This is a genomic window from Nostoc sp., from assembly GCF_036917095.1.
Lineage (GTDB): Bacteria > Cyanobacteriota > Cyanobacteriia > Cyanobacteriales > Nostocaceae > Nostoc.
Genome location: NZ_JBALFH010000015.1, coordinates 576715 through 634385 on the forward strand (window position 1 = coordinate 576715; position 57671 = coordinate 634385).

General features: G+C 40.8%; 27 protein-coding genes, 1 pseudogene and 1 riboswitch (2 of these 29 only partly in view). Of the genes and pseudogenes, 9 read left to right on the forward strand and 19 right to left on the reverse strand.

The window, feature by feature from the left end; genetic code table 11:
- The 3 genes in view from V7L01_RS06610 to V7L01_RS35385 are tightly spaced (at most 15 nt apart) and all read right to left on the reverse strand, a layout consistent with a single transcriptional unit that may run on beyond the window.
- Positions 1-1963, reverse strand: the beginning of a protein-coding gene (locus V7L01_RS06610) for an amino acid adenylation domain-containing protein (RefSeq protein ID WP_335033001.1). It extends 6596 nt beyond the left edge of the window; only the first 1963 of its 8559 coding nucleotides appear in the window; its start codon is at positions 1961-1963; the stop codon falls past the left edge of the window.
- 15 nt (positions 1964-1978) lie between these two features.
- A complete protein-coding gene (locus V7L01_RS06615; protein ID WP_335033003.1) occupies positions 1979-2908 on the reverse strand; it encodes a glycosyltransferase family 2 protein in 930 nt (309 codons plus the stop codon).
- 6 nt (positions 2909-2914) lie between these two features.
- Complete coding sequence (locus V7L01_RS35385) at positions 2915-2995, reverse strand: 2OG-Fe(II)-dependent halogenase WelO5 family protein (RefSeq protein ID WP_442936949.1); 81 nt, start codon at positions 2993-2995, stop codon at positions 2915-2917.
- Between the two features lie 752 nt (positions 2996-3747).
- Here V7L01_RS35385 and V7L01_RS06620 point away from each other — a divergent pair.
- The 3 genes from V7L01_RS06620 to V7L01_RS06630 all read left to right on the forward strand — a co-directional run bounded on the left by V7L01_RS06620 (position 3748) and on the right by V7L01_RS06630 (position 11418).
- Positions 3748-10248 (forward strand): amino acid adenylation domain-containing protein, encoded by a 6501-nt coding sequence (locus tag V7L01_RS06620; RefSeq protein WP_335033005.1) that lies wholly within the window; start codon positions 3748-3750, stop codon positions 10246-10248.
- 36 nt (positions 10249-10284) lie between these two features.
- The gene (locus V7L01_RS06625; RefSeq protein WP_335033007.1) at positions 10285-10497 is read left to right on the forward strand and encodes an MbtH family protein; all 213 of its coding nucleotides are present in this window, start codon (positions 10285-10287) and stop codon (positions 10495-10497) included.
- Positions 10498-10680: 183 nt separating this feature from the next.
- On the forward strand, positions 10681-11418 hold the full coding sequence (locus V7L01_RS06630) for a glycosyltransferase family 32 protein (protein ID WP_335033009.1): 738 nt from the start codon (positions 10681-10683) through the stop codon (positions 11416-11418).
- Between the two features lie 133 nt (positions 11419-11551).
- Here V7L01_RS06630 and V7L01_RS06635 read toward each other — a convergent pair whose 3' ends face one another.
- Positions 11552-12760 carry a macrolide family glycosyltransferase gene (locus V7L01_RS06635; RefSeq protein WP_335033011.1) on the reverse strand — a complete coding sequence of 403 codons (1209 nt, stop codon included), beginning with the start codon at positions 12758-12760 and terminating at the stop codon, positions 11552-11554.
- A gap of 45 nt (positions 12761-12805) precedes the next feature.
- Positions 12806-14458: an ABC transporter ATP-binding protein/permease gene (locus tag V7L01_RS06640; RefSeq protein WP_335033014.1), complete on the reverse strand. Its 1653-nt coding sequence runs from the start codon at positions 14456-14458 to the stop codon at positions 12806-12808.
- A 280-nt stretch (positions 14459-14738) separates the two neighbouring features.
- Between V7L01_RS06640 and V7L01_RS06645 the strand changes: the two genes are divergently transcribed.
- The gene (locus tag V7L01_RS06645) at positions 14739-16058 is read left to right on the forward strand and encodes an MFS transporter (RefSeq protein ID WP_335033016.1); all 1320 of its coding nucleotides are present in this window, start codon (positions 14739-14741) and stop codon (positions 16056-16058) included.
- Between the two features lie 27 nt (positions 16059-16085).
- Here V7L01_RS06645 and V7L01_RS06650 read toward each other — a convergent pair whose 3' ends face one another.
- The 10 genes from V7L01_RS06650 to V7L01_RS06695 form a co-directional block, all read right to left on the reverse strand.
- Positions 16086-18128, reverse strand: a complete 2043-nt coding sequence (locus V7L01_RS06650; protein ID WP_335033018.1) for an alpha-amylase family glycosyl hydrolase — start codon at positions 18126-18128, stop codon at positions 16086-16088.
- A gap of 206 nt (positions 18129-18334) precedes the next feature.
- The gene (locus V7L01_RS06655; RefSeq protein ID WP_335033019.1) at positions 18335-18859 is read right to left on the reverse strand and encodes a GtrA family protein; all 525 of its coding nucleotides are present in this window, start codon (positions 18857-18859) and stop codon (positions 18335-18337) included.
- Positions 18860-18924: 65 nt separating this feature from the next.
- Positions 18925-20562, reverse strand: a complete 1638-nt coding sequence (locus tag V7L01_RS06660) for a glycosyltransferase family 39 protein (RefSeq protein WP_335033021.1) — start codon at positions 20560-20562, stop codon at positions 18925-18927.
- Between the two features lie 135 nt (positions 20563-20697).
- Entirely contained in the window at positions 20698-21744 is a 1047-nt protein-coding gene (locus V7L01_RS06665; RefSeq protein WP_335033023.1) for a class I SAM-dependent methyltransferase, read from the reverse strand.
- Positions 21745-21840: 96 nt separating this feature from the next.
- Entirely contained in the window at positions 21841-23196 is a 1356-nt protein-coding gene (locus tag V7L01_RS06670; protein WP_335033025.1) for an MFS transporter, read from the reverse strand.
- Between the two features lie 106 nt (positions 23197-23302).
- Positions 23303-24151: a cupin-like domain-containing protein gene (locus tag V7L01_RS06675; protein WP_335033027.1), complete on the reverse strand. Its 849-nt coding sequence runs from the start codon at positions 24149-24151 to the stop codon at positions 23303-23305.
- 68 nt (positions 24152-24219) lie between these two features.
- Entirely contained in the window at positions 24220-25284 is a 1065-nt protein-coding gene (locus tag V7L01_RS06680) for an NAD-dependent epimerase/dehydratase family protein (protein WP_335033028.1), read from the reverse strand.
- Positions 25285-25356: 72 nt separating this feature from the next.
- The gene (locus V7L01_RS06685; protein WP_335033030.1) at positions 25357-36309 is read right to left on the reverse strand and encodes an amino acid adenylation domain-containing protein; all 10953 of its coding nucleotides are present in this window, start codon (positions 36307-36309) and stop codon (positions 25357-25359) included.
- Positions 36310-36467: 158 nt separating this feature from the next.
- A complete protein-coding gene (locus V7L01_RS06690) occupies positions 36468-45617 on the reverse strand; it encodes an amino acid adenylation domain-containing protein (protein WP_335033032.1) in 9150 nt (3049 codons plus the stop codon).
- Between the two features lie 34 nt (positions 45618-45651).
- Positions 45652-46230, reverse strand: a complete 579-nt coding sequence (locus V7L01_RS06695; RefSeq protein WP_335033034.1) for an aspartyl/asparaginyl beta-hydroxylase domain-containing protein — start codon at positions 46228-46230, stop codon at positions 45652-45654.
- A gap of 247 nt (positions 46231-46477) precedes the next feature.
- On the opposite strand from V7L01_RS06695, the gene V7L01_RS06700 reads away from it, so the two are divergent.
- Positions 46478-47242, forward strand: a complete 765-nt coding sequence (locus tag V7L01_RS06700; RefSeq protein WP_335033037.1) for an SDR family oxidoreductase — start codon at positions 46478-46480, stop codon at positions 47240-47242.
- 20 nt (positions 47243-47262) lie between these two features.
- On the opposite strand, the gene V7L01_RS06705 is transcribed toward V7L01_RS06700, so the two are convergent.
- Positions 47263-48468 (reverse strand): MFS transporter, encoded by a 1206-nt coding sequence (locus V7L01_RS06705; protein WP_335033039.1) that lies wholly within the window; start codon positions 48466-48468, stop codon positions 47263-47265.
- Positions 48469-48838: 370 nt separating this feature from the next.
- The gene (locus tag V7L01_RS06710; RefSeq protein ID WP_322734081.1) at positions 48839-49306 is read right to left on the reverse strand and encodes an AAC(3)-I family aminoglycoside N-acetyltransferase; all 468 of its coding nucleotides are present in this window, start codon (positions 49304-49306) and stop codon (positions 48839-48841) included.
- 105 nt (positions 49307-49411) lie between these two features.
- Here V7L01_RS06710 and V7L01_RS06715 point away from each other — a divergent pair.
- Positions 49412-49576, forward strand: a pseudogene (locus tag V7L01_RS06715) (IS630 family transposase); the annotation flags it as partial.
- 6 nt (positions 49577-49582) lie between these two features.
- On the opposite strand, the gene V7L01_RS06720 reads toward V7L01_RS06715, so the two are convergent.
- Positions 49583-50479, reverse strand: coding sequence for a hypothetical protein (locus tag V7L01_RS06720; RefSeq protein ID WP_335033042.1), 897 nt, complete (start codon positions 50477-50479; stop codon positions 49583-49585).
- 412 nt (positions 50480-50891) lie between these two features.
- On the opposite strand from V7L01_RS06720, the gene xylB reads away from it, so the two are divergent.
- Together xylB and V7L01_RS06730 are read left to right on the forward strand one after the other, a co-directional pair.
- Complete coding sequence (gene xylB, locus V7L01_RS06725) at positions 50892-52334, forward strand: xylulokinase (protein ID WP_335033044.1); 1443 nt, start codon at positions 50892-50894, stop codon at positions 52332-52334.
- Positions 52335-53553: 1219 nt separating this feature from the next.
- Positions 53554-54372: a carbonic anhydrase gene (locus tag V7L01_RS06730; protein WP_335033047.1), complete on the forward strand. Its 819-nt coding sequence runs from the start codon at positions 53554-53556 to the stop codon at positions 54370-54372.
- Between the two features lie 722 nt (positions 54373-55094).
- Here the strand turns inward: V7L01_RS06730 and V7L01_RS06735 are convergent.
- Positions 55095-56285, reverse strand: a complete 1191-nt coding sequence (locus V7L01_RS06735) for a sensor histidine kinase (RefSeq protein WP_335033049.1) — start codon at positions 56283-56285, stop codon at positions 55095-55097.
- Between the two features lie 418 nt (positions 56286-56703).
- A riboswitch (cyclic di-AMP (ydaO/yuaA leader) is annotated at positions 56704-56911 on the forward strand.
- A gap of 96 nt (positions 56912-57007) precedes the next feature.
- On the opposite strand from V7L01_RS06735, the gene ntrB reads away from it, so the two are divergent.
- Positions 57008-57671 carry the 5' portion of a nitrate ABC transporter permease gene (gene ntrB / locus V7L01_RS06740; RefSeq protein WP_335033051.1) on the forward strand. It continues 188 nt past the right edge of the window, so the window shows 664 of its 852 coding nt (coding positions 1-664); its start codon is at positions 57008-57010; the stop codon falls past the right edge of the window.

Consider the following 57671-nt stretch of genomic DNA (forward strand, 5'->3'; position numbering starts at 1 on the left):
CAACGACTCCTTTGGGTTTTCCTGTGGAACCGGAGGTGTAAATAATGTAAGCTGCGTTATCTGGCTGAACGAAAACTTTTGGTTCTGTTGTTTGTAATTTTGCTAGTTCAGCTTCGCAATTATCAATAAATATAACAGTAGCTTGGTGAGTTGGAATTTGCTCTTTAAATTGGGTGTGGGTAAGCAAAACTGCAACTTGACTATCTTCAATCATATAAGCGATGCGATCGCTCGGATAATCGGGATCGAAGGGGACATAAACCCCACCGACTTTCAGAATCGCCAAAATAGAAGCGACCAAATCCAAGGAACGAGATAGCCACAGTCCCACTCGTGATTCTGGTTTGACACCAAGATTAATTAAATGATGTGCTAATTGGTTAGCGCGATGATTTAATTGTGCATAAGTAAGAGTTTCATTTTCAAATATTAACGCTGTTTGTTGGGGACGCAACTTTGCTTGTTGACTAAATATTTCATGCAAACAAGATTGCACGGAAAAAGTTTGGCGAGGTGTAGCTGGAATTAATTGAGATAATTCTTCAGTCAGCAGAAAAGGTAAGCGGCTTACGGGTGTATCCGGTTGCGCTATTAAATTTTCTAGTAGTTGGCAAAAATGACGTGCAAATCTTTCTACAGTTTCTCTTTTAAATAAATCTACGTTGTAGGATAAAACTCCATTTAGCTGTTTTTCGCTTTCGGTAATGAACAACTCTAAATCAAAACGAGCTGCTTCTTGAGTTGCTAATATGGAAACTTCTAAATCACCTGTACTAAATTGCGGCTTAGGTGCATTTAATAAAGTAAACGCAATTTGAAATAAAGGGTTGCGGCTAGTATCTCGTTCAAGATGCAAGCGGTCTACTAAGGTTTCAAATGGTACTTCTGTATGTTCAAAAGCCTCTAGTACCGTTTCTCTGACTCTATTTAGCAGCTTGCAAAAACTAGGTTCGTCTGATAAATCGGTGCGAATCACCAACATATTGACGAAAAAACCAATGAGTTTTTCAGCATCGATTCCCGGACGATTGGCGATGGAAGTACCGACTGGTATATCCTCTTGTCCGGTGTAACGCGCTAAAAGAACCTGGAAAGCACCCATCAGGGTCATAAATAAAGTGGTACCTTCTTTTTGGCTGAAGGTACGAATAGCATTTGTGAGGGAAATTGGTAGAGAAAATTTCACCAAATCTCCCCGAAATGATTGGAGGCGGGGTCTAGTAAAATCAATGGGAAATTGCAAAACTGGTAATTCTGCTAGTTGTTTCTCCCAATAAGCAAGACTATCTTGCAAAGCTAAATAATTAAATTTTTCTTGTTGCCATAAGGCATAATCGGCGTATTGAATTTTTAAATCTGGGAGTGCTGTTTCATCTTTTTGAATAGCCAATTGGTAAAGAGCAGCAATTTCTTGTAAAAAAACGCCAATTGACCAAGCATCAGCAATGATATGATGAAGAGTGAGGGTGAGTATGTATTGTTTTGATGCTAGCCGAAAAAGGCGCGATCGCACCAATGGGCCTGTTTCTAAATCAAAGGTATATTCAGCTTCAGAATGTGCTATTGTCAATATTAGTTTTTCAGTTTCTTTTGTATTTTTACTCCAATCTTCTAATACAATTTCAGCTAAAGAATGTGGATGAATCCGTTGCCAGGGTTCCCCATCAATTGCTATAAATGTGGTTCGCAGGCTTTCATGTCGCTGCTGCAATTGTTTAAAAGCTTGCTGCAAAGCCTCTACCTGCAAATCTCCATTTAGACTGAATACAGAACAAATATTATAAGCAGAAGATGTAGGTTCTAATTCATAAAGAAACCACAAGCGCCTTTGTTGAAAAGAAGCAGGTGCTTGGGTAAGGCTGCGGCGCAGAATTAAAAGCTGGTCTTTTTCTAGTTCAATTCCTTCCTCTTCTAGAAGGAATTGTAAAAGGTCAATATCGTTGATTTCTGAATAATTCATCATAATATTAAGTCTATTTTAAAGTGACGCTGGAAAAAATGATATAAAATACTTTTTCCCAGCTTCCAGATATAACCTTAATGCTGTACTAAATTGTCCCCGCCGCATCAAGTCTGTTCCAGATTGCATCTCGAATAAAGCCATTAATCTTTTTTCATAAAACCACAGAACTTCAGCTACTTTGGCTTTTTGCTCTTGAGTCAACCATTTTCCTTCTTTCCACTTAGCAATGAGCTTTCGAGCTTGAGCTCGATCGTCTACTAATCGATGGGATTGAGCTGGATATTGACGATATTTATACAGGTTTTTCGGTACAAAATGGATCTCGCTAAACAGCGCAAATTGAAGAAATAGATCAATTCCTTCTCCACCCTGTCCCAACCACTCATCCCATCCCGATGTTTTTTCATAAATACATCGCCGCAGTACAGAACCGCTTTCCATGACAATTGCCGCTCCTGAACCAACAGCTACCAAAGGTGTCTCAGGTGTTTCATAAGGCAGCTCTTTTATTCCAAAACCAGAGGGAATATATCGAGAATAAGGATTTCTGGGCAAAATCCGATCGTCTTCGTCAATATGCCAGTAATCGCTGTAGGCAACACCAACATGAGGATGTTGGTCAAGATATTTAACTATTACCTCTAGCATCTGCGGTTCTAAGTAGTCATCGGCATCAAAAAATAGTAAGTATTGCGTCTGGGGAAAACACTCTTTAAAGCCATTGTTACGGGCATTACAAACACCACCATTGGGCTGTCTGATTAACCGCAGGCGTGGCTCTATTTTGGTATAGAATGCAATGACTTCGGCAGAATTATCAGTACTGCCATCATCTATTAGAATATGCTCCCAGTTCTTGAAGGTTTGGACACGCACACTTTCTATTGCCTTTCCGACGTATTTTTCTGCATTGTAACAAGGAGTAATAATACTCACTTTAGTCATACGCAATTAGCTCCAGTAGTAAATAGCATCATGCTCCTTAGAAAAGGTGAGAAACCCACTAATGGTTATTCTGATGCGATCGCCAATTGTTGGGACGACTGACGACTAACTCAACAGTCTCTTTAGGCAACACCTCGCGGATAATCATACCCTTAAAGCTGCGGTTAAACAGCATATCTTGCAAGGCGTTGGGATTGTTTCTCTATGTCTGAGATATGAATGTCAATAAAGTTAAACAGGGGTTCTTTGGAAATGACTCTTTTAGGCATAGTATTTACTTAAAATTTCTGGGTTAAAAATCCTGAAACCTTTTCATTCGGTTGCGCTCAAAGCAGACATAGCTCAAGTGTTTATAGTCTGTAGTACTGGAAATTCCAGCCCTTTGCACGTGTAGAATCACAATATTTTTGCAAAAATTTTACCTCTCAAGACTTGTCCGGCAGCATCAGGGAAGCTGCCTTAATTGCAGAACAAGATAAATTTTTTACATCATCGTGTTGACATCATCATATATTTCATATAATTATCTTCTTGTCAACCACACTTTGAGTAAAGATAAGTTGTAGTTATAGCTTTTGTGAAATAATTATCAAAATAGAAACACTTGACCTAAAATGAGCTAAACATATTGATTTATGATGTGTCAAAAATAGTTAAATTTTATACTACTCAACTTTATACCAAGTTGAGCGTAAGTGTTAATAATTAACTTGCTTGTATCTATTATGTAGGAACAAGACATTTTTCCCTCCGTGTTTGCTGAGTAAATATTAACTTGGGCTAAAAGCGAATTATCTCAAAGCTTTTGCCCCTGAAAAGGTTAATTTATTTAAGGAATTATGACAGACACCGTGAATAAAATATTTCCATTATCAATCAATCAAAGAGAAATTTATATCGACCAAATGATGTGGTCGGAAGGTTCCCATTTGAATATCGGTGCAGTTGTCACGGTTCAGGGTGCTTTCGATATTGAAGTTTTCAATTATGCCATTAACAAAGTAATTCGTTGCCATCCAGGTTTACGAACGCGAATTTATGAATCTGAAGGTAAGCCTTTGCAGACAATTGCACCGCATGAAGATGCAAAAGTGACTTTGGTTGATTTTTCAAGTCATGAAAATAGCGAACGAGATGCCGAAGAGTATATAAACAGGCAATTTTCCATGCCTTTTAGCTTTGGGAAAAATTCTCCACTTGTGGCTTTTCAACTAATTCGTACCAACAGCCAAAAACATATTATTTTTGGAAAATATCATCATGCCATCACCGATGGCTGGGGAACCTCTATTTTCTTCAGGGAATTTATAGGGACTTACAATCAAGTTATCAACAACGGTGCGGATAATAAAACAGAAAGAAATTGGTCTTTAATTGAATATCTTCAGGAAGAATCTGAGTATTTAAAATCAAATAGTTTTCAGCGCGATCGCGAATATTGGCAGCAACGCCTCAAACAGGTTTCACCTAAGATTTTTCCTCAAATTAAGCCCCAAGAATTGATGGGAAACCGTCAATCTATTTATATTTCTCGCGAGCAATATAACCGGGTTAATACTCTTTGTCAAAATATTCAATCAAATATTTTCCATTTAATTTTAAGCTTAGTTACAATTTATTTAACTAAACGCTATAACAAAAGCGATTTAGTTGTTGGTTTGTCTCTTTTAAATCGCAACAAAAAAAGCTTCAAAGATGCCATTGGTTTATTTGTCAGTACTATTCCATTCCGGGTGGAAATCAATGGCAATAAAACAGTCCATGAACTTCTAGATCGAATCCGCTCTCTATTGCGGCAAGACTATCGCCATCAACGCTTTCCCTTAGGAGAAATAAAGCGAATATCTGGCTTACAACCAAGCAGTAAAGACCATTTATTTGAAGTTTATCTGTCTTACGAAAGGCACGATTACAACGAATGTTTTGCTGATACTAAAACAAGCTGTGTTCCTCTCTACAGTCATCAACAAAAAGTTCCACTGATTATCTATGTGCGAGAATATGAGGAACATAGTGACATCAAAATTGATTTTGATTACAATCTTTCCTATTTAGATTATGAAGCAGTAGAACAGATAGTTACAAACTTCCGAAATCTGTTTGAGGAAGTCACAGATAATTTAGAACAAACCATTTCTAGCCTTTCTATTGTATTACCGGAAGTAGGCATTTCACGGAATTTGGAAAATCTCTCTCCTTTTAGTGGAGAGGCTTTTAATCTTCCCCCTTTCCTACAAGGTAAGGGAATTAGGGGATTAGGTTTCGCGTTAACCATAGAAACACTCGTTTCCGCTTTTGATAGCACGGCCAACAAGTATTCTGAAAATACCGCAATTCAATTTAACAAAATCACACTCACCTACGCCGAACTCAATGCAAAGGCGAATCGCCTCGCTCATTATTTGCAAAGCCAAGGAGTGCAGCCAGGAACACGAGTAGGATTATGTTTAGAACGTTCAGAAAACGTAATTATTGCCATACTCGGAATCCTAAAAGCTGGTGCAGCTTATGTTCCTCTAGATCCTAATTCTCCCTCTGCACGTTTGGAACTAATTCTGCAAGATAGCGGGATTTTAGCACTCATTTCTGAAGACTCTATTTTATCAAAATTAACTAACAAAGAAATAGTAGCATTCACTCTCAAATCTATAGAAAAGGAACTTAGCAATCAACCAGATACATCGCCAGCAATCTACTTAAAACCAGAATTTCCAGCTTATATAATTTACACTAGTGGTTCCACTGGTACGCCCAAAGGTTGTGTTGTAACCCATGCTAACGTCATCCGGCTAATGCGTTCCACAGAAGCTTGGTTTGATTTTAACGAAAAAGATATTTGGACGCTGTTTCACTCCTTCGCCTTTGATTTTTCTGTTTGGGAATTGTGGGGAGCTTTACTCTACGGGGGGAAAGTGATTATTATTCCGTTCTGGTTGAGTAGATCGCCAGAATCATTCCGCGAATTTCTCACGACACAAAAAGTAACTGTCCTGAATCAAACTCCTTCCGCCTTCAACCAATTGATTCGCGCCGACGAAGCCAGTGTGGGAAAACTGGCGTTGCGCTATGTTATCTTTGGCGGTGAAGCTTTGGATTTGCCAAGCCTGAGTCCCTGGCTGGAAAGGTACGGGGATAAAACTCCGCGTTTAATAAATATGTACGGGATTACAGAAACCACCGTTCATGTTACCTATCGCCCCATTTCCCAGTCTGACCTCACAAAAAACCGTGCTAGTGTAATTGGTACAGAGATTCCCGACTTGCAGATATACTTGCTCGATGAAAAACTAGAACCCGTTGCTGATGGATTACCAGGGGAAATTTATGTAGCAGGTGCAGGGGTGAGTTGTGGTTACTTAAATCGTCCCGCACTGACAGCAGAACGATTTCTACCTAATCCTTTTGCAGAAGGACGATTTTACCGCAGTGGCGATTTAGCGCGGAGATTGCCTAACGGAGATTTAGAATATTTAGGAAGAATAGATAGACAAGTCAAAATTCGCGGTTTTCGGATTGAATTAGGAGAAATCCAAACAGCGCTAACGTCCCATTTTCAAGTTCGTGAAGCTTTGATTTTGACTGATGAATGGGAAGAAGAAAGTAGGCTGATTGCTTATTATGTTCCAGGGGAATCCCATCCTAATCCCAATGAACTGCGTCAGTACCTCAAAACCAAGCTGCCTGATTATATGATACCAGCAGCTTATGTGAGTTTAGAAGCCTTTCCTTTGACTGTTAATGGTAAAATTGATACCCAAGCATTACCCGCGACCGATTGGAATCTTTTAAGGGTAGAAGAAGACTATGTAGCTCCCCGCAATGCTGATGAAGAAAGCTTCTGTGCAATTGTAGCCACAGTCCTTGGTCTGGAAAAAGTCGGGATTGACGATAATTTCTTTGAAATTGGCGGTGATTCGATTTTGGCTTTGCAAGTTATTGCCAAAGCTAAAAAAGCAGGTTTTGCAATTTCCGCCAGAGACCTCTATGAATTTGCAACTGTGCGCCAGTTGGCTGTTAAAAAAGCAGTATTAACTACAAGTGCATTGGGTGTAACTACGGCTATTTACCTTATATCAGAAAGCGATCGCCAGCGCTTACCAAAAGATGCCGAAGATGCTTATCCCCTCTCTAGTTTACAGGGGGGAATGCTCTATCACAGTGAGATGCATCCTGACTCGGCAATTTTCCACCAAATTTTCACCTTTGATTTACGCCTTACTTATTCAGAAGCAGCTTGGAAAAATGCGATCGCTGATATTTGTCGCGCACATCCAGTATTGCGGACTTCTTTCCACTGGACAGGATACAGCACGCCGATTCAAATTGTTCGCGCTCAAGTTGAATTACCTTTAACGGTTGTCGATTTGCGTAATTTGGGAGCGAATGCACCTGGGCAAGTCGCCAAATGGATTGAGTCTGAAAAAACCCGCTCCTTTAATATTGCGAAACCTCCCTTATTCCGCTTCCAGATTCACCGACTCTCAGATGACCAACTCAGCTTCAGCTTCAGTTTTCACCACGTGATTCTGGATGGTTGGAGTGTCGCAACATTGCTCACGCAATTATTACAACGTTATGTTCAGTATTTAGAAACCGGAAATGTTCCAGCCTTGACAGTTCCAGAGATTGCTTACAGAGATTTTATCGCTCAAGAACAACAAGCGATCGCTGACAAGCAACTGCAAGAATTTTGGCACAAATATCTCAGCAACTTGGAAGTTAGCAGCCTCCCGCGTCTGAATGTAGAGCATTCCATGTCTTTACAACGCCATCTGCAACGCTTATCAATCACCATTAACGAGCAGTTAGCTAATAGCCTCCGCAAACTTGCTAAAAATGCCGGAGTTCCTCTGAAAACTGCACTTTTAGCCGTGCATCTGCGCGTTCTCTCCTTTTTAACTGGACAAAATGAAGTTGTGACTGGTAATGTCATCAATGGACGACCCGAAACCCTTGACAGTCAAAATCTGTTAGGTTTGTTCGTCAATACGGTACCGTTGAGGATGGAATTGACATCCGGTAGTTGGTTAGAGTTAATCCAAAGCGTTTTCCGTGCTGAACGAGATATCCTCCCTTATCGGAATTTCCCATTAGCTGAGATGCAACGCTCGATCGATCGGCGTCCTTTATTTGAAGTGGGATTCAACTACGTCCATTTTCACGTATATGAAGGACTGCTAAATCTACCTCAAGTTGAAGTTAACAACGTTGATATTTTTGAAGAGACAGACTTTCCCTTTTTAGTAGAGTTTTGTCTGGTTCCAGGAAGTGCAGCCCTGCAATTGAATTTAATCTATGACGTGCAGCAGTTTGACGATGCACAAGTTGAGCAATATAGCAAGTATTATCAAACTGCCCTAACTGAACTCGCCACTCAACCACAAACACCATACCACAAGCGATCGCTCCTCTCTTCTCAAGAACGCCAAAGCCTACTGCAAGCTTCCAATCTCGACTCAGCCAGTTATCTATCTGACAAAACCCTGGTTTTTGCCTTTGCTCAAGCGGTGTCCCAATATGCAGACAAAACCGCCCTTTGTTTCCAAGAAACTACTCTCAGTTTTGCGGAATTAGATACTTGTTCCAATCGCCTTGCACATTACCTAAAAAGTAAAGGCGTTAAGCCAGAAACCCTTGTAGGGCTTTGTTTGGAACGTTCCGAACATTTAGTAATAGCTATCCTGGCAATCCTCAAAGCTGGTGGTGCTTATGTTCCTGTTGATACTAGTTATCCAAGCGATCGCATAGAATTTCTATTACAAGATAGTGGCGTTTCTCTACTCATCGCCCAGCGTTCAGTCGTTCCCCAAATTCCCGCAGGTGATACCGAAATTATCATTCTAGAAGATATAGCCACCCAACTAGAAAATCAAAGCAATGAGTCCTTAGCAGTCGAGATATTCCCAGAGCATCCAGCCTATATAATTTATACAAGTGGTTCCACAGGCAAACCCAAAGGTTGTATCGTTACCCATGCCAACGTTATCCGCCTGCTCAAAGCCACTCAATCCTGGTTTGGATTTAACAGCGCAGATGTTTGGACGTTGTTTCACTCCTACGCCTTCGACTTCTCTGTTTGGGAACTGTGGGGAGCCTTGCTGCATGGCGGTCAACTAGTCGTAGTTCCCTATTGGACAAGTCGCTCACCAAAAGACTTTTTCCAACTGCTCCAAAACCACAAAGTTACGGTATTAAATCAAACTCCCTCAGCCTTCAAGCAATTAATCCAAGTAGCCACATCAGAGACACAAAAGCCACCTTTACGTTACGTTATTTTCGGGGGAGAAGCCTTAGAACTACCAAGCCTACAACCGTGGTTTGAGTTCTATGGCGACGAAAAACCGAGATTAATTAATATGTACGGCATTACCGAAACCACCGTTCATGTCACCTATAGACCGATTACCCAAGCAGATATAAACGCCAATCGAGGTAGCGTTATTGGTCAACCGATTCCCGATTTAAATCTCTATATCTTAGATGAGAACCTGGAACCAATGCCGATAGGAGTTCCTGGGGAAATCTACATTGGCGGTGCGGGAGTGACGCGGGGTTATCTGCATCAGCCTCGTTTAAGTGCAGAGAGATTTATTCCCGACCCCTACGCCAAAACTCCTGGTAGTCGTCTATATCGCAGTGGAGATTTAGCACGTCGTCTAGCGAATGGCGAACTAGAATACCTCGGACGCGCCGACCAGCAAGTTAAAATACGCGGTTTTCGTATTGAACCAGGTGAAATTACTGCTGTTATCAGCACTCACCCGCAAGTAAAAGAAGCCTTAGTCACCGTAGGGAAAGCTGCAAATGGAGATAATCGGCTAATTGCTTACTTTATCTCTAATACCAATTCAGACCTGAAAACCGTCTTACCAGAGTTTTTAAAGAGCAAATTACCAGACTATATGATTCCAGTGGTATTTATGCCACTAGAAGCCATTCCCTTAACAGTTAACGGCAAAGTAGACTACAAAGCTTTACCCGCACCCGATTGGAGTGGGACAAATAAACCTTACATTGCACCCAGAAATGACCAAGAAGCAACTATCTGTTCCCTGATGGCTAGTTTATTACAAATAGAACGGGTAGGAATTACCGATGATTTCTTTGAAATTGGTGGAGATTCCCTGCTAGTTACCCAATTAGCCATCCGTTTGCGCCAAAGCTATCAAACCGAGTTTCCCCTACCTCAATTATTCACCCATCGCACCCCAGAAGCGATCGCTCTTTTACTAGCAGCTTCTCCATCTGTGCAAACAACCGCCGATATTCCTAAAGCATCGCGTCAACGCCGTTCTGTAAATTTAAGCGATGATGGCATATTAATTAAAGGTAATGGGTAATAGACCAATCACCAAAATAAAGGAGCCTAAAAAACCATGAGTAACAACGAACACAACGACGAAATTATTTATCTTGTAGTAGTCAATCATGAAGAACAATATTCAATTTGGCCGAAATGGAAACAGGAACTGCCATTAGGATGGAAATCAGTAGGCAAAGAAGGCCCTAAAGCTGAATGTTTAGCCTATATCGAAGAAGTATGGACAGATATGCGTCCTTTAAGTTTACGTCAGGCGATGCAAGAATAAGAGAGCAGGGGGAGCAGGGGAGGTAGAAAAGCCAGGGGGAGAAAAAAGAAGCATGTAAAGAAAAATTGAAGATAATTATTGGCTAAACAGTAAATTTTCGGAAATTCGCTGTAATTATTCTATTTTTTCAATAAAACGCTCTAATTCTCCTCTATTCTCCCTGCCCATTCCTCAATATGCCCCATGACTAAAATCCCCAAAATAATCCATCAGATTTTTTTTCTGGGAGAAGCAGCCATACCAGAAAAATATCGTCGTTACCATCAAACAGTTTTGCATCATCACCCTGATTGGGAACACCAATTTTGGGATGAAGCCAGAGCAAAGAAATTTATGACAGATAATTATTCCTGGTTTCTGCCAATATTTGATGCTTATCCCCATAAAATTCAACGTTTTGATGCCATACGCTATTTTATCCTTCACCATTATGGAGGCTTCTATATTGATATGGATATTGAATGCCTCAAACCACTTGATGATTTATTAGCAGATTTTGAGCTTGTGCTTTCAAAATTAGTTTGCTTTAGTAATGCCATTATGGGAAGTGTTCCAGGGCATCCCCTCTGGCTAAAAGTCTTCGATGAATTACAAAAACGCAAAGATAATTCAGCCCAAAATACCATGCCTTATTATGTGGGCTACAGCACCGGGCCTATCATGTTAAATCATTCCGTAGTAGTAAATAAATTCCATGAAAGTCCCACAGTTCGTATATGTCCAGGATACATTTTTGAACCAGGTGCTCCAATGGAACTGAACGGCAAAATCTTCAAAAGTCAGCCTACGTCAGAGACTTATACCATACACCACATGACTACTTCTTGGTTGCCTGCAAAACACCAGATAACCAGAGTTTTATTCGGTATGCTTTTAGAACCATACTGGTTCTTTCGCTCTTTCCTTAAAGGTACTGTGTGATTGTTTGGCGTGAGCTTGTTTATAAAAGAAGCCCACTTCAAAAAAATCAAAACAGTGCTAATTATGTAATACCACTTCAGGAAGAATTAGTATAACTATATTTACAAATTTTTTCCAACTTCTCTAATAGCAATTAAGATATATATTGTGATGGCTGTGAAGATTTCTGTTCATAAACATATCGCAGAATTTCATCTACCGCTCGCTTTACTCCACCAGCCGCACGACAAGCGTCACCTAAACGACCACTATTTACTCGGAAGGAGTTATTGTCAAAAATTCGCTGCGCCGTTTGTCGCAAGCCTTCTGAAGTTACATCTTCTAACATCATCATAATTCCTGCACCCTGCTCCTGAATGCGGCGGGAAATGATTTCTTGCTCATAAGTTTGTGGTACTGCAATCATTGGTACCGAATACCAGACAGCTTCCCGTGTTCCACCGCCTGCTCCATGCATAATGAATAGACTGGCACGTTCTAATATTTGTAATTGGGGAACAGTACCCATAGGTCGAATGATAAAGTTTTCTGGGATATCTCCTAGAAGTGTGATATCTAAAGCTGGACTCAACACCATTACTACCTGAGCATCGGTGTTAGCAAAAGCCTCAATGCATTTCTGGTAAAATCCCAAACCTGGGTCGTGAATGTTCCCAAATGAAATCAGGATGAGCTTGGATGAATGCAATTTATCCATTGGGAAATCATATTCTACTGCCCGCACTGGATTACAAGGGCCAACAAAATGAAAGCGTTCATCAAATTTATCGCTATAAGGTTGGAGTTCTATAGGTAAATAACAAATGTTGAAAGGTTCAATATTAGTAAAAGTGTCAACAAATTTAATTGGAGGTACACCATAAGTTGCTCGTAACTCACGTTGATGTTGACGATAGTGCTTCATCCCGACAGCCGCCTCTTTTAACAATCGTGGTAGTTTCTTCCTCAGCCAAGGACATTCATAGAAACTTTCCGGAGTAAAAGCAGCTGTAGCAATGGAATTAACAGCGGGAATATTGAGCAACTGCGCCACTAGTCTTCCCCAGAGACAGAGAGAGTCGTGAATAATATAATCTGGCTTTTCTGCACGCACTGATTCTAAAAGTGCTGGTAGCATTTCACGAGTACACCAAGTTAGAGAGGGCACTAGAGACATTTCATTTTCAGATGGTGGCGCTGTCTCAGGATTGAGTTGAGGATAGCAACGAAAAGCAGCTCCAAAAGACTCGATTTCTTGTTGAAAATGGGGAACCTCGTAGTAAATTACCTCTTCACCTCTTTTCATCAACTCCGTTACTAATCCAAAGGTGGGAATTACGTGTCCGGCAGCTGAAACGTTCATAAATATTACACGATTCATAGAAAATGCCCTGTTAGTTTGACAAATTTAAAGATTAACAATAACCTGATGATATTTCTTGAGACTAGGGCGATGACCAACACTAATAAAGGTTATCCCTGTTTCTACTAAAAGACTATAAAGATGTTGTTCGTTGTTAATATCTAAAGCACTAGTTGCTTCATCTAAAATTGCATATTTTGGTTTCGTAACTAAAAGCCGAGCAAAAGCTAATCTTTGTTGTTCTCCTAAAGAAAGAAGATCGCTCCAATCTTGCTCGACCTCAAAACCACCAAACCGTTCTGCTAAGTCTGATAAATTTACTCTGTGAAGAACTTCATCAAGTTCTTCATCACTCAGATCGACCTTGGCATTAGGATAGATTAACTGCTCCCGAAGAGTCCCTAAAATCATATAAGGGCGCTGCGGTAAAAATAGTATTTCTTCTAATTCTGGACGAACAATTACACCTGTTCCCGAATTCCATAAACCAGCTAAGGCACGCAACAAAGAACTTTTACCACAACCGCTATCTCCCATAATTAGTAATCCCTGCCCTGTTTGCAATGCTACAGAAAGGTTACTAAATAAAGTTTTTTGATAATTGGGAGTTTGGACAGTCAGGTTTTCCAACGCTAAACGGCTGTCTAGGACTATATCAATAGTCTTAGCATTAGCTATTGCTTTGCTTGGCTGTTTGAGATATTCAGAAAAAATATATAGGCGATTAATTGAAGCAGCAAATTTAGTGAATTTTTCAAACTGATACATAATCAGATTTACAGAAAAAGCGACCTGCCCAAAGGCACCACCCGCTTCTGTAACTTTTCCCACCTCTGTTTCACCTGACAGAATCTGGTTTCCTAAAATCAATGCTGGTATGATCCAGGGGAGATAACCAAACTGATATTTAAATATGTTTAAATACACCTCTGACCATAATATCAATCGCTTAAAATTTTTAAAAACCTGATTAAATATAAATTTGATTTTGTTGGCTTCTTGAAGGATGCCGTTATAAAAAGCAATAGACTCGGCATTCTCTCTAATACGAACTAAACCAAAGCGAAAATCAGCTTCTTTTTTGAGTTGTTCAAAATTTAGTTGTGTTAATTTTTTGCCATAAAACCCAATTGTTATGGCGTAGGCTAAAATGGAGTAAATTACCAGAACAATAACTAGATTTTTTGAAATAGACCAGAGAATGACACTAAAAGCAATTACTACAAAAACAGATTCCAGACAGTTGACCAAAAATTGAATAGATTGCTGGCAGAAATTGGCAACATCTTCAGAAATACGTTGGTCTGGGTTATCAATCTCTTTGTGGGAGTTACTCAGCTCATAAAAAGCGCGATTTTTGAAATATTGATTAAGTAAATGATGGGTCAACCATCGTCGCCAATAAATGCCGATTGTCTCTCGCAGATAACCATAGGCAGAATTTAGGAAACCAAAGACAATTATTCCCCCGAACGCAACTAGTATATCTTGCCAGAATTTAGTACTATTATGAGCGGAAAGGGCAGAAATTAAATCTCCTTGTTTACTATTTAACAATACCTTGACTTGGGTAGTAGCTAACAATAAAACTCCGAGAAGCACAAGTAAACCTATAGCACCTCGTTTTTCATTACCTAACCAATAGAGTTGAGCGATCGCCCAAAACCGTTTAACCGCTTTCAAGCTGAATCGATTCATTTGTAGACTATATAAATTTTTCTAGTTCTGAGGATTTTCATAACTATGCCTTCTAGTTACTGCGGTAGGGATTAATCAGGCACAGGTTCAAAAGAGAGTGTCCTTGACGATCGCAATTTACCCCCTACTAGCGATCGCTAACTTTATTCCTGTATATCTACTCCGCAATCTAGATTTTACGCACTTCCTCTTAGTTACAATAAGTAGTACTTTCATCTCAACTTGACCAAGTATACATATAATACAGAACGACAACTAAACCATAATTTTATACATAAAAATGCGTATTTTCACATTTATTTGGGTAGGACAATTAATTTCGCTGATTGGCGTCTCTATGACTGGGTTTGCTCTGGATATCTCGGTATTCCAGCAAACTGGCTCTGCTACCCAATTTGCTTTCCTTACCCTGACTTGTACAATACCACTCATCGTCATTTCGCCAATAGCAGGCACATTAGTCGATCGTTGGGATCGTCGCTGGATAATGATTATTAGTCATGTCTGTAAAGGACTATCTACACTAATTCTGATACTGTTAATCAGTATTGGTCAACTAGAGATTTGGCACATCTATCTCAGAAATATCATCACTTCCATCATCGGTGCTTTCCATACGCCCGCTTATAAAGCTTCCATTACCTCTTTGGTGCCTCAAGAGGATTTAGCACGGGTGAGCGGTATGATTCAATTGGGAATGGGCATTCAGCAAATCATCTCGCCTTTACTAGCAGGTATTCTGCTGGGTATTGTTAAGCAAAGAGGCATTCTGATCGTCGACTTCGCAACTTTACTAGTTGCCCTTGTTCCCCTTCTGTTGGTGCGATTCCCGGAGTTAAACCAAACTACTGATGCCAATGAGGACACTCCGCCTGCCTCACTTTTGCAAGAAACACTCTACGGCTGGACTTATCTAACAGAGCGTCCTGGACTACTCAGCTTTGTGATTCTGTTCGCGATTTACCAATTCCTGGTTGGCTTTGTCAGTGTACTAACCTTTCCCCTAATTCTTTCTTTAACTACGCCAGCTAACTTAGGACAGATTGCATTTGCTAGCGGTCTTGGTATGTTCGTAGGGGCTATAGTGATGAGTACATGGAAGAATAGTTGGCAGAACTTGGTCAGCCCTGTTCTAATCACTATGTCATTGAGTGGGGTGTGCATTGCCATTGCTGGTTTACGCCCTTCTATCATCCAAATTGCGATCGCTACTTTACTTTTCTTCCTGACTGCACCTTTCATCAATGGCTCAGTGCAAGTTATCTTGCAGACAAAAGTTGCTGAGTCGGTACAGGGAAGAGTATTTGCATTAACTGGAGCGATGTGGGGGGCCGCTGTACCGCTAGCTGCGATCGTTGCAGGCCCACTAGCTGACTATGTTTTCGAGCCACTGATGGCTTTTGATGGACTTTGGTCTCAAGTACTGGTTGGCCAAATAATTGGTTCTGGGCCTGGTCGTGGTATTGGACTATTGTTCGTAATTATCGGGTGTTTTATATTAGTGACAGCATTTATCGGCTCCCAATACCCTGCCATCCGAGATTTAGAAGTTAATGTGCCTGATTTTGAATCTTCAGCAAGCAAGGTGGCCCCCATGTAGAGATTAGAGAGGCAATAAAACTTGCTCCTATTCTTGAGCTTTACTTGTCGCCTGTAATAGTCGTCCTAAGACAAATGTGAATGGTGGAAGTTTAATTCGCATACCACCTTCCACAAGATGGAATACTCCACCTGATGTAGCAATCAGCATATCAACTCCGCAGAACTCGCCGTACCAATTAGGAATTTTGAAAGCCTGCTCCAATACTGGTGTGGCTCCCAGGTTCATCGCAATGAAAAGCGGCTGTTCATCCTCTGCACTATGAATAAGTACACACCACAGACCATTATTCCTAGAGCATAAGAGAGTGCGGTTTCCACTCTGAATTAGCCTGTTTTGAAACCTAATTTCGGCAAGCTGTCGAATTAGTAAAAAACTTGGGTGGTTTTTATTATATGGTTCAAAAATTTTGCGGTTAATCGGCCCAAACTCCCACACACACCCAGGGTTATCAAACATATCTTCCCGCACATAGCAATCATGACCAATGCACTCACCTGTATCCTGATGGTGATGCATCCCTAAAGCGCCAGAAAATTCTTGCTCTGTTCCTTGATAGATAGAAGGTATTTGTGGCCCTAAAATCAAGCAAGCAAGTGCAAAATATAAACGGACTCGCGCTTCATTTTGGCTTCCCAGACAACTTAAGAATTGATGGAAAATTCTACTTGTATCTTGGTTATCGAGGAACATAATATTATTCCGCCAACCAGCATGATATGCGTGTGATGGCTCTAGAAAACCACAAAAATAATCTGCCAAACCCCCTAGCCAATTACCATCAGTCAAAGAATGCTTGACAGCATAATAAGTAGGGTAGTCGATCAGATTTGAAAATTTAGCCCCATTATAGGCAATTACTTCTTCATGGGTACTGCCAGCGTGTTCGGCTATTTGCAAAAACTGCTTTTTCCCAAGATAGGCAGCATACCTTGATATTTCTTCAACGCAAGGCTCCCAGAAATCAAGACCAACATGACGTGCTGAATCGTATCGGAAGCCATCAATATCTGTTTCTGCAATCCAGTATTTTAGGTGTTGAATCAGCAATTCTCGGACATAACTTGTCTCTGTTCGCCAATCTTCCAGAAAGCCAAAGAGTCTTTGATTTACCATATCAGTGTATTCAGGCCCGTGGAAGAGTAATGTGTTACGTGCTTCTATAGGAAAAGGCATGACTGCAAAATCATCACCTTGCACATACTTAAACTCTCCCCCTGGTGGGCCCCCATACTCTTCCCAGTTAATGCTATCTGCAATATGGTTGTTAACTACGTCTAAAATGACTGCAATATCAGCTTCATGAGCAGTTTTCACCAACTCACGCAGACACATAAGTGTACCCAGACGTGGATCGACCATCAACAGGTGGATGGGATGATAGCCATGATAGCCATCAGCAGCGTTGACATACACAGGGCTGAGGATAATGGCTCCAATTCCCAATGACTTCAAGTATGTTATCTGCTCAATTACGCCCCGAATAGTCCCACCATGACTTGTATAGGGGGAAGTCGGATCGTATTTGACTGCACTTAGACCAGTGTAGTTGCTGTCTGCACTGCGAGCAAATCGATCGATCATGATTGAGTAAAATAGACGTGCTTCCCAATCATTAGGACTAGATGTCATTGCAACCTTTGGTTTTAGTCCATATAAAGGCTGATTATCTACATAGCCCAGGAATACAGATGGGATTTCAGCCATTGAGCGGGGTGCTTCATCACAGACTAACAAAAAATGCGATCGCGTGCTTGTATGTTCATTACCAAATGTATCCACATAACCTAAACTGTAGCGATATCCTCCCCCATTACTGATAGGTGGTAGGATGAGTGAGAACATTTGGAAGCCATTTTCTATAATGCTTTCAGCTTGTGCCGTAGTTCGATCTGAATCGCAATATCCTTGTCCATCATTCAATTCATACGCTATCTGACCATAATCTGGATTTTTAGATAAGTGAACACCAAATCTGATAGAGATTTTTTCATCACTCTTAAACACCCAAGTATATGGTACTGTGCTAGGGTCTAGATGTACTTCACAGTATTCGTCAAAATAGCGCATATAGCATTCCTACGAATTAAAGATGGTGAGTTGGCAAACAATTTATCTCAGGTAATGGGGTTCCCGATTCATAAATCAAATTTTATTCTAAAAATCATCCTTGCATAATACTATTATTTGTATTCAATATTACATAAGCTTTTTGTATTCAAATTATTAGCGAATATCGGTTTTTCTATTTCCAGTTTTTTCATATTTGTAAAATACTAAATCAATTGCATTATTAGCATAATAATTGAAAGATTTGCCCTATCGCCATCTCTCAAAACATTTACTTTTGTCTCCTTTGTTTGCCAGTTAACCTTCCAGTTGAGCGAAAAATTCCAAAAAGTCACACAAAGGATTGCTAGCAATTTTGCCAGATATTCATTCACTCTAAATTGATAAAACAACAAATTCACAATTAAAGTATTGAAAATAAGTCCAAAAAAACAAATTAGGTTGAACTTTAAAAAACGTTGCAAACGCTGGACTAATTGTTGCTGAACAGGCACATCACCAAAAGTCCATACATCATTCCAGAGAAAATTATTAATGATTGCTATCTCTGTTGAAAGTATTGCACTAGGAGTTAATAACCAACCCAACAGGGTATGCAGAACATAGAATCCTCCTAAATCTACAAATACACCACTCAAACCCACTATGGCGAAACGAATCAGCCGACTCATAAACAACCAAGTTAAGTATAGTCGATTTGTGCGATCGTTAATCTGAAGATCGTAATTCATTTAGCTTCATAATTATCATATTTTTACTCCATCTCTAGCACTTATATAATCTCAACCACTACTGTTCAAGTTCGCTCAATTTTTTCAAATTCCCATAAACCTCCAGGTGGTAGATTAAGTATTTTAATCACTTTCAGAGAATAGGTTATATCTTGCTCCATTTCATGAAATAAACTACTACTATTTTGCATAAATAAAATGTGACTATATTTCGGAGAAATCGGCAGCAGAAGATTATCTGCTATTGGTAGTAGACAAATGTTTGGTAAATAATGACTTAAGGTTAGAATTCCTCCCAAATTAACAGGAGAGTCATTAATTATCAGTAAAGGCTTTTCTGATTGATTGAGAAATTGACCTGTTTCCCTAATAAATTGGCCATCGGATTGCATCCACCAATTCTCCGCTTGAAAAAATCTGGCATCAGAAACTAAAGCTGCTATGAGCAATCCGACTATTAGGAATTGAGGTATTTTTGTCTGCCAATTAGATTTTTTAAAAATATTAAAAGCTAAAATATAGGCTACAATAATTTCTAGACTAAGATATAAAGGCAGCTGGTAACGAACTTGAATGGAGCGAATTCCTCCAGAAATTAGGTCATATATCACTAACAATAGGCTGGGAAAACCCCCCAAAATAAAAATCAATAGACTGGTTTTATTTATTGGAAATTTTCTGAGAAAAAATCCCAAGTAAATAATCAAGCTTAAACTGAATATTAACGCAGGAATACTATAAAAGAAAGAACCTTCAAGAGTAAAACTATTAAACGCAAATATATCTGAGGTTAAATTAAGATCGAAAAATATTCGAGTTACTCGAATCAAAAAAATAGCGATTAGCTCGAAGGGATTATTTATCCACTTTACTGCCGACCCTGAAGTTAGCTCTAGTGCTGTACTAGTGTGGGGGACGATCGCAATCAACCAAGGCAAAAGCATTAAGAAGGCAGCAATACTAACAAATAGATAATTAAGTAAGGTTTTGGTGAAGCGAAACTGTTGTTGAATAACTAGATAAATACCATGAGCTATCATTACCAAAACTGTGAATAAATGGGTGTATAATCCCAAAACTAAGGTGAGGGTATACAAAACCCAATTCTCTTTTTTTTCTTCTCTAAGAGCTTGCAATAAACTAGCACTCGATAGTAAAATTTCTACCATCCACAAACTGTATTGACGTGCTTCTTGAGCAAAAAATAACTGCAAAGGAGAAACGGCAATTAATGCCATCGCTACCCATGCGACAAGTGAAGACTCAAACAACTCTATACATAACCAATAGACGCTGGGAAATATGAATAGACTGATGAGTGCTGATAAACTCCTAATCCCAGTAGGTGAATCTCCAAATACTTGCACCCACAATCTCACCATTACGTAATATAAGGGGGGATGCTGTGGGTCTGAGGTGATTAAGTAATTCACTGTATCAGCCACGCCACGATCTGGATTAATGTGCTGATATTTGTCGAAGGTGCTAATAGGAATTGTGCCTTGATGATTATAAACTTCCTGTTTTAGCTCGGCTACAGTGTGACCAGAAATTGCTACGGATGTCCAAGATTCGTCACAGCAGTATGTTTTATGTCCTAGATGGGCAAAGCGAAAGAAAATACCTAACCCAATGAGGATTATTAGTAAGATTTTTAACCAAGTCGGGGGATTTGCTTTTGCTAATAATTGCGGTTCGTCCATTTATTGCATATGTATCATTACAAAGAAAGTTGTTGTGAACGCCGCTTGGAGGGTCTTTTAGTAGACTGTAAGGCATCATTTATGCTTTGGAGTCGTATTCTTTGCGCTAACAGCGCCCTATGAAATACTCATAACTCAAATAGGATTGCTATAATCACCATTTTTATTCGCGACCACGACCATATCAATCAAATGCATTTTTTTTAAAGTTTCATTTTGATTAACTTGGTGTTCAAGGTCTAATATCTCTGCAACGCTCTCTATGGGTTTGATTGGTCTATAGAGGCGGGCTTGAATTTGCGGGTATTCGATATATGTGCCAACCTGCATGGTTTTATGAGTATAAAACTCAGAATGGTAAGCTTCCCATTGCTTGATGGTAAAGAGCGGTCTAGCAGGAAGTTGGTAAAATTCTGATTGAGATTTGAACTCATCCCCAAATATTTCTTGCAATGTGGGATTAAAGGGGTTATTAAGGAGGGATTGCAAAAGGTCAAAAGGCATGTATCGAATCCCTAACCCTGCGGAATGCCCATTTTTACAAATTTTAAAAAATTCTTTCTGTGTAATTAGAATATGTTGATGGTTAAACTCTTTATTGTCACGAAAATGATAGAGAATAGGAGATTTGCAAGCAAATATTACTAAAGAACCATTTGGTTTTAGAAAGTTATAAAAAGCAGCAAGACTTTCTTGAATAACATCCAAAGAGATATGTTCAAAAATGTGTGAACAAACGATCAAATCGAAATTTCCATATTGCGATATTGCTTTGCTTTGCATCACATCATTGAGGAGATGCACTTTCTCACTTTTTAGTGGTGATGAATAGACTTCTTGAAGCAATCGCTCATATTCATTGCTTTGTATAAAATCATCATCCTGTAATTTTTTTAATAGTTCTTGGTCTTGGTTGATTAGACATTTTGCTACCAATGAAGCGTGCAAAAATCTTCTGAGGTCTGGTTCGACCATAACAATCTTTTTAGCTGACCATAAACGAGGAAGTAATCTTCCTAGCCCACATCCAGCATCAAGAATGACTGCATCAGGCTCGATCAAATCCTGAATGTTATTAATCCAAACTTCCCTATCTCTAGCTTTCCAAGCTTCATGAGCCACATCTGTAACCCATTGGTATGGGTCAATTGTATCGTAGGCAGTAGCAGTAATTTTCTCCATTTCAAAGATACCTCAATGAGGCTAAAAAAATTTGCTTATCATGTTCTCGTGACAGATGTTGCAGTTTTAAAGCAGTTGAATAGCTTTTTAATGTTCTCAATCCAACCTATTTATTATCTTATTCTTTACTATTAGCTCCTCAGGATTTAACAATTCTTCATCCATTTGTTTTAATGCAAAGTAATTGTACAAAATGACTGAGATAATTAAAACAAGTAGCCCTTCAAGAACCATTAAAAAACCGATCCCACGCCCTGAACCAGTTTCAATCAGCCGCCCAACAGTACTAGCAAGTGCCCCATCAGTAGATAGCATAGGTTCCAAAAATCCGTCGGTTAGAGGACTGGCACTAAGATTACCTAAAGCCCCACCCAAACCTGCCAAAGTGTAGAACAATGAAAGAACACGTCCCTGAACATTTTGGGGAATAGTAGTTTGCAAAATTGTACTATTAGTACCTAGAATAATGGGCAAGGTAAAAAATGAAATAAAGATGCCAAAGGCTATGGTAGGAATAAAAGGTTTAATGCCCATGATTACTAAACCTATCCCATTTAATGCCGAAAATAGAAAGAGAGCAGAGATAGATTTTTTTCCTCCTCCCCAGATACTCATCAGGATGCTGCCAGCAACCATTCCACCGCCGGCAATTGACATTACACTCCCAAATGTCGTAGCCGAGGAAAAGGATAATATCAAGGGATTAATCAATACAGAAGTCATGCCATTCACAAAAAAATAAATTGTCATGAATGAGAGTAGAATCAGTAAGAAAAAGCGAGAGGAAATGTTTTCCCAGCCATAAACAATATCATTGATGATGGTAGACATTCCCATAGTTGGTAGAATACTAGATTCTGGCTGAGGAATGTTAATAAATATTAAGGTTAATAATCCTATTAAATAGGTAGACAAATCAATCAGCAGCAAGCCCTGAAGTTGTACATTGGCGATGAGTATAGCCGCTAGGATTGGTGCAACCAGTTGTCCTAATGCTGTGCTGAACTGAATTAAGCCATTAGCTCTCCCCATCTGATTGCTAGGAACCATCAAAGGTAAAGCAGCTCCCTTCGCAGTCATTTGAAAAGAACCGCAGACTGAAGTAAAAAATGCAGAAACATAAGTATGCCAGAGTTGTAGATTGCCAGTCAGTAGCAATATAGCAAGTGTGAGTGTAATTGAAGCCGCAGCTATTTCACTAAAAATAATTGTCCATTTTCGATTCCACCTATCTACTAATGCACCAGCAAAGGGAGTGATTAATACACCTGGCAAGGTTGTAAAAAATATAACCAGGCTTAATTGTGTAACAGCATGAGTGTTCTGATAAACCCAGATACCTAAGCCAAATCCTGTCAAGCGATTTCCGATTTCAGACAGAGACTGCCCCAGCCAGAAGAGAGTAAAATTACGCAATTCACGAATTAGTTCAATTAGTTTAATTACATACATATTTTATAAATTAATTGTATATTTTGTGATTCGGAGAAATTTATGAGGTAAATAACAAATGTCCAGAGATGAAAAAAATCACAGATTATACTATTCTAATATAAAATCATCGGCTGAAAGCTCTTTTTAAAAGAGTGGGTATCTGTGCTGCCAATCTCCGCCCAGGAGGGGTTAAAAATTGACTAATAGGTGGTTTCGCCCAGAAATTTACAGAAATGTTTAGCTCGTGATTTGAATTTGCTAGGGAGTATACTTGATGCCACCAAAAAGCAGGAATAAATAAAATTTCCCCTAGTTCGACAATACACTCAAAATATTTGGCTTTTTGGAAATTGGGAAATTTATCTAAATCTGGTTCTTCAATATTTATTTGGCTCATGTGGGGAATTTTTGAACCAGCAGGGAAAGGATATAATGAAGATGTTTGTTGGGGGTCAAACAACAGGAAACGCTTGCGATCGCTAACTTGAGTAAATAAGTTATCCATTGCATCATAATGTAATGGGGATGTGTTACCGCCAGATCCAATCCAAATAGTTGGATCGACAAATAACTTTTTATCAAAATATTCTGGGAACTTAATATCTTGCAGTATTTCAGGAAATTCTGTGGGAATTGACTGTTGTTGGAGATAATAATATTTATCAAATTTATTTTTTGAAACCAGAATATTGATGAAGTCGCTAAATTGCATTTTCTGCCTCAAATTAGCAAATCCATTTTCCAAATTGCCTGTAAAAACGCTATTTTGAGAAACACTTATATCAACCTGTTTATCACTGAATAAGGTAGTTAGATAATTAGCAGTCCATAAAGAGAGAGCATTCCAATCATTAATAACCCCAGTGATGATGACCGGTCTTCTACGAGAGAGAAAATTCCTTTGGAATTCCTCTCTTGTCGGTTGTTCAACTCGTTCAATGTGGCCCACTGCGATTAAATCATCTTTGCTCATCAAAAAATTCCTATTTGTAGATTTTTCCTGGAATTAAACAGACTGGGTAAATAACATGAAAGTTGTTGTTATCTCTGATTTAATATAAATTTATCAGACCAAGCAGCAACCATTTCTGAAAATATCAATTCCAATGGCTTAGTTATACACCAATTAGGATAATGTTTTTTGATTTTTTGTAAGTCACTATAGTAACATATGTGATCCCCTTCTCGATTTTTTGGTATATAGACAAAAATCATTTTTTTGTTAGTCAATGAAGCTACGATATCGAAAGCTTCTAATATCGAACAGGTATTATTTTTTCCGCCCCCTAAGTTATAAACTTCACCGCTACGGGGTGCTTTAATAAATTCTTCAATCAAGCGGGCTACATCATAAGAATGAATATTGTCCCGAACTTGCTTACCTTTGTAACCAAATACCTGATAAGTGCGACCTTCTAAATTACATTTCACTAAATAGCTGAGGAAGCCGTGCAATTCCACAGCAGAATGATTAGGGCCAGTCAAACATCCGCCGCGCAAACAGCAAGTTTTTAGCCCAAAATAGCGCCCATATTCTTGTACCATAATATCAGCGGCAAGTTTAGAAGCACCAAAAAGAGAGTGTTTTGATTGGTCGATGCGAAACGATTCCGGGATACCATGCTCATAGGCAGAATCAGCATAATTCCAACGGGTTGCTAACTCTAGCATTGGGATTTCATTGGGCGCATCCCCATATACTTTATTGGTAGACATATGCACAAAAGGTGCATCTGGGACAAATTGACGAGTTGCTTCTAAAAGATTCAGTGTTCCTACAGCATTAGTCTCAAAATCATCAAAGGGAATTGACGCCGCTAAATCGTGGCTGGGTTGGGCTGCTGTATGAACGATCGCATCTGGTCGGAGACTATCAATTAAGTCTAAAATAGCAGTGCGATCGCGAATATCTATCTCGTGATGGACAAAGCCTTTAAGTTCAGATGCTAAACGTTTTTGATTCCAACGAGTATCTCCTTGAGGGCCAAAAAAAATAGCTCTTTGGTTATTATCAATGCCGTGAATTGCCCAACCTCGATGGGCAAAATATAGACAAACTTCAGAGCCAATTAATCCCGATGAACCAGTTACAAGTAATTTCTTCATTTGGGGAAATGGGGGATGGGGAATTGAAAATTTTAAAAATAATCCATTACTATTTTCTGCACATTCTGATGTTTAATTTATTTTTCGCTTTGTTTCTAGAAGTTTAGCTTTTTCTTCTGGGGTCATTTTTTTGAGACGTAAAAACGCTTTCGCTATTTTTTCAGTGCGTCCTACTTGAGGTTCTCGCACCAATAAAAGTTGTGCCATTTTTTCAATTATTCGCGTATCAAAAAGTTCTCGCAATTCTAAATCAATCAAGAATACTTTTTTAATGCGAGCATGAACTTGGGCAGCTAATAAAGAATGTCCGCCCAGTTGGAAAAAGTCATCCATAATTCCCACCCTATCGACTTGCAGAATTTCTTGCCAAATGTAGATTAATGCTTCTTCGATCGCATTTTTCGGCGCTGTATAATCAACTTGATGCTCAGACTGATTTGGTAACGGTAGAGCAAGGCGATCGACTTTATTATTAGGTGTTAGAGGTATCGCATCTAGAAACACCCAAGAGTCAGGCAGCATATAATCGGGTAGTTTTGCCAACATATATGATTGCAAAGTTTCAATAGTGGGTTTTTCAGCTTCAGATTTGACAACTAGATATGCAACAAGCTTTTTACCTGCTACAGTATTGTCAATAGCTTGGACAATAGCTTGGGCGATCGCAGGATGAGTTTCTAAAACTGTTTCAATTTCCCCTAGTTCGATGCGGAAACCACGGATTTTAACTTGATAATCGATACGTCCCAAAAATTCAATTTCACCATTGGGTAGCCAACGCGCCAAATCACCAGTCCGATATAATCGCTCACCAGGATTTGCAGCGAAGGGATTGGGAACAAATCTTTGGGCTGTCAAATCTGCTCTTTGGCGATAACCCCGTGCTAATCCTGCTCCCCCAATCAATAACTCACCTACAATCCCTTCTGGAACGGGATTACCAGCATTATCCCAAATATAAATTGATGTATTAGCAATTCCCCTACCTATGGAATGTGCATCCTGTTGTAGGTTAATTTCTTTGATGGTAGACCAAATTGTGGTTTCCGTTGGCCCGTAAACATTCCACAGATTCACCTGAGAGTTGAGAAGAGAGGCGGCTAAATCAACCGGCAAAGCTTCTCCACCGCAGAGAATGCGAAAACCATCATTTGGTTGCCAACCAGCAGCCAAGAGCAATCTCCAGGTAGTTGGAGTGGCTTGCATCACCGTAGCTTGGGATGTTTGCATTAGTTGAGCTAACTTAAATCCATCTCTGGTAGTTTCTTTGTCAGCTAGGGCTAATCTTGCACCGCTAATTATTGGTAAGAAAAGTTCTAGTCCAGCAATATCAAAAGAAACTGTAGTTACTGCAACCAGAGTATCAGCAGCAGTCAGTCGCAGTTTTTCTTGAAAACTGAGGAGGAAATTCACCAGCGATTCATGCTGAATTTGTACTCCTTTGGGTCGTCCAGTGGAACCAGATGTATATATAACGTAAGCTAAGTGATTTTTACCAGCAACCGCAGGTGGTTTGGTATCTGGTTGGGTCGAAACCGAATCTAGCAATAGAACTTTTGCTGATGATGCTGGAAGCGCTGACACAATTCGATCTTCGGTGATGATTACAGCCGCCGCGCTGTCTGCAAGCATCCACTCTAAGCGATCGCGCGGGAAGGTAGGATCTAGTGGTACATAAGCTGCGCCTGCTTTCATAATTCCTAACAGTGCAATCGGCAAACCTGCATGCCGTTCTAAACAAACCGCCACTAAGGTTTCTAGCGTTACACCAAGTTGTAGTAGTGCGCGAGCAACTTGGTTAGATTTGCGTTCTAAGTCTGCGTAGGTTAGGGAGGGGAAAACAGCGATCGCATCGGGAGTTTGAGCGGCTTGCTGACTGAATAATTCATGTATTGGGGTATTGGAGTAATGGGTAATGGGTAATGGGTAATTTACCTTACTTAATTCCGCTTTCGATAACAAACCAATTTCACCAATGAATTGTGGTTTTTCGGTAACAAAACTGGTCAATATCTGGGTTAAATGATCTAAGATATCTCCTCGTGTTTTTGCACTCCCAATCTGCTGCCCAAAAGCGATTTTCAGCGTTAAATCATCTCCTGGCAAGGCATATAGACTGATGGGGTAATGATTTTTCTCCAAAGATTCAACAGAATGGATCGCCAGTTCTCCTGGATTTTGACGCAGACTTTCTTCCACTGGGTAATTTTCGTAAACCACAATGGATTCAAACAACGGTTCTCCTCTGGGAATGTCACTCCATCCTTGAATATCTACTAAACGAGTGAAGGAATATTGATTAATTGCCGAGATGCGATCGCGCAGTTCTATTAACCACGGTTTCAATGGTGTAGCTGCATCTAATTTCAGACGCAAGGGCAAGGTGTTAATAAATAGACCCACCATCTCTGCAAAACCTGATAATTCGGTAGTCCGTCCCGATACGGTGACACCAAAAACTACATCTTCAGAACCACTATATCGGCTCAACAGAATGCCCCAAGCAGCTTGCACTAAAGTATTTAATGTTACTTGATTCTTTTGAGCAAATATTTTGAGTTGGGTGTAAATTTCTTTGGGGATAGTAGTTTGTAAGGTTTGGTAATCATCAGTGGAGTGTTTTTTAATCCCAAAAGTAGTTGCTTCCCGGAAACCGCTTAATTGTTTGCGCCAGAAAGATTCTGCCAAACCCGATTCTTGTTTGTGCAACCAAGCAATAAAGTCTCGGTAGATGGGTGGTTGTGGTAAATTTGGACGTTCTGTTTTAGCTTGGTAAAATGCGATCGCATCCCGGAAAACTAGCGGTAATGACCAACCATCCAAAAGTAAATGATGGTGAGTCCAGAGAAATTGCCATTTCTGTTCTTGGGTTCTCACTAACGTCATCCGCATCAGTGGGGCCGTTTCTGTCGAAAAACTTTGGTGGCGGTCTGTTGTTAACAGAATAGACCATTTTAATCGTACTTCATCAATATCGCATTCGCGCCAATCTTCGTAGACAAAGGGCAAATTGACTTGGCGGTGAATGCGTTGCAACGGTCGCGGTAAATCTCGCCAGATAAAGGAAGCGCGTAAACTAGGATGGCGGTTAATACAAGATTGCCAAGCCTTTTTAAAAGTTTCTACGTCTAGAAAACCCTCAATTTCACCACTCACCTGTTGCAGATAAATATCTTTTTCTGATTCATAATTTGCATGGAAAAGTATTCCTTCCTGAACAGGGGATAGAGGATAAATATCTTCCACATCAGTAGTTCGCGCCAAAGCAATAACCAATTGTTCTGAATTAAGGTTAGCGAGGGGAAAATCAGTAGATGTTAAACTGTATTCTTGCTGGCGGCTAGTTGCTAACAAAGTCTGTAAATGTTTAGAAAAACTATCTGCTAAACGGCGAATCGTTTCTTCTCGGTGCAAAGCTTTGCTAAAACCAAACCGTATTTGGAGTTTGCCGTTAGCAATTAAACTAGTAATTTCTAGTTGAAAAGCCCGCCTATTTTTTGGGTGTCGGGATAGTCCGACATCTTCGGTGGCTGGGGTAAAGGGTGCTGCTTGGGAAAGATTTTCATCAAATTGTCCCAAGTAGTTAAAGAGGATGCCTTGGGGAATTGGCGGTAAGATAGACGCGAATTCTGGTTTTTGAGAAAGGATACCATAAGCAAAGCCATTATTTGGCAAGTTCCGCAACTGTTCTTTAACACCTTTTAAATTGCTCTTTTGAGTTTTCTCTAATTTGCAGGGGAAAAGAGATGTAAACCATCCCACAGCATCAGAGACATCAATGGCAGTAAAATCGCTTTCTCGTCCGTGACTTTCTAGGGCAATTAATATTTTTGATTCACCTGTCCATTCTGTTACCACTTCTAAAAGAACTGCTAGCAAAACTTCCTGAATCCTAACTTTGTGAGTGCGCGGTAGTTCATACAGCAGACTATCAGTTTCAGATTCGCTGAAATTGCATTCTATTTGAGTAGCAGAAATTTCTGTGTTTTCTGCTATGCCATCAGGAAAATCAAGGGGTAATTCTGAATTAGCAACTTGTTGGGTTTTCCAGAAAGCTACTTCTTCTTGCCAATCAGAATTTTCAGTTAGGGTATGTAGATGTTGAGTCCACTGTGGGAAACCGACACTATGAGGAGATAAGGAAATTTCCTGTTCCTTTTGTAAAGCATCACAAGCGATCGCTAAATCTTGCAAAATGACGCGCCACGAAATACCATCAACGATGAGGTGATGGATAATTAGCAGTAATTTATCGGATTTATTCTCATCATTATGGAAGTAGACGGCGCGAAAGAGAGGGCCAGTGGCTAAATTAAGTTGTGCTTGAAATTGACTGGCAATTTTTTGTAATTCTGTTTGAGAAATAGCAGTCAGGTTTACAATATCAAAATTTAAAACATGACTATCATCATCTAACCATTGTATCCATCCAGCTTCGGTTTGGCAAAATCGCAGGCGAAAAGCTGGATGACTTGCGGCAATATGACTTAAAACTGTTTGAAAATGTGACGCATTAAATCCCGGTTTGACATCCAATAAAACCGTCTGATTCCAGTATTCAGGATGTTCTAAAGATTGCTGGAAAAACCATTGCTGAATAGGAGTTAGCGCTACTTCACTACCTACAGGGATTGATAAAGCATTGGGTAATTTTGCTGTTGTTTTAATATGAGGTGTAAGTGCTGCAACTTGGGGATTTTTAAACAAATCTTGTGGTGTGAAATAAAGTCCAGCATCCCGTGCTTTAGCAATAATTTGTAGAGCAAGAATCGAATCTCCTCCCAGTTCAAAGAAGTCATCTTTAATTCCCACACGGGATACTTGTAGTACTTGCTGCCAAAGTTTAGTTAAAATCTCTTCAGTTTTGGTTTGTGGGGCAATATATTCCTCACGGGCTATGATATTCTCTTCATCAGGAGCGGGTAAAGCGTTAAGGTTGATTTTCCCATTAGGCAGTAACGGCCAAGCATCGAGACTGACAAACACCGAAGGAATCATATAATCAGGGAGCAGGGCAGATAATTGCGATCGCAAAACTGTTTGCCAGGATGTCGGTGGTGTTTTCAGTTCCAGATAAGCAACTAGTCGATTGGGTTTACCAGGAGTAGCAATAGCTTTGGTGACAGCCCGAACTACCCAAGCTTGTTTTTCTAAAGCTGCCACAATCTCGCCAGTTTCGATGCGGAAACCTCGAATTTTGACTTGTCGATCTGCCCGTCCTAGAAACTCAATATTACCATCAGGTAAATACCGGGCGCGATCGCCTGTGCGATACATTCGACTGCCTGCATTTTCAACAAAAGGATCGGGTAAAAAGCTTGCGGCGGTCATTCCTGGGGCATTCCAGTAACCACGAGCTAATTGGGAGCCAGCCACAAATAATTCACCCGGTGTACCAATAGGCACAGGTTGCAAATGAGAATTTAGGATATATAAACGAGTGTTGCTGACTGCTTTGCCGATGGGAATAACCTCGGTAATTTCCTTTTCTCTACAACAATGAAAAGCAACATCAATAGTTGTTTCCGCCGGGCCATAAAGATTCACTAATTTAGATGCAACTTCTCTAAACTCATCCCACACCCGCCTTTTCAGCGTTTCACCACCGCTAAAAACTAAACGCAGACATGAACATTCAGAAAATCCCGGTTCGCCAAGGAGCATTTCTAAAAGACTCGGTACCAATTGCAGCAAAGTCACATTTTCTTGCTGAATAGTTTTGACTAGATATGCCGGATCTTGATGACCTCCCGGCTTCGCCATCACGAGTTTAGCTCCCACCATCAAAGGTGTCCAGAATTCCCACACCGAAGCATCAAAGCTAAATGGTGTCTTTTGCAAGACTACATCCTCACAATTCACCCCAAAAGTCTCTAACAACCAAGCCTGATGCTGGGCCAAAGCCCGATGGGAAATTGCAATACCTTTCGGTCGTCCAGTGGAACCAGATGTAAATATAATATAGGCAATATTGTCAGCCAAAACCTGAATTTGCAAATCTTCAACAGATTGAACTGCAATTTCTTCCCTATAAATATCAACACAGATAACTTTACAAGAATCAGCCAAAAAATTTGTTGTCCTCTCGTTCCTATGGGGTTCGTTTTTTCCATGCCACATTTCTAAATCAGAACGAGATAGAAGCAGACTAACATTAGCATCCTCCAACATTGATTGAATACGAACAGCCGGATAATGAGGGTCAATTGGTACATAACAGCCACCTGCTTTCAGAACCGCCAACATAGCGCAAACCATGTCTAAAGAACGTTCCAAACAAATACCCACAGGCTGTTCTACACTAATACCAAACTTACTCAAAAATCGCGCCAACTGATTGGCTTTTTGGTTCAATTGGCTATATGTCCAACTTTCTCCCTCACAAATAACAGCGATAGAATCAGGATTTTTTGCTGCTTGTTGGGCGAAAATTTCATGTATTAGTGATTGGAAATTGGGGATTGGTAATTGCAAATTTTGAATTAAACTATCTATGCCTAATTCACGATGACCTTGTGGATTTGCAATTAGCGACTCTAAACTTCTTTGGTAATAGTTAGCAATATTATTAATTTGTTCGTTATCAAATTGTTGACGATCGTAGGTGATATTAAATGAAAGAAGTTCTGCACCTACTTCCTCACTCCAACTGACAGCAAAAGGAATATTTGTTTCATCCAAAGACTCCGCCTGGATTAATTCTACTTCCCGCCAATTTAGCAGCCCTTGATAAACGTGGAAATGAACGAAATTAAAAGATGTTTCATATAAAGGTTGATTTCCATTTAACCTTTGCAATTCTGCCAAAGGGAAACGACGATTTGGCATTAACTCTTGTTCAGCCCGCCAAGTTTCTGCAATCAAATCAACCCAAGAACCCCTTGGTAAAGGCAAGCGTAATGGCAATGTATTTAAGAATAGTCCTAAAACGCGATCGCTGTCAGTTTCTGTCGGTCTACCACTGCTCACCAATCCAGTAACCACTTCTGTGTCGCCAGAGTAAAAACCAATAACTTGGAGATGAACTGCTAGTAATAACGTTTTTAGAGTCACACCCAATTGCTTAGATAAAGCTTTTAAGTTGTGGGAAATTGTTTCTGATAAAGTGAGATCAAATTTCCCCATTTTTGTTTCTAGGGGAAGCACACCCGGCCACCTTGGTAGTCTAGTGAAGGAAATTTCCGCCAGTTTATTTTGCCAAAACTCTCGTTGATTACTATCAACCAAAGCTTGTTTTTCTAAGGTAATAAACCTAGAGTATTTCAAAGCTGGTGGAGTTGGTGGCGCAGGTACACCCCGATCGAGTAGATATAGATATAAGCCTGTTAATTCTGATAAAAAGTTAGCTAAACTCCATCCATCCATGATGGCATGATGCAAAGTAAAAGATGCTTGCATCACATTATCATCGAGTAGATGAATATGAAAACGCATTAATGGGGCACTCTTGTAATCGAAGCGATTTTTCCGTTCGTTAGCAATAAATGTTTTTACATAATCATCTTGTGCAGAGGGCGATAAATTAGTTAAATCCTCAAAAACAACTTTAGGAGTTACTTCTTTAACAACTGCCTGAATCGGTTGACTAAATTCAGCTAAATAAAATGCCGTCCGTAATATCTGATGTCTGGCAAACATTTGGGTATAAGCTGCTTCCCAAACTTTGAGATCAAAAGGTATCCGAATTCGGAAGCTGAAAACATCATGGTAAGTTCTAGAACTTTGTGAATATTCACCATGAAAGAGCATTCCTGCTTGCAGTTGTGCCAAAGGATAGGCATCTTCAGCCCAATCTTGGAGCTTTTCTTTATCTGCTAGTGAAATAAAGGCGAAGGGTTCTTCATCAATCTTATCGCTGTCTACTACTTCTGATTTTGCCAACAATGCCGCTAAATCCAACAGCACAGGATGGGCAAAAATTTGCTCTAATTTTAAGTTTAATCCCTGAGCTTGTGCGAGCGAAACAACGCGAATACTGCGGATAGAATCGCCACCCAAAACAAAATAATTATCAAATCGTCCGATGCGATTTACACCTAAAACTTGTTGCCAGATGTCAGCTAAAATTTCCTCGATGGGTGTAGCGGGAGGAACAAAGGCAACTTCGAGATTTTCCCGTTTAATTTCTGGTGCGGGTAGCTCTTTGCGATCAATTTTACCATTGGCTGTCAGTGGTAATCGCTCTAGATAAACAATCTGCGACGGTATCATATAATCTGGCAAATGCTGCTGCAAATAATTTCGCAGCGTTTCGATAGATGGTTGCTTTCCAGGAGTACAAACTACATAAGAAATTAAGTGTTGTTGATTGCTTTGGGCTTCCAAATGAACTAAAACAATAGTTTCCTGCACGTCAGGAAACTGGGAAATAATGGCTTCGATTTCGCCAATTTCAATCCGGAAACCGCGAATTTTCACTTGGTAATCTATGCGTCCTAGATATTCCAAATCGCCGTTAGGGAGAAAGCGCCCCAAATCACCAGTCCGATACAAACGCGATAGTGAATCTACTGAAAAAGCATCTTCAACAAAGCGTTCTGCGGTTAATTCTGGTCGATTAAGATAACCACGCGCCACTCCAGCACCCCCAACATAAATTTCACCAATCACTCCAGTTGGTAGGAGATTACCATCAGAATCCAGGATATAGAGACGTAAATCGGGGATTGGTTGACCAATTAAGCTACCAGATGAGTCCTCTGTATCTTTTTTACTAATAACTCTATAGGTAACGTGGACTGTTGTCTCTGTAATCCCGTACATATTCACCAAACGCGTCTGATTATCTCCATGACGTTCAAACCAGGGACGCAAACTTGGTAGATTCAGGGCTTCGCCGCCAAAAATGATGTACCGTAGGGGCGAGACAATATCTTTCGCACTCGATTCTGCTGCTAGTAATTGAACAAAAGCTGAGGGAGTTTGATTCAGGACAGTAACTTGTTCGTCGTGAAGCAGCTGAAGGAAGCTTTGGGGGTTACGGCTGACACAATAAGGAACGATTACCAGTCGCCCGCCATAAAGCAAAGCTCCCCAAATCTCCCAAACGGAAAAATCGAAGGCGAAAGAATGGAAGAATGTCCAAACATCTTGCTCGTTGAATTCAAACCAGGGCTGGGTGCTGCGGAATAGTCGGGTAACGTTGTGCTGGGTGACTAACACACCTTTGGGTTTCCCTGTCGAACCAGATGTGTAGATAATATAAGCTCCTGAGTCAGGGTCAAGAGTATTTCCTATCAAAGGTTCATTACTTTCAGTTAAATAAGGCGCATCTTTTTCATCCAGACAAATTTGAAGTGTGGATTCTGGAAGTTGGGGACTGATGGTAGATGTGGTAAGAATTAATTCCGCTTCACAGTCAGAAATGGTAAACTCGATGCGATCGCGAGGATAAGCCGGATCGAGAGGAACATAAACACCCCCTGCCTTAACTACACTCAACATAGCTATAATCAGTTCTGGAGAGCGCTCCAGACAAATCACCACGCGTTTATCTGCACCAATACCTTGCTTTTGGAGATATTGAGCAAGATGCTGAGAACGGCGGTCTAGTTCTTTATATGTAAAGCTTTCATTCTCAAATGTTAGAGCAATGCGGTCTGGATATTTGTTTACAGTTTCTGCAAACATTTCCCTGATGGTAATTGGTGATTCGTAATTGGTAATTAGCCTGTTCTCAATTACCGATTCCTTATGACCAATTAGCGATAAAGACTGCAAAGGTGCTTGAGCATTATTTGCCATGTTAAACAATAGATAGCAGAATTGCTCTAGCAATAATTCCATAGCCACCGCATCAAAGCGACTCGCATTGTAACTTAATTTGAGTGAAAGTCCATCCCCCGGAACAACCACTAAAGTCAAGGGATAATGGGTAGTTTCAAAGAAAGATGACTCAGGAACATTCAACCCAAAATCTGCTGTTTTTAAGGATTTGTCAACCGGAAAATTTTCAAAAGCCAGCAAAGTTTCAAACAGTGGTTGTCCTCGTGGAACATCACTCCATCCTTGGATATCTGATAGACTCGAATGTTCAAACTGACGCATTAAGGCTGTGCGTGCTTGCAGGTTTTGCAACCAAGAATCAAGGGTTTGTTCTCCAGATATTAAGACGCGAAATGGCAAAGTATTAATAAAAGGGCCAATCATCCCTTCTACTTCTGGAAGTTCTGGGGGGCGTCCCGCTACTGTAATTCCGTAAACTATATCTGTGTTGCGGCTATAACGGTTAAGTAATATCGCCCAAGCTCCCTGAATCACGGTGTTGAGGGTGACGCTACAATTACGGGCTAATTTCTGCAACAAAGCAGTATTTTCAGGCGATAATTGGTGTTTTATTTCTCCAGCTTCAAAAGCACTACTTAGTTTTGCTTTGGACAAGATTAATAAGGGAGTAGCACTTTCAAAGCCACTCATATATTCACGCCAAAAGGATTCACCTTCTTGGGGATTTTTTTGCTTTAACCAAGCAATAAAATCACCGTAAGGGCGCACATTTGGCAGGGAAATTTCTACATTTTCTTTAGCTGCTTTGTGCAACATCAAGAATTCACGTAGTAGTATCGGCCAAGACCAACCATCCAAAATTAAATGGTGGTGACTCCAAACTAAATCCCAGCAGTCTTCGCCTAGACGAATTAAGGTTACCCGCATCAAAGGCGGACGATTAAGAATGAATCCCTGTCGTCTATCTGCTTTCAGAAATTCTCTCAGGCGGTTTTTTTGGGCGGAGTTACTTAAACCACGCCAATCTTCTTCTGCTGTCTTAAATACGAGATTGCGGAATACAACTTGTACAGGTTCAGTTTGCCCTTTGGTGATAATCGCAGTTCGTAAAATTGGATGGCGGTCAACTAAAGTTTGCCATGCTTGGCGGACTGCAATTACAGAAACATTTCCTTCTAAACGGCAATGGAATTGCTCAAAGTAAATGCCAGATTCTGGTTCATATAGGGAATGAAATAATAATCCTTTTTGTAAGGGGGTGAGGGGAAAAATATCTTCGATTTTATCTTTTAGGCTCATATAATAATCCTGTTTAAATGTAGATGCGGTTCACTTAAGTATTTCTTGCTTCTCTTACTTCTCTTCCTTTGCGTTCTTCTCTGACGAGACGCTGCGCGAATACGTCCTTTGCGGTTCGTTAAAAAAATTGAATTTGACAAGTGAAGATTGGATAACAGTTATTCTAAATCTTCTAAAATTGAATCTAGTTCATCTTCAGACAAATCAACTAAATGAAAGTCAGTAGCACTATAAAATGAGGAATTGCTTGATGTTGAATCTGTTAAGTATAAACGGAGGTTGTTAAGATAACTTTCTGCAAGGTTATCGATAGTCTGTCGATGATGAACGTGCTGGCTGTAAGACCAGTCTACTTGCAAGCATTCATTTTGGATACGAGCATTAATTGCTAATAGGTGGGGACGTTCTTGTTCAGCAAATAATCCTGTTCCTGTGGGAGCATTGCTGATATTGAATAGGTTATTGCTTTTTGATAGGTTGTCAGTTGGCCCTAAATAATTGAAACTAATGGCAGTTGGTTGTACAGTGTCTAGAATTTCCTGTAAAGATTGATTTTGGCTGATGTAACGCAGCAACCCAAAGCTGATACCATGATGGGGAATTCCTCGTAATTGGGTTTTAATTTCTTTAAGCAACACATCCCGATCTGGATTTTTGATTGGTTGTTTCAGAATAATTGGATAGAGAGATGTAAACCAGCCAACTGTTCTGGAAAGATCCAATTCACTAGCTAGTTCTTCTCGTCCATGTCCTTCTAAATCGATCGGCCAACTATCCGATTTGTAAGTGTCAGTTAGGGTTTTTAGTAATGCAGCTAGCATGATTTCTTGCACGCCAGCATGATAGGTGGCGGTTGCTTGTTTGAGAAGAGTATTTGTTTCTTTTGGGGAAAGTTGGCAAGATATTATGGCTGTACTGTCTACTGTGTTGCTTCCAGGGATGACTGGATAATCAACAGGTAATGCGGTGACAGGAGTAGAGAGAATATTTTGCCAAAATGGAATGTCTCTGATGAATTCGTTTGAGTCAGCCAGAATTTGCAAAGATGTAGTCCACTCTCGATAAGAGGATGTTTTAGGAGGTAAGGAAATAGGCTGGTTATCTATAGCTTGTTGGTAAGCTTGGTTTAAGTCTTCCAGCAGAATCCGCCAGGATACGCCGTCTACAATTAAATGATGTCCGAAGAGAAACAGAACGTTTCCATATCCGGTGATATTTGTGGCATATAGCACTCGTAACAACGGCGGATGGTCAAGTTGGAAACTCCCGTGTTCTGCTTCCACGATCGCAGTTAAAATATTTTGCTGTATTTGGGGCGGATAGTTGCTAAAGTCTTCGAGCCGCAACGGGGGACTTTCAGCCAGCCCAGAGTAAGATTGCTCCCATCGTCCTTGATGTTCAGAGAATTTTAATCGCAAAACATCATGGTGAGCAACCAAAGCAGCTAATGCGATCGCTAATGCATCGATTTTCAATGGTTCTTTAATATTCAAAGCGATCGCTTGATTCCAATGATGCGGATGAGTCCAATTTTTAGCAAAAAACCAATGCTGGATGGGTGACAGGGAAACATTACCAGTTAATGGCTCATCAGGGCGGCGCGACTCACCTAGCGCTAATGGTTTGGCTCTCGCCGCTAGTCTGGACAGGGTTTGAGCTTCAAATATGTCTTTGGGGCTAATTTCCCAGCCAGCAGCACGGGTGCGAGAAACGATTTGCAAGCTCACGATCGAGTCTCCCCCCAACTCGAAGAAATTATCATCGGGATTGACGGTTTCTAGCCCCAACACTTCTGCCCAGATTTGGGCTAATATCTCCTCTGTTTGAGTTTTTGGTATGGTTGGGGTTATTGGTATTTCGGGTGCGGGAAGGGCTTGACGATCGATCTTGCCGTTGGGGGTGAGGGGCCATTGTGTGACTAACACCACTGCACTGGGAATCATATAAGCTGGTAAAACCTCTGCTAAATAATCCCGTAATTTGTTGGTGGTAGGTAGGTTTTCCTTGGGTGTGAGAGCATAAGCTACTATCCGCTTGCGTCCTGGCATATCTTGGCGCAGGATTACCACTGCACTGTCTACCGTGGCGTATCTGGTTAAAGCAGCTTCAATTTCCCCTAATTCAATCCGATAACCGTTAAATTTTACCTGAGCATCTTGCCGACCCATAAACCGGATGTTTCCTTGCAAGTCGTAAACGCCGCGATCGCCTGTTTTGTAAAGTCTAGCTCCCGGTGTTTTAGCTAAGGGATGGGGTATAAATGCCTCTGCTGTTAAGCTGGGGCGATGTAAGTAACCTTGTGCTAAACTGATTCCCCCAATATAGATTTCCCCAGTTACACCCAAAGCCACTGGTTCTAAAAAGGAGTCCAGGAGGTAAATTTCGACATTAGCGATCGCTTTCCCAATGCTGGGTTCGCCGAGTAAATGGGAACAATTCATCAAGCTGGCGCAGACTGTTGCTTCTGTGGGGCCATAGGCGTTAAAACAGGCACGTTTCTCTCCACCCCAGCGCCGGAGTAAATCACCAGAAGCCGCTTCTCCAGCCACAATCAGGGTTTGCAATTGCGGTAAACTTGTAGGTTCAATGGCGGCTAGCAGCGACGGGGGAAGGGTGACATGAGTAATTTGCCAATTGGTTAATGCTTCCCAAAGAGCAGAACTAGGAGAACGATTTGCCTTTTCTTGCAGATATAGAGTTGCGCCGCTACCCAACGCCATAAAAATCTCAGAAATTGCAGCATCAAAATTCAGAGAAGCAAATTGATAAATGCGACTCTCGGCTGTGACACCAAAACTCGCAGTTTGATTGCATACCAGATTTTGAATACCTGCATGAGACACTAAAACGCCTTTCGGTTTACCTGTAGAACCAGAGGTGTAAATAATGTAGGCGAGATTCTCTGCCCTAACTTTTAAATTAGGACGATTAGGAGCGTGAGGTATTGAAATTCCCCCCCGATCTCCAATAATTATCACTTTAATATCACCTGGAAATAACCCTGGTGGCGGGGCTTCTTTTGTGAGAATCAGATGAGTTTGGCTATCTTCTACAATGAATTGCAGACGCGTTTCGGGATAGCTGCGATCCAGGGGGAGAAATGCCGCCCCCGCTTTCAATACGGCCAGCAGGGCAATAATAAAGTCTAGATCGGGGTAAAAATATAAACCTACAATTGATTCATAGCCAATGCCAATTGATATTAAGGTTGCGGCTAATTGATTGGCACGTTTTTCTAATTCACCATAGGTAATTGCATCATCGCCACAAACTAAGGCCACAGAATTAGGATGTAAATCTGCCGAGTCTTCAAATAACTGATGAGCCGTGCGGAAATCTCCCCAAATAATAGCATTAGTATTTCCTTCATTGCTCATCTGCTCTTGTGCTGATACCTGGATTTTTCCCAACACAAAATCCGGGTTTTCAGCCAGATTGACCATAATATTTCGCAGTCGTGACAGGAGAACTTCTGCGGCTGTTGCAGACAGGAATTTTGTTTGGTAATTCAGCTTTAACAGCAATCCATTATCTGGAATTACACCGACTGTCAAGGGGTAATTAGTTCGTTCATAAAACTGGATATTATCAACTCGAAAATGCTGCCCCTGCTCTTTTAAACTTTGGTCAACTGGATAATTTTCAAAGACTAAAATACTCTCAAATAATGATTCTCCCGCTGCCAAGGGAATTTCCTTTTGAATATCCGTCAGTTTGCTATATTCGTATTCTCGCATCTGTACATGATGCTGTTGAATGTTTTCTAGCCAAGCGGCGACGGTTACTGTTGGATTGAGGCGAACTCGCATCGGTAGGGTGTTGATAAATAACCCTACCATATTTTCAATTTCTGCAAGTTCCGGCGGTCGTCCAGAAACGGTAACACCGAATAGTACATCTTCTCCCGCACCATGTTTTTGCAAACAAAGTCCCCAAGCACCTTGAGCTAGAGTATTCAGCGTTAGTCGATGCTTTTGCACCATCTTTTGTAATTTGGCAAATTCTGCTTGACTTAGGCGTAATTCTACTTCCGCATAAGCAGTTAAATTAGTTACTAATTCCTCTTCTGGTAGTTGCCAAGATAGGCGAGTAGATGTGGTGATACCATCCAGAGTTTCCTGCCAAAATTGCTTGGCTTCTTCACGATTTCTAGTTGCTAGCCACTGAATATAATTGCGATAAGGTGGAACGGGAGGTAGGGAATGGGGAACTCGTTGACAGGTTGATTGATAAATAGCGAGAACTTCTTTAAATATTAATGGTAATGACCAGCCATCAAGGATGATATGGTGATGACTCCAAACCCATTGCCAGGTAAAATTATCTAACTGAACGACGCTAAACCGCATCAATGGGCATCTATCCAATAAAAATCCATTTTGACGGTCTTCTATCAGATATTGCTGAAGTTTATCCTCTTGCTGTGCAGGTGAGAAATCGCGCCAGTCTTGTTGTAAAATAGACAATTGGATAGATTTACTAACAATTTGCAGAGACGAATCTTGATTGTCCCAAACAAAGGCGCTACGTAAAATTGGATGTCTATCTACGACGGCTTGCCAAGCAAAATTAAAATTGTCAACATCGAGTTTACCGATAATTTTGCCTGTTACTTGTTCAAAGTAAATTCCCTCCTCTGGGTTATATATAGTGTGAAATAGCATCCCTTCTTGCAAAGGAGATAGGGGATAAATATCTTCTAACTTGGAATATTTTTCTTGCAGAATGTCTATATAAGATTGGGGAATTCTAACTAAAGCGAAATCTGAAGGTGTATATCCACCTATACCTATATTTGTACAATGTTTGAGGATATCTAGCAGATTTTGTTGAAACTCACCAGCCCATTTAACAATTGTTTCTTGGTTATGCAAGCTGGAACTATACAACCAATCAACGCGCAATTCCCCTTCAACGACAATACTGTTAATATCAATGATGTGGGGGCGCAAACCTTCAGGATTTCGTGTTACTTCTATCTCTTCATTCAGTAACTGGAATAACTTATTTTTGCCACTTTCGCTTCGCACTTGACCAAGATAATTAAAGCTAATGGGTGCTGGAAAAGCTTCAGCAAAACTATTAGCTGTTTCGTTATTGAGATATCTTAAAAGACCATAACCAAACCCTCGCTGGGGAATGGAACGCAGTTGTTCTTTGACAGTTTTAATTATATCTGCGTCTAGACTACTAGCTGGCAATTCTAAACGCAGAGGATAAAGAGTCGTAAACCAGCCAAGGGTGCGAGTAATATCTAAATCTGAGGATAATTCTTCTCTACCATGCCCTTCCATGAGAATTTGCAATGTTTGCTTTTGGGTAATATTCCTCAAAGTTTTACCTAAAGCGGCGATTAATAATTCTTGGGGTTGGGTGCGGTAAGCTTTATTGGCTTTAGTAAGAAATATCTGAGTTTGTTCTTTGGTTAATTTCCAGGAAACTGTTTTAACAGATGACTCTTGGTTGTCTGTTAAAGAGTTGGCAAAATCTAGAGGTAATTTCGCCGTTTCTCCTTTAATAGTATCTAGCCAAAACTGTGTTTTTGCTTGGATATCTGTTGAGTTGGCAAAGGTGTGGAGAAATTGACTCCATTGCTGGAAAGATGTTGGAGGTGATGAAATTTGGCTACCACTAATTGCTTCTACTAAATCCTGAAGTAAAATCCGCCAAGAAACGCCATCAACAATCAAGTGATGAATAACTATTAAGAGCCGAGATAGGCGATTTTCTCCCAGATTAAACCAAACAGCACGAGCCAGGGGGCCGTTAGTCAAATCAAGCGATCGCTGTACTCGTTCCCCAACTTCCCGCATGGTAGCATTTTGTTCAGACTCTGTTTCGAGAGCTAAATCAACTATTTCCCAAGAAAAGGCGGCTTCGTTTTCTGTATAAAACTGTCGCCAAACTCCTTTGTCTTCTTGAAATCTTAATCTCAAACTATCGTGATGTGAGGAAATAACTTGAATCGCGGCTGCAACTGTTGGCGCTTCTAGGGATTGATGGACTTCCAAAAGTATGGCTTGATTCCAATGGTGAGGATTGGGAAGATTGAGGTTAAAAAACCATTTTTGAATGGGACTGAGGGGAACTTCACCTGCAACTATAGTAGTAGGTAATGCTGGCGATACCTGCGGCGGGCGTTCGCCTAGCGTCTCGGAGAGAAGCCATCGCATCATTTGCGCTACAATAGCCAACCGTTGGACTGTTTGTTCCTGAAATATTTCTTTTGGCGTTAATATCCACCCTTGGCGACGCATTTCGGTGACGACTCGCAACGCCAAGATGGAATCACCACCTAAATCGAAGAAATTATCCTCAATCCCTATAGAATCCAAACCTAAAACTTGCTCCCAAACGCGACAAATTACCTTTTGAGCATCAGTTTGTGGTGGTATTAAACTGCGTCTAGCAGTAGCTTGATTCCAATCTGGTGCAGGTAAAGCTTTGCGGTTAATCTTCCCTTGGGCAGTCAAAGGCATAGCATCCAACAATATAAAGACCGCCGGAATCATATAATCGGGTAAACGCTCTTTTAGGGCTGTCCGCAACTGATTTTGATCGATTTGACCATTCGGTACAACATAAGCTACCAAACGCCGATCTTTTTCAGCTTCTGAGTGGACAATAACTACCGCTTCTGTTACTTGTGGGAGTACGGCTAAAGCAGCTTCAACTTCCCCTAATTCAATGCGAAAACCGCGTACTTTCACTTGCAAATCGCAGCGTCCCAGATATTCAATATCGCCATTGGGCAACCGTCGGGCTAAATCCCCTGTACGATACAATCTAGCTCCCGGTTGTTGGCTGTATAAATCGGGAATAAACCTTTCTGCTGTCAATGTTGTGCGGTTGAGATATCCTCTAGAGACACCCATACCACCCACATAGATTTCTCCTGGGACACCAAACGGTGAGGGTTCTAGGGCATCATCTAGTATATAGAGAGATAAGTCTGGGATGGGTACACCAATGACGTTACCGCGATTTTGTAAAATATCCTCTTCTAGAATGGGACGATAAGTAACGTGAACGGTGGTTTCTGTAATCCCATACATATTGATTAAACGCGGATAGCCATCGCCATAGCGTTCTATCCACGGTTTGAGGCTTTGTAATTCTAATGCTTCCCCACCAAAAATAATTACTCGTAAAGCGAGTTTATCTGCAAATTCTCTATCAGCTCGAATAAGTTGGCGAAAGGCGGAAGGAGTTTGATTGAGGATAGTAACGCCTTCTTGTTGTAAAAGGGTGCGAAAGGCTTCGGGAGAACGACTTTCTAAATAAGGAACTACAACTAGTTTGCCACCATATACCAAGGCTCCCCAAATTTCCCAAACGGAAAAGTCAAAAGCGAAGGAGTGAAATAGTGTCCACACATCATTTTCATTAAAGTCAAACCACGCTGCTGTATTTTGCATGAGTCTGACAACGTTGTTGTGAGTTACTACACAACCTTTTGGCTCTCCTGTGGAACCGCTGGTATAAATAATGTAGGCTGCTTGATTAGGGAGAATTTGGGAAGTAAAGTTTAGGTTTGGGGAGAATTCTATCTTGTCAATCACCAATAATTCAGTTACTACCGCCGGAATTGCAGATATCAAAGCCTCTGCTGTCAACAACAAAATAATACCACTATCTTCCGCAATAAAACGTAGGCGATCGCTCGGATATTGAGGGTCTAGCGGTACATAAGTACCACCTGCTTTGAGGACTGCAAGTAAGGAAATTACTAACTCTGCACTCCGTTCTAGAAAAATGCCTACCCGTGTTTCGGTAGTTACTCCTTTTTGTTGTAAAACAGCAGCTAGTTGGTTGGAGCGTTGGTCTAATTCTTGATAAGTTAATTTTTTGTCTAATGTAATCAGAGCAATTCTATCGCCATGAGTGCGGGCGCTTTTAATAAAAAGTTCAACTAAATTTGTTGGCTCGAATTTTGTATATTCTGATGTCGAACCTAAGGCTAAAAGTTCCTGTCGTTCGCTGGTTGTTAACAGAGGTAAAGCATTAATGCTAAGATCGGGGGCACTAACAGCAGCGATTAATATTTGTTGATAATGAGTTAGTATCCGCTGGGCTGTTTCCAGTGTAAACAAGTCGGTATTATATTCTAGTGCTACTAGCCATCCCTCAGCAGCAGGTTCTAACATCAAACTGAGGTCGAATTTCGCACCACCATTATCTATATAGATGGGTGTAACGATGATTCCTGGTAGCTGAATTTCGCCGATGGGTGCATTTTGCAAGGTGAAAAGGGTTTGAAAAATGGGTGAACGACTAGGATCGCGCTTAATTTTCAGTTTCTCTACCAGGAGTTCTAAGGGGACATCTTGATGAGCGTAAGCTTCAATGCAGGTTTGGGATATTCGGCGCAGAAGTTGGCAAAACGAAGGTTGTCCAGAAAGATCGCCGCGTAGAGGTAAAGTATTAACAAAACAACCAATGAGGCAATCAATTTCACTACGTTTGCGATTAGCGATCGCAGTACCGACTATAATATCGGTTTGACCAGAATAACGAAATAGTAAAACTTGATAAACTGCCAATGCCACCATAAAAAAGGTAGCGCCTTCTGATTTTGCTAATGCCTCTACAGAGGCAGTGAGAAATGCTGACAGAGGTTCACGCAACACTGCGCCATTAAAAGTTTGTGATGCTGGACGTAATTTGTCTAAAGGTAAATCAAGCACCGATAGAGGTGATTTTAGTGCTTGTTCCCAGTAAGCTAATTGTTGTTGAATTGACTCTGCTTGCAGCCAATTTTGTTGCCATTCAGCATAATCGCCGTATTGAATTGGTAATGCTGGTAAAGAAACTTGTGAACCTTGAACAGCTGCACTATAAAATTCGGTCAGTTCCTTAACAAATATTCCTAAAGACCAGCCATCACTGATAATATGATGCAGATTCACCAAGAGAATATATTCTTGTGCTGATATTTGATACAAAATCGCTCTCATCAATGGCCCTTTGACGAGATTGAAGGGGCGACGAGATTCTGTTTCTAAGATGATTTTGAAGTTGTCTGCTTGTTTGTCTAAAAATGATTCTATTATTTTATATTCGAGATAAAATTCCTGTTCTGGATGAATTAATTGAACAGGTTCCCCATTTTCTAAAGCAAACGTTGTTCGGAGAATTTCATGGCGGTTGATAATCTCTCGGAAAGAATCTTCCAGCGCTACTCGCTCAAGATTACCCAGTAAACGCAAGGCGATCGGAATATTATATGCAATGTTATCAGAAGAAACTATTTCCTGATACCAAAGTTGCCTTTGAGAGAGAGATAGAGGCAATACATAAACTTCCATAAATCAAATTCGTTTGTGAAGAACAGAACTGATATTAATAATTAACGGAGGTTTCAGTTTGGGATAAAATCTTTAACCAATACTCTTCATCAACAGTTTGGTTAAGTTCCAATGGCTCGGTTAAAGTTGACTCTGGACGATTAAAGTCAATAAGCAAGACAATTCTAGTTTTGTCAGATTTATTCCAAGCTTCATGCTCAAATGTATCGTCAAAAAGTAAACACTTACCTTCTTGCCAACTTCTAGTTTCACTGTCTACCCGAATCGCACATTCATCGGGCACAACTAAGCCCAAGTGACAGCGCAAAACGGCTTTAGTTGCGCCAAAATGTGGGCCGATATAAGTTCCTGGAGCTAAAGAAGAAAACCCCGCCGTTGTCATCCCTGGTATCATCTCAACCAACTTAGTTGTCTCAGGGCACAATCGGCAATTTTCCTCAATTCTATTGCTAAAAGCATATAGTCCAAAAACTTCCCATCCTTGGTTATAAATATTTTTTTCTGGCCAATCAATAAAGTTTTTTGGCTGGAGCTGCTCTAATTCTTTTCGGATTAGTAGCCAGTTGGCTTCTAAAAATGTGATAAATGCAAACTGATTTGATTCAAAAAACATTTTGCAGTATCTTGTTCCTTGATTTTGTTTGTTTATATTTTTATAGACTTTTTGGAAAAATGCTCAAAAAGCTGGAATGTTTATGTAGAGCCTGAGTTGAACCCAGATTGGTGCAAAATGTTAAATTATCTTGCGATTTTCTTTGTTAACTTATATCTGGCTCCGAATACCATTTTTGATTTTTGGACTTTTGCAAGACGTCTAATGACATTTCAGTTGCTCATCATACCATGTTCTGTAAAATACTATGCAGTTAAAAAATGTTAAAGCAATAGTGACCGGGGCTGCCAGTGGAATCGGACGTTGCATCACTTTAGAGTTGGCTCGTGCTGGTGCTCAAGTGGTTGGCGGAGATTTGGATGTTGATGGGCTGAAAGCCTTGGAGGCAGAGGGTATTGGTTTACCAGGAAATATCTCCGGTTTACAGCTTGATGTAGCGAATGAATCAATTGTTAAAGAATTTGTTCTCCTCGCTTTTGAAAAGATTGGACATGTTAATACCTTGGTTAACAATGCGGGTATCCTCCGTGATGGATTACTAGTTACACGTGACGAAGAGGGTTGGTTACGTAAGCTGCCGACGGCACAATGGAAGCGGGTAATTGATGTGAATTTGACCGGTGCTTTTTTCATGTCGCGGGAATTTGCATCTGTAGCGATTGAGAAGAATATTTCCCCAGCTTTAATAGTAAATATCTCTTCTGTAACCAGGTCAGGCAATCCTGGTCAGTCAAATTATAGTGCTTCCAAGGCGGGACTAGATGCAGACACACGTACATGGGCTTTAGAATTAGCATCCTTCGGATTTAGGGTGGCTGGCATAGCACCTGGATTGACGAATACCCCAATCCTCAGTCGGGTATCTCCAGAAGCCTTGGCAAAGATGACTGCCAAAATACCTATGGGGCGCATAGCTGAACCTTACGAAATCTGGCAGGCCATGCGTTTTATTATTGAATGTGATTACTTTACTGGTAGCGTCATAGAAGTGGATGGCGGTGCCCGATTTTAACCTCCTCCCCCTGTATTTGATTATCTGAAGTACCAGCCGATCGCCGCGGCGATCGCCAACAAACTCCCATTCAGGCTCAACACCCACTCGACGCTGGTTAATTCTGCGATTACACCCGCAATCAGTAACCCGAAAATTCCTGCGGTAAAAGCGATCGCGCTGTGTGATGTAAAAACCTGTCCAGCTATTCGACTGGGTGTCACTTCTTGCAAAATCGTCTGTTCTAGAGGATTTCCTGCGCCTAATAGCAAACCACCAAAACTAACCGCTAGAATCAGCGCAGTTGGAGTTTCGACGATCGTGCACAGCAGAATGGCGATCGCAGTGAGAAGTAAACCGCTGTAATAAATGGCTGAACGAGAAAATCGTTTTGTCAACCTTGCGTAGGATAAAGCACCCAGAGTTGCTGCCATACCGAATCCAGCTAAACAAAGACCCAGTAGGGCAGGATTGGCAAATTTCTGGGTGACTAACACTGGAAGCAAGAGACTGAGAAATGGCAGCAGCGCAAAATTGAGTACCATCCCGCTGAGGGTGAGCGATCTTAGTTGACGCTGCTGGAGAATGAACCGAATTCCGGCAATTGGATCGATCTTCTCATGCTTAAACTCTTGATGGCGCGAACGTGGAACTGCGATCGCAAATACTACAGCACAAACAAAGAAACTGGCTGCGTTAACGAACAATGTATTGACAGTTCCAATCCAGCTAATTAACCCTGCGCCGACGATTGGACCTAACAAATCTGCTCCATTTTCCAGACTACCGCGATACCCATTCACCTTGTCTAAGGGAATTCCCGCGAGTCTGACAAATTTTGGAACGAGGGTATGACGGGCTGAAACTGCTGTTGGATCGAATAACGCACCAACAAACACCAGCAAGAAAATAAAAATCAGGGACACTGATTTGAATTCGATAAAAATGAATGGTAATAATAAAACTGAGAGACTGCTAAAAACATCAGCTACAATGCTCACCTGCCATGCACCAAATCGATCGATCGCTTTTCCACCGATGAAGGCAGCCAACACAATCGGAATGATACTTCCTGCTCCAGCGATGCCAGTAGCGATCGTCGAGTGCGTAAATTGCAGCACCAAAATGGGAATGGCGATCGCTGCAATTTGATTCCCCAGTTGTGAAAGGAATTCAGCACTGATGAGACAAATGAGGGGAAGTGCCCTTGGCGATATCTGCAAAGCAGCACAGACTTTTGCAATCATGAATAAGGTAGTGTTTTATCCAGTGGATGATAAATCAAAACAATCACGCCCGAACTAAAATTTCAAGTTGAACGATCTATCCCGATCTAGAGCGATTCTGGAGAAGACTCATTATATCCAACGTTTTCAGGTTGCCAATCGGCTCGATGATATGCAGCTTATTGCCAGAAAGCGATCGGAATTGTATTAAGCTGATAGTCTCTGCAAAGTAGAAAAGTAAGACGGATCGCCCGTCTTAAAGAGTCCATACCAGGCTTCTAGAATTTGAGCATCGTAAAGATCGAGCTTTTTGAAGATCGCCATAAAGATTGTAAAAAATTGACCCGATCTCTAGTATGCTCTTCTCGAAAAGCCACTACTCAGATAGGCGTTAGGCATTGTCATTGCCGCTATTAACTGCTATGTCGAAATGCAACACGTCTTCGCGATCGCCTAGCTTTGTATAAAGTTTAATGGCTGGATCGTCACCGATATCCGCCTGGACGAAAATGACATAAGCTCCACATGCTGCTGCTACTTCCTTCAGTTTCTGAATTAATGCCGTTGCGATCCCCTGCCGTCGGTGTGCGGCGGCAACAGCTAGATCGTAGATGTAAATCTCGCTGCGCTCCTGCTCGAACTTTTTAAGCTCGTAGGCAGTGAGACCGCCAACGACCTCACCTTCTTTCAATGCGGCGATCGCAATGAAGTAGTCACTATCGAGCAGTTGCCGCAGGTAGTCTGCACTAGGCGGATTTCCATAGGTCTCCACTTCATCGAACGCCTCACCAAAGGTCGCTAATAGAGCTTCCATTAATGCAACGTCCTCCGGCACAATCTGTTGAATGCTTAAGTTCATTGGTATTTCCTAAGCTACATTCCTGTTGAGCGGCTAAATCCTGCTCGTTCATACAATATCAGACGAAAGGGCTAAACCCAAAAATCAGTTGATTCTCGTTTGCTGTTATGGCTGTATGCATTTGTACATCCCAAAACAGGAGAAACTTATTGGTGGATTCTGCCTTATGTGAATACTGAACTGTTTAATCGGGTTTTAGCAGACTTTGCTCGTGAATTGGAGTTAGGTGCTAATAAACACATTCTTTTAGCTCTTGACCGAGCTGGGTGGCAAAGATTATTTCATCCCTGACTTTAAATATTGATTATTACAATATTCTTTCGTAGCTGTGACAGAAACAACCTCTACTTCTATCGGTTTTTCTTTAGTTCCGTCGATCAGAAACTCACTAGCTCCCTCACGAGGTTTTTTCGGATTTCCCCAATCATAGGTGTAACCTAAGCCTGTCCAAGGATAATGTTCTTGACTACCAACTGCATAAGAAGTTTTGTATATATCTTGCAAAATCGGATAACTAGCAGTAATCGGTATACGTAAAACATTACAACTAGAATCATTAATTTCTGGATCGACACATGGTCTACTTAAATCTTCGGCTTTCACCCACATTTCTACAAAATGCGTCTTATTTGAGTTTCTATTTAAAATTAAACCTAAATACTGCTGTAACCTCAGAGAAAGCATGATATCACCGGGAATATTTATGCCGTTCCCCTTACAATTTTGACAAAATTCTTTAACTTGAGGAACGGCTGTTAACCAAGTCCGTGCTTCTATACTTTTTTTTGTACCTACTTTCCAATCCTCACTTGGGTTTTTTACATATTTCCAATTCGCCATCAGATATTCAATTTTGCCGTTATTCTCTCTCCATTTTATTTGCTCATTACTTTTTGACAATGACCAAAGATTTTTTACCACTTTCTCTTCACTCGGTCTTTTTGCATCCTCAATCGCTACATCTAACTGCCTTTTTAAAGCGTTATAACTTTCCGGTTTATTTTTATCCAGATACTCATTGACATTGGGGTTGATTTCTGATTGTGTTAATAAATCTTTTCTTAGGTTTGACCTACTCTGTATGGGAATTTCTGTAGCTAGCAAACTGGAATATCCTACTGCCAAAAATGCACCTGTCAAGCTGAAAAATACTTGATTTTTCAATTTTTTCATCAAAATAATCCTGTTGATTGACAACAATCGGGTAAATGTCGTATCCCATGTAAATATGGGTTCAATTCACATAAAAAATTATTTGTCGGCGTTAACACATTAGTGTCGCTGTCTTGATGCAAGAAAGCTAAATTAGCCTAGATCAAGGGTTAGCCCATTATACGCATATAGATAAGTCTTTTTTGTCTGCCGTTATTATTCCCTCATATTGGCTAGAATATACCTAATTGTATTTGACAGATTCCACAGCGATGGCTGCTAGTGTGTATACAAGTCGCTGATAACGATCGTTAGGCATCTATTCTTAAGTGGCAGATGTGCTTATGACGAATCAATTTGAGCAGAACAAAAAGGCCGTCACTGCTTTCTACGATTTAATGTTCAATCAGTGAACTATTTGAGGACTAGCCTAATGCTGCTTGGAATTGATTTAGGAACAGGCTCTGCTAAGGCATTACTCCTGGCGACAGACGGAACCGCTATAGGTGAAGGGTCAAGCTCATATCCTGTTCATGCACCTAACCCTGGATGGGCTGAGTCTGAGCCAAGGGATTGGTGGTCAGCTGTTGCTTTGGCTGTTAGGAAGGCAGTGGGAAATCACACCGATCGAGTACAAGCGATCGCACTTTCAGGGCAAATGCATGGTGTTGTCCTAGCTTCGGAGTCGGGTGAGCCACTGCGTCCTGCTATCCTCTGGGCAGATACTCGCTCTAGTGCCACGCAAAACATTTATCATTCTCTTGATGCCGCTATTTTAGAGCGATTGGGCAACCCGATTACGGCTGGAATGGCTGGCTCAACTTTGCTGTGGCTACGAGAACACGAGCCTACTGTCTACGCCCAAGCGCGTTGGGCACTTCAGCCAAAAGATTGGCTACGGTTACGGATGACTGGAGAAGTTGCAACCGAACCATCTGACGCTAGCGGTACTTTGCTTTACGATGTTGTGTCGGACAACTGGGCATGGGATGCAATCTCAGCCCTGAATCTGCGTTGTGATTGGTTACCAAAAATTATCCCCTCAAGTGCGATCGCAGGTTACTTAACGGCTAGTGCTTCAGAGCATCTTGGCTTAAAAGTTGGCTTAAGAGCGATCGCTGGTGCTGCGGATACAGCAGCGGCGGCACTTGGTAACGGACTACTAGAGCCTGGTTTGGTTCAACTAACCATAGGCACAGGCGCTCAAATCATTACACCTCGCTCCCAACCAATTCTCGATCCTCATCGTCGCACACATCTATATCGAGCCGCCGTACCTAACCAGTGGTACACCCTTGCAGCAATGCAAAATGCGGGGTTAGCGCTTGAGTGGGTACGAGGTATCCTCGGTTTGAGCTGGGAGCAAGTCTATACTAAAGCGTTTTCTGTTCCGCCAGGATGTGAAGGGTTGACATTTTTGCCATACCTCACAGGTGAGCGAACTCCACACCTTGACCCTTATGTACGTGGGGCATGGGTGGGGCTTGGACTTAATCACACACAGGCGCACCTGATGCGGGCAGCTTTAGAGGGAGTTGCTTTTGCTTTACGACAAGGTTTTGAGGCACTTGAGGCAACAGCTTTTAAAGCGACAGAACTGCGTTTAGCAGGCGGTGGAACTGTAGAAATGCCTTGGAAACAATTACTAACTAATGTATTGAGAATACCCCTCTATGCAACTACTGTTGCTGCTGCTTCGGCGCGTGGTGCTGCTCTACTGGCGGGTATCGGAATTGGCGTATATACAGATGCTAATGACACAAGCAAATTGGCAGCCACACCAACGCTTGTTGCAACTCCTCAAGCAGTTGATTCTGCCCTAGAAGAGGCTTGGATACGTTATCAATCCCTTTATCCACGACTTCAAAAAATCTGATAAGTTCTGAGATGAGTTTTATGAGTTTCAGAGACGAATGGCACTAAGATAAGCCCAAAGCTCCTGTGTTGCCTACTTCCTAGCCTCCAGCCAGGGCAAGGGCTGTGTCTTAACTTAGTGCCATTCAACTCAGACACGAATGGCACTAAGAAAAGCTGAAAGCTTGTCAGGGCAGGGTGTAGGGTGTAGGAAAAAAATCAAGAAAAGTAAATATGAGTGCGAACATAATACCAATTCTTTCTGAAGCTGCATAGAATTCGATCCCCCCTAGCCCACGCCAGTCGCTCCACTTGGGGAGACCCCAAGACCGCGCTGGCTCCCCTTAAAAAGGGGGGAATTCAAAGTCCCCCAATTTATCGGGGGATTTAGGGGGATCAAGATATGTGCAACTTCACATTAAATTGGTATAAGTAAATTTCTTTGCTAGGCAAGGTTGGCGCGAACCTCACGAACCTGCAACCCCACAAACTACACCCAAAAGCCTTATAGATAATGGATTTGCCGTTATCTTAGTGCCATTCCTGTCAAAACCAATGCTAAAATTCGCACTTTAATCAGGATGCGATCGCGCGATCGCATCCTGATTAATTCTTTAAACCCACTTTAGAAAATGTTGTTGGCTAGATTCTCTTTCATCAGGAAGAGAACCTAGCTATCAATAGGTGTACTTGTAATAAAAACTGAATGGTACGAAGAAAAACTGTACGTCAGAGCAGGGAGTTGGGTGTGGTGAAAAGAAACCAAAAAAGCAAGCTTGCGATAAGGCGAAGTTTTCGCAGTGGGAGATTGCTTGTGTAGATAGGGAATGGGGAATGAGAAATTAGATGAGTGGAAAGGAAAAAATTCAAATTTATTACCAATTGCAGATTTAGTTCATGTTAAAATTACGACCAGAGAGGGTAGTTTGGGAAGTCCGCTTAAACAATACAACAATGAATTTCACCCTTTGATTAAGCCGATGGTGTAATGGCAAAAGCCTATCAACTAAGTGAATCTGTTTATATATGTTATTAACCCGTGTCTACTTTCTGAATTTGAGAACTAAATTTTTACGAAAATTTTCAAGTAGTTGATCGTGTGCGGCTAATTAGTTATGATTCCTACATCTGTACAAAAACCTGAAAACTCTTTCTCCCCCGGCTCCCAGCAATAACTGCGATCTTAATGATAAGTCTTTAACCGGACACGATATTACTTGTTTATTTAGGCACTCTTTCCAATGAAAAAATTAATTAAAGGTTTGCGGGAATTCCAAAGTAGTTATTTTTCCGCCAATGAAGAATTCTTTGAACAACTTTCTCATGGTCAAAAGCCCAGAGTACTATTCATTACTTGTTCAGATTCGCGTATCGATCCAAACCTGATTACACAAGCTGGGTTAGGTGAATTGTTTGTTATCCGCAATGCAGGCAACATTATTCCACCATTTAGTGCAACCAATGGCGGTGAGGGGGCAACAATTGAATATGCTATTCAAGCATTAGATATTCAACAAATTATTGTCTGCGGTCACTCGCATTGTGGTGCTATGAAAGGGTTAATGAAGTTAGACAGCTTGCGGATAGAAATGCCGCTTGTACATGACTGGCTCAAGTATGCAGAGGCAACCCGAAGACTGGTGAAAGACAATTATAGCCACTATGAAGGGGAAGAACTTTTAGAAATAATTATTGCTGAGAATGTACTCACCCAAATCGAAAATTTACGGACTTATCCGGTGATTCACTCTAAGCTTCACCAAGGGCAACTTAATATTTATGCTTGGATTTATCAAATCGAGACAGGAGAAATTTTGGCATACGATGCACAAAAGCAGGCCTATGTGTTGCCTCAAAATCAGTTTCTCCCATCGGAGATAGATGAGACGTTAATCAGCCCACCTTTAACTAGCAATGTGGAAATACATTTCACTAGAACTCAACAACGGGCGTTTCAATCGTCCCAGGAAGTCCCTATTTCCACAGATAAATGGTTTCCAATGACAGTGCTTTCTCCAGAGCAAATGGAGCGCATTTATCGAGGATCGGCAACAAAGTAAAAATGTAGAGTATGGAAAATATCTTGTCAGGGTAGGAGTTAGCTGATTAGAAGTAATAGATAGTGGCTTAGAGGAATCTAAACAATATTACCCCGTTAATGGAGGATAACTTCCAATTCATTTAAATATATTTGTGTTTATCAACACACAATCACCCAGAATGAATCTCAGCCTACAGGTAGAATTGAGGTAAAGTAATATACAGTTACTTAGTAACTAGAAAGAACAAATAATCGAACCACAAAAGGACAACTACTACAGCAGATGCTGCATTAATCCAGTAAACGAGATTATTGCGATCGCTCCCGCAGTTTCCGTCTAATGAATTCTTAGCGTTGCTGGGGTTTTAAATCGCAATTAAATTGTTGAATGTATAATTAACAACTTTTTTATCTTTCGGCGTTGCTGAATCAAGGGATGATTCTTGTCGGGTGGGCGACACGAGCGCCCTGAAATATAAGGGACGGGCAAGATGCCCATCCCACAAAACTAGCAAAATCATCCCGCAAATATGCAACGCCGATCTTTCTATCGGTTGATGCCCAGAAAATTTCTGAATAGTTTTCTTAAAGAAGAAAAACAACGCAAATATCAGAACATTTTACGATAAGAAGTAGGGATTTTCAGTAGAGTGGGGTAGGTTCTAGTATTTCATCCGCAAAATTTCAGGCAAAATACGTAATATACTATTTTATAAGTTTCAAAATATACTTAAAACTTTCTCACATCTTTACTTTTAAGGGCAAAATTACAGTGAAGGTGGAACCAACGCCCACTTCCGAGACTAGGTTAATTTGACCTTGTAGTAGTTTCACCAAACGGGAGACGATCGCTAATCCCAATCCTGTACTATCGGGGAGATAGGGACGATCGCTAGCACTTACGCGAAAGTAGGGTTCAAATATCTGGGCTTGGTTTTCGGGTGCAATGCCAATTCCTGTGTCAGAAACTGCGATCGCCCATCTCTGGTTCTCCAACACCTGACACATTATAATAACAGTCCCCGCCTCTGTGTAGCGAATTGCATTACTAATAAGATTTGTGACAATCTGTTGAAACTGAAAAGCATCTGTGAGCAATTCTTTGGGAACGCGATCGCAATCTACTACAATTTTTAAATTTTTACCACCAGCTAAAGGTTCCAACATTTCACACACATTATTGATTAATTCACGCACATCGGTGGGTGCTAGTTGGAGTTTTATCTGCCCGGCATCATACCGCGAAAGTTCTAATACATCATTAATCAGGTGGAGTAATTGTCTACCATTGCGTAGTACGCGCTCAATATGTTCTAGATTGACAGAAGTGCCTTTTAGCCGAGTTTTTCGTCGTTCTTGGCGTAAAAACAAATCCGAATAACCAATAATGGAAGTTAAAGGATGTTTCAATTCATGGGCTAGTTGCGAAAGATACTCTTGATTAGCGCTCATTAAGCGCGTGAGTTCTTCATTATGGAGTGTTAGTGATGAATGCAATTGCTGTAAATCTCGCAACCGCTCCTCAACATAACTCTTGAAACACCGAGCGATCGCTTCGTCTATGATAGCGTCAATCAAACGCATCGAACGAATTATCTGTACAGGTGTTCCCACCAATAAATCTGATTGGAGAGCATCAAATATTACTGTTCGCAGCAAATGATATTCTCTGGCAATTTCTGCTGGATCGAAGCCTTGTTCGGCTCGAATTGCTCCATGCTGAAAACTGGCAGTAACCATTGACTTAATATCATTATCGTGAGATTTTGAAAGCACCGTTACCATTGCTTTTAAAACATCAGGGATATGATCCTTAATTCCTGTATAAGATAGGTCATCAGCACTTTCAATCCGTCTATCCTTACGAACTGCTGCAATCCATTTATCTATGATGCTGTCCGTTTTTTCAGCCAGTACTTGACTAAAATCCATTTTGTTAAGTTGGGCTAGGAGATAGATGAGTAAACTTCCATATGCAATTAGTTTAGCGAGTGCAGCGAATATTTACCAAATTTACCGATATAGCTCACCTACCAAAAGGAAGAGATATTATTTGGTTATTTTAATTACTGGATTAACTAGCCGGATGTAAAACTTGTAAAGAATAATATAGATTTGTGAAGAAATGTTAACTAAGCAGGTAATAAACTTGATGCTTGACTTAATTAGCTGTCTGTGAAATGAGTTTACCTACAAAACAACTAAAATAATTACAAAAAAATTATAAATTTTATTAATTACCGAAAAGTAAAGCGCTTGATTCCGGTATTAAAATAAACAACAGATATTATAATCTAGATAGCTTTTACTGAGCATCGATGTTATATTGTGGATAATCCCGTATCTATTTAGAGTAAGTCAGCCTAATTCAGCGCATCACAGTGCGTGGCGTTGGAGCGGAGGAACCAAATTGTGGGGCGTATCTCATAGAAAGTGAAAAGTTCAGAGTTAGAAGTTAGTTTACTAAATACTCAACTCATACCTCATAACTTTCTTCAGAAGGGCATCTCTCAGCCCTAGCCCGTCAGCTAACTTCGTAGGCATTGAGAGGAGACTGAAGAGATGGCATTTTTATAATGTTGCGATCTCATCGGTGTCCAAGGCTGGTACTGCTCGATTTTTTGTACCTGCACTTAAATCTGTTGAGGTTGTAAATGATGTTTCAACTAAATTTGGCTGCGATCGCGGCGATCGCTGGACAAGCCGCGTGGAAAAAGGCAAAACCCGTCATCGTTAAAGATGTCTTCATTCTACCTGTATTGGGCTTCTTGGGAATAATTGCGTTGTGGTGGATTGTTGCACTTGTAAACCATGAATTAATGCCCACTCCACCAGAAGCGCTAATCGCTAATCTAGACTACATCTTAAACCCCTTCTATCAGCGAGGCCCAGGCAACTTAGGAATTGGTTGGTTGTTGATCGCAAGTCTGCGCCGGGTATTAATAGGCTTTTTGTTGGGTGCGGTAGTAGCGATTCCTCTGGGCTTTCTAATTGGCATGTCCAGACCGGCAATGCTAGCGCTCAATCCGATTATTCAAATTTTTAAACCTGTATCACCCCTAGCTTGGCTGCCCATCGCCTTAGCAATTTTCAACTTAGCAGATCCTTCAGCCATTTTTGTCATCTTTATTACTTCCTTATGGCCAACAATTATTAATACTGCTTTAGGAGTTTCTAGCGTTCCCAAAGATTATTTAGATGTGGCACGAGTGTTGGAAATGCCACGTTGGCGACGGATTACAAAAATTATTTGGCCTGCAAGTTTGCCGTATATTTTTACAGGTTTACGAATTAGTTTAGGCATAGCTTGGCTGGTAA

Coding starts and splice junctions, on each gene's coding strand:
- V7L01_RS06615 (WP_335033003.1), bottom strand. CDS start 2,908: ATGACTAAAGTGAGTATTATTACTCCTTGTTACAATGCAGAAAAATAC.
- V7L01_RS06620 (WP_335033005.1), top strand. CDS start 3,748: ATGACAGACACCGTGAATAAAATATTTCCATTATCAATCAATCAAAGA.
- V7L01_RS06625 (WP_335033007.1), top strand. CDS start 10,285: ATGAGTAACAACGAACACAACGACGAAATTATTTATCTTGTAGTAGTC.
- V7L01_RS06630 (WP_335033009.1), top strand. CDS start 10,681: ATGACTAAAATCCCCAAAATAATCCATCAGATTTTTTTTCTGGGAGAA.
- V7L01_RS06635 (WP_335033011.1), bottom strand. CDS start 12,760: ATGAACGTTTCAGCTGCCGGACACGTAATTCCCACCTTTGGATTAGTA.
- V7L01_RS06640 (WP_335033014.1), bottom strand. CDS start 14,458: ATGAATCGATTCAGCTTGAAAGCGGTTAAACGGTTTTGGGCGATCGCT.
- V7L01_RS06645 (WP_335033016.1), top strand. CDS start 14,739: ATGCGTATTTTCACATTTATTTGGGTAGGACAATTAATTTCGCTGATT.
- V7L01_RS06650 (WP_335033018.1), bottom strand. CDS start 18,128: ATGCGCTATTTTGACGAATACTGTGAAGTACATCTAGACCCTAGCACA.
- V7L01_RS06655 (WP_335033019.1), bottom strand. CDS start 18,859: ATGAATTACGATCTTCAGATTAACGATCGCACAAATCGACTATACTTA.
- V7L01_RS06660 (WP_335033021.1), bottom strand. CDS start 20,562: ATGGACGAACCGCAATTATTAGCAAAAGCAAATCCCCCGACTTGGTTA.
- V7L01_RS06665 (WP_335033023.1), bottom strand. CDS start 21,744: ATGGAGAAAATTACTGCTACTGCCTACGATACAATTGACCCATACCAA.
- V7L01_RS06670 (WP_335033025.1), bottom strand. CDS start 23,196: ATGTATGTAATTAAACTAATTGAACTAATTCGTGAATTGCGTAATTTT.
- V7L01_RS06675 (WP_335033027.1), bottom strand. CDS start 24,151: ATGAGCAAAGATGATTTAATCGCAGTGGGCCACATTGAACGAGTTGAA.
- V7L01_RS06680 (WP_335033028.1), bottom strand. CDS start 25,284: ATGAAGAAATTACTTGTAACTGGTTCATCGGGATTAATTGGCTCTGAA.
- V7L01_RS06685 (WP_335033030.1), bottom strand. CDS start 36,309: ATGAGCCTAAAAGATAAAATCGAAGATATTTTTCCCCTCACCCCCTTA.
- V7L01_RS06690 (WP_335033032.1), bottom strand. CDS start 45,617: ATGGAAGTTTATGTATTGCCTCTATCTCTCTCTCAAAGGCAACTTTGG.
- V7L01_RS06695 (WP_335033034.1), bottom strand. CDS start 46,230: ATGTTTTTTGAATCAAATCAGTTTGCATTTATCACATTTTTAGAAGCC.
- V7L01_RS06700 (WP_335033037.1), top strand. CDS start 46,478: ATGCAGTTAAAAAATGTTAAAGCAATAGTGACCGGGGCTGCCAGTGGA.
- V7L01_RS06705 (WP_335033039.1), bottom strand. CDS start 48,468: ATGATTGCAAAAGTCTGTGCTGCTTTGCAGATATCGCCAAGGGCACTT.
- V7L01_RS06710 (WP_322734081.1), bottom strand. CDS start 49,306: ATGAACTTAAGCATTCAACAGATTGTGCCGGAGGACGTTGCATTAATG.
- V7L01_RS06720 (WP_335033042.1), bottom strand. CDS start 50,479: ATGAAAAAATTGAAAAATCAAGTATTTTTCAGCTTGACAGGTGCATTT.
- xylB (WP_335033044.1), top strand. CDS start 50,892: ATGCTGCTTGGAATTGATTTAGGAACAGGCTCTGCTAAGGCATTACTC.
- V7L01_RS06730 (WP_335033047.1), top strand. CDS start 53,554: ATGAAAAAATTAATTAAAGGTTTGCGGGAATTCCAAAGTAGTTATTTT.
- V7L01_RS06735 (WP_335033049.1), bottom strand. CDS start 56,285: ATGGATTTTAGTCAAGTACTGGCTGAAAAAACGGACAGCATCATAGAT.